Origin of the sequence: Marinobacter sp. MMG032 (assembly GCF_040112695.1) — a bacterium.
GTDB lineage: Bacteria > Pseudomonadota > Gammaproteobacteria > Pseudomonadales > Oleiphilaceae > Marinobacter > Marinobacter salsuginis.
This window is the reverse complement of record NZ_CP157802.1, coordinates 4065108-4121662: the sequence shown is the minus strand read 5'-3', so window position 1 is coordinate 4121662 and position 56555 is coordinate 4065108. Positions and strand designations below refer to the sequence as shown.

At 57.2% G+C, this 56555-nt stretch carries 56 protein-coding genes (2 of these 56 cut by a window edge); 38 read left to right on the top strand and 18 right to left on the bottom strand.

What is annotated here, in order from left to right; translation table 11 throughout:
- The 9 genes from ABNF92_RS18935 to infA all read left to right on the top strand — a co-directional run.
- Positions 1–174, top strand: the 3' end of a protein-coding gene (locus ABNF92_RS18935; protein ID WP_349343004.1) for a PilZ domain-containing protein. Its footprint begins 414 nt before the window's first position; the window shows 174 of its 588 coding nt (coding positions 415–588); the start codon falls outside the window, past its left edge; its stop codon occupies positions 172–174.
- 95 nt (positions 175–269) lie between these two features.
- On the top strand, positions 270–572 hold the full coding sequence (locus tag ABNF92_RS18930; RefSeq protein WP_209397013.1) for a hypothetical protein: 303 nt from the start codon (positions 270–272) through the stop codon (positions 570–572).
- 100 nt (positions 573–672) lie between these two features.
- Positions 673–1722 carry an agmatine deiminase family protein gene (locus ABNF92_RS18925; RefSeq protein WP_349343003.1) on the top strand — a complete coding sequence of 350 codons (1050 nt, stop codon included), beginning with the start codon at positions 673–675 and terminating at the stop codon, positions 1720–1722.
- On the top strand, positions 1722–2645 hold the full coding sequence (locus ABNF92_RS18920; RefSeq protein ID WP_349343002.1) for a carbon-nitrogen hydrolase: 924 nt from the start codon (positions 1722–1724) through the stop codon (positions 2643–2645). The genes ABNF92_RS18925 and ABNF92_RS18920 overlap by 1 nt, the downstream gene beginning before the upstream one ends.
- Positions 2646–2652: 7 nt before the next feature.
- Positions 2653–3564, top strand: a complete 912-nt coding sequence (locus ABNF92_RS18915) for a MoxR family ATPase (protein WP_136631780.1) — start codon at positions 2653–2655, stop codon at positions 3562–3564.
- A 140-nt stretch (positions 3565–3704) separates the two neighbouring features.
- Complete coding sequence (gene trxB / locus ABNF92_RS18910; RefSeq protein WP_069183389.1) at positions 3705–4658, top strand: thioredoxin-disulfide reductase; 954 nt, start codon at positions 3705–3707, stop codon at positions 4656–4658.
- 200 nt (positions 4659–4858) lie between these two features.
- On the top strand, positions 4859–5572 hold the full coding sequence (gene aat, locus ABNF92_RS18905) for a leucyl/phenylalanyl-tRNA--protein transferase (protein WP_222464685.1): 714 nt from the start codon (positions 4859–4861) through the stop codon (positions 5570–5572).
- Complete coding sequence (locus ABNF92_RS18900) at positions 5573–6286, top strand: arginyltransferase (RefSeq protein ID WP_136631784.1); 714 nt, start codon at positions 5573–5575, stop codon at positions 6284–6286. It begins immediately after the preceding gene.
- Positions 6287–6366: 80 nt separating this feature from the next.
- Complete coding sequence (infA, locus tag ABNF92_RS18895) at positions 6367–6585, top strand: translation initiation factor IF-1 (protein WP_008169200.1); 219 nt, start codon at positions 6367–6369, stop codon at positions 6583–6585.
- Between the two features lie 102 nt (positions 6586–6687).
- Here infA and clpA read toward each other — a convergent pair whose 3' ends face one another.
- Positions 6688–8958 (bottom strand): ATP-dependent Clp protease ATP-binding subunit ClpA, encoded by a 2271-nt coding sequence (gene clpA, locus ABNF92_RS18890; protein WP_069183386.1) that lies wholly within the window; start codon positions 8956–8958, stop codon positions 6688–6690.
- A gap of 18 nt (positions 8959–8976) precedes the next feature.
- On the bottom strand, positions 8977–9336 hold the full coding sequence (gene clpS, locus ABNF92_RS18885) for an ATP-dependent Clp protease adapter ClpS (RefSeq protein WP_008169202.1): 360 nt from the start codon (positions 9334–9336) through the stop codon (positions 8977–8979).
- Between the two features lie 306 nt (positions 9337–9642).
- Here clpS and ABNF92_RS18880 point away from each other — a divergent pair, with 306 nt between their 5' ends.
- The 8 genes from ABNF92_RS18880 (at position 9643) to ABNF92_RS18845 (ending at position 16683) form a co-directional block, all read left to right on the top strand.
- On the top strand, positions 9643–9954 hold the full coding sequence (locus ABNF92_RS18880) for a cold shock domain-containing protein (RefSeq protein ID WP_153633524.1): 312 nt from the start codon (positions 9643–9645) through the stop codon (positions 9952–9954).
- Positions 9955–10128: 174 nt separating this feature from the next.
- Positions 10129–10761, top strand: a complete 633-nt coding sequence (locus ABNF92_RS18875) for a pseudouridine synthase (RefSeq protein WP_349343001.1) — start codon at positions 10129–10131, stop codon at positions 10759–10761.
- A complete protein-coding gene (locus ABNF92_RS18870; protein WP_136631788.1) occupies positions 10758–11222 on the top strand; it encodes an NUDIX hydrolase in 465 nt (154 codons plus the stop codon). The genes ABNF92_RS18875 and ABNF92_RS18870 overlap by 4 nt, the downstream gene beginning before the upstream one ends.
- A gap of 36 nt (positions 11223–11258) precedes the next feature.
- Positions 11259–12446: a tRNA 2-thiouridine(34) synthase MnmA gene (mnmA, locus tag ABNF92_RS18865; protein WP_349343000.1), complete on the top strand. Its 1188-nt coding sequence runs from the start codon at positions 11259–11261 to the stop codon at positions 12444–12446.
- Positions 12443–13087, top strand: a complete 645-nt coding sequence (hflD, locus tag ABNF92_RS18860; RefSeq protein WP_136631790.1) for a high frequency lysogenization protein HflD — start codon at positions 12443–12445, stop codon at positions 13085–13087. The genes mnmA and hflD overlap by 4 nt, the downstream gene beginning before the upstream one ends.
- Positions 13088–13175: 88 nt before the next feature.
- Positions 13176–14543, top strand: a complete 1368-nt coding sequence (gene purB, locus ABNF92_RS18855) for an adenylosuccinate lyase (protein WP_136631791.1) — start codon at positions 13176–13178, stop codon at positions 14541–14543.
- A gap of 17 nt (positions 14544–14560) precedes the next feature.
- A complete protein-coding gene (locus tag ABNF92_RS18850; RefSeq protein ID WP_349342999.1) occupies positions 14561–15712 on the top strand; it encodes a cupin domain-containing protein in 1152 nt (383 codons plus the stop codon).
- Positions 15713–15717: 5 nt separating this feature from the next.
- Positions 15718–16683 carry a GNAT family N-acetyltransferase gene (locus tag ABNF92_RS18845; protein WP_349342998.1) on the top strand — a complete coding sequence of 322 codons (966 nt, stop codon included), beginning with the start codon at positions 15718–15720 and terminating at the stop codon, positions 16681–16683.
- Here ABNF92_RS18845 and ABNF92_RS18840 read toward each other — a convergent pair.
- Positions 16672–17682, bottom strand: a complete 1011-nt coding sequence (locus ABNF92_RS18840; protein WP_069183377.1) for a LysR family transcriptional regulator — start codon at positions 17680–17682, stop codon at positions 16672–16674. The genes ABNF92_RS18845 and ABNF92_RS18840 overlap by 12 nt on opposite strands.
- A 231-nt stretch (positions 17683–17913) precedes the next feature.
- Here ABNF92_RS18840 and ABNF92_RS18835 point away from each other — a divergent pair, with 231 nt between their 5' ends.
- Positions 17914–18681 carry a hypothetical protein gene (locus ABNF92_RS18835; RefSeq protein WP_069183376.1) on the top strand — a complete coding sequence of 256 codons (768 nt, stop codon included), beginning with the start codon at positions 17914–17916 and terminating at the stop codon, positions 18679–18681.
- 53 nt (positions 18682–18734) lie between these two features.
- Entirely contained in the window at positions 18735–21083 is a 2349-nt protein-coding gene (locus ABNF92_RS18830) for an ATP-binding protein (protein ID WP_349342997.1), read from the top strand.
- Here ABNF92_RS18830 and ABNF92_RS18825 read toward each other — a convergent pair.
- On the bottom strand, positions 21072–21563 hold the full coding sequence (locus ABNF92_RS18825; RefSeq protein ID WP_349342996.1) for a glutathione peroxidase: 492 nt from the start codon (positions 21561–21563) through the stop codon (positions 21072–21074). The two genes, ABNF92_RS18830 and ABNF92_RS18825, sit on opposite strands and share 12 nt — an antisense overlap.
- A 251-nt stretch (positions 21564–21814) precedes the next feature.
- Here ABNF92_RS18825 and ABNF92_RS18820 point away from each other — a divergent pair, with 251 nt between their 5' ends.
- The 3 genes from ABNF92_RS18820 (at position 21815) to htpX (ending at position 24491) form a co-directional block, all read left to right on the top strand.
- Positions 21815–23029 carry a pyridoxal phosphate-dependent aminotransferase gene (locus ABNF92_RS18820; RefSeq protein WP_136631795.1) on the top strand — a complete coding sequence of 405 codons (1215 nt, stop codon included), beginning with the start codon at positions 21815–21817 and terminating at the stop codon, positions 23027–23029.
- A gap of 11 nt (positions 23030–23040) precedes the next feature.
- Positions 23041–23511, top strand: coding sequence for a hypothetical protein (locus tag ABNF92_RS18815; protein WP_349342995.1), 471 nt, complete (start codon positions 23041–23043; stop codon positions 23509–23511).
- Between the two features lie 95 nt (positions 23512–23606).
- Positions 23607–24491, top strand: coding sequence for a protease HtpX (gene htpX / locus ABNF92_RS18810; RefSeq protein WP_349342994.1), 885 nt, complete (start codon positions 23607–23609; stop codon positions 24489–24491).
- Positions 24492–24537: 46 nt separating this feature from the next.
- On the opposite strand, the gene pdxB is transcribed toward htpX, so the two are convergent.
- The 3 genes from pdxB to ABNF92_RS18795 are packed head-to-tail and all read right to left on the bottom strand — an operon-like array spanning position 24538 to position 27551.
- Positions 24538–25689 carry a 4-phosphoerythronate dehydrogenase PdxB gene (gene pdxB / locus ABNF92_RS18805; RefSeq protein WP_349342993.1) on the bottom strand — a complete coding sequence of 384 codons (1152 nt, stop codon included), beginning with the start codon at positions 25687–25689 and terminating at the stop codon, positions 24538–24540.
- A gap of 17 nt (positions 25690–25706) precedes the next feature.
- A complete protein-coding gene (locus ABNF92_RS18800) occupies positions 25707–26990 on the bottom strand; it encodes a DEAD/DEAH box helicase (RefSeq protein WP_349342992.1) in 1284 nt (427 codons plus the stop codon).
- Positions 26991–26996: 6 nt separating this feature from the next.
- Positions 26997–27551 carry an elongation factor P hydroxylase gene (locus ABNF92_RS18795; protein WP_083231775.1) on the bottom strand — a complete coding sequence of 185 codons (555 nt, stop codon included), beginning with the start codon at positions 27549–27551 and terminating at the stop codon, positions 26997–26999.
- Positions 27552–27738: 187 nt separating this feature from the next.
- Between ABNF92_RS18795 and dsbD the strand changes: the two genes are divergently transcribed.
- Positions 27739–29631 carry a protein-disulfide reductase DsbD gene (gene dsbD / locus ABNF92_RS18790; protein ID WP_349342991.1) on the top strand — a complete coding sequence of 631 codons (1893 nt, stop codon included), beginning with the start codon at positions 27739–27741 and terminating at the stop codon, positions 29629–29631.
- Between the two features lie 16 nt (positions 29632–29647).
- On the opposite strand, the gene tusA is transcribed toward dsbD, so the two are convergent.
- On the bottom strand, positions 29648–29887 hold the full coding sequence (tusA, locus tag ABNF92_RS18785; protein ID WP_069183366.1) for a sulfurtransferase TusA: 240 nt from the start codon (positions 29885–29887) through the stop codon (positions 29648–29650).
- An 86-nt stretch (positions 29888–29973) separates the two neighbouring features.
- Between tusA and ABNF92_RS18780 the strand changes: the two genes are divergently transcribed.
- A complete protein-coding gene (locus ABNF92_RS18780) occupies positions 29974–30264 on the top strand; it encodes an antibiotic biosynthesis monooxygenase family protein (protein ID WP_069183365.1) in 291 nt (96 codons plus the stop codon).
- Here the strand turns inward: ABNF92_RS18780 and rlmM are convergent.
- Positions 30261–31337, bottom strand: coding sequence for a 23S rRNA (cytidine(2498)-2'-O)-methyltransferase RlmM (gene rlmM, locus ABNF92_RS18775; RefSeq protein ID WP_349342990.1), 1077 nt, complete (start codon positions 31335–31337; stop codon positions 30261–30263). The two genes, ABNF92_RS18780 and rlmM, sit on opposite strands and share 4 nt — an antisense overlap.
- A gap of 112 nt (positions 31338–31449) precedes the next feature.
- Between rlmM and ABNF92_RS18770 the strand changes: the two genes are divergently transcribed.
- A complete protein-coding gene (locus tag ABNF92_RS18770; protein ID WP_349342989.1) occupies positions 31450–33291 on the top strand; it encodes a diguanylate cyclase in 1842 nt (613 codons plus the stop codon).
- Positions 33292–33294: 3 nt separating this feature from the next.
- On the opposite strand, the gene ABNF92_RS18765 is transcribed toward ABNF92_RS18770, so the two are convergent.
- Positions 33295–33942: an alpha/beta family hydrolase gene (locus tag ABNF92_RS18765; protein WP_349342988.1), complete on the bottom strand. Its 648-nt coding sequence runs from the start codon at positions 33940–33942 to the stop codon at positions 33295–33297.
- 220 nt (positions 33943–34162) lie between these two features.
- Here ABNF92_RS18765 and ccoN point away from each other — a divergent pair, with 220 nt between their 5' ends.
- From ccoN to ABNF92_RS18720, 9 genes are all read left to right on the top strand, one after another.
- Positions 34163–35593: a cytochrome-c oxidase, cbb3-type subunit I gene (gene ccoN, locus ABNF92_RS18760; protein WP_136631816.1), complete on the top strand. Its 1431-nt coding sequence runs from the start codon at positions 34163–34165 to the stop codon at positions 35591–35593.
- 15 nt (positions 35594–35608) lie between these two features.
- Positions 35609–36217 (top strand): cytochrome-c oxidase, cbb3-type subunit II, encoded by a 609-nt coding sequence (ccoO, locus tag ABNF92_RS18755; RefSeq protein WP_064230201.1) that lies wholly within the window; start codon positions 35609–35611, stop codon positions 36215–36217.
- A gap of 4 nt (positions 36218–36221) precedes the next feature.
- Positions 36222–36407, top strand: a complete 186-nt coding sequence (locus ABNF92_RS18750) for a CcoQ/FixQ family Cbb3-type cytochrome c oxidase assembly chaperone (protein ID WP_064230202.1) — start codon at positions 36222–36224, stop codon at positions 36405–36407.
- On the top strand, positions 36404–37294 hold the full coding sequence (gene ccoP / locus ABNF92_RS18745) for a cytochrome-c oxidase, cbb3-type subunit III (RefSeq protein WP_153633540.1): 891 nt from the start codon (positions 36404–36406) through the stop codon (positions 37292–37294). Before ABNF92_RS18750 ends, ccoP begins: the two co-directional genes overlap by 4 nt.
- A 127-nt stretch (positions 37295–37421) precedes the next feature.
- Positions 37422–38852, top strand: a complete 1431-nt coding sequence (gene ccoG, locus ABNF92_RS18740; protein ID WP_153633541.1) for a cytochrome c oxidase accessory protein CcoG — start codon at positions 37422–37424, stop codon at positions 38850–38852.
- 44 nt (positions 38853–38896) lie between these two features.
- Complete coding sequence (locus ABNF92_RS18735; protein WP_349342987.1) at positions 38897–39412, top strand: FixH family protein; 516 nt, start codon at positions 38897–38899, stop codon at positions 39410–39412.
- Positions 39409–41856, top strand: a complete 2448-nt coding sequence (locus ABNF92_RS18730; protein ID WP_349342986.1) for a heavy metal translocating P-type ATPase — start codon at positions 39409–39411, stop codon at positions 41854–41856. The genes ABNF92_RS18735 and ABNF92_RS18730 overlap by 4 nt, the downstream gene beginning before the upstream one ends.
- Positions 41857–41894: 38 nt before the next feature.
- On the top strand, positions 41895–42155 hold the full coding sequence (gene ccoS, locus ABNF92_RS18725; protein ID WP_349342985.1) for a cbb3-type cytochrome oxidase assembly protein CcoS: 261 nt from the start codon (positions 41895–41897) through the stop codon (positions 42153–42155).
- A complete protein-coding gene (locus ABNF92_RS18720) occupies positions 42152–42841 on the top strand; it encodes a sulfite exporter TauE/SafE family protein (RefSeq protein WP_153633543.1) in 690 nt (229 codons plus the stop codon). Before ccoS ends, ABNF92_RS18720 begins: the two co-directional genes overlap by 4 nt.
- Before the next feature lie 4 nt (positions 42842–42845).
- Here ABNF92_RS18720 and ttcA read toward each other — a convergent pair whose 3' ends face one another.
- Positions 42846–43760: a tRNA 2-thiocytidine(32) synthetase TtcA gene (ttcA, locus tag ABNF92_RS18715; RefSeq protein WP_136631821.1), complete on the bottom strand. Its 915-nt coding sequence runs from the start codon at positions 43758–43760 to the stop codon at positions 42846–42848.
- Positions 43761–43832: 72 nt separating this feature from the next.
- Between ttcA and ABNF92_RS18710 the strand changes: the two genes are divergently transcribed.
- The 3 genes from ABNF92_RS18710 to ABNF92_RS18700 are packed head-to-tail and all read left to right on the top strand — an operon-like array spanning position 43833 to position 46249.
- On the top strand, positions 43833–44477 hold the full coding sequence (locus ABNF92_RS18710) for a TetR/AcrR family transcriptional regulator (RefSeq protein ID WP_136631822.1): 645 nt from the start codon (positions 43833–43835) through the stop codon (positions 44475–44477).
- 19 nt (positions 44478–44496) lie between these two features.
- The gene (locus tag ABNF92_RS18705) at positions 44497–45171 is read left to right on the top strand and encodes a DNA-J related domain-containing protein (RefSeq protein WP_349342984.1); all 675 of its coding nucleotides are present in this window, start codon (positions 44497–44499) and stop codon (positions 45169–45171) included.
- A 46-nt stretch (positions 45172–45217) separates the two neighbouring features.
- Positions 45218–46249 carry a polysaccharide deacetylase family protein gene (locus ABNF92_RS18700; RefSeq protein WP_349342983.1) on the top strand — a complete coding sequence of 344 codons (1032 nt, stop codon included), beginning with the start codon at positions 45218–45220 and terminating at the stop codon, positions 46247–46249.
- Positions 46250–46253: 4 nt separating this feature from the next.
- Here ABNF92_RS18700 and ABNF92_RS18695 read toward each other — a convergent pair whose 3' ends face one another.
- The 4 genes from ABNF92_RS18695 to ABNF92_RS18680 all read right to left on the bottom strand — a co-directional run bounded on the left by ABNF92_RS18695 (position 46254) and on the right by ABNF92_RS18680 (position 50875).
- Positions 46254–47282 carry a MalM family protein gene (locus ABNF92_RS18695; RefSeq protein ID WP_349342982.1) on the bottom strand — a complete coding sequence of 343 codons (1029 nt, stop codon included), beginning with the start codon at positions 47280–47282 and terminating at the stop codon, positions 46254–46256.
- A 63-nt stretch (positions 47283–47345) separates the two neighbouring features.
- Positions 47346–48971, bottom strand: coding sequence for an outer membrane protein transport protein (locus tag ABNF92_RS18690; protein ID WP_349342981.1), 1626 nt, complete (start codon positions 48969–48971; stop codon positions 47346–47348).
- A 38-nt stretch (positions 48972–49009) separates the two neighbouring features.
- Entirely contained in the window at positions 49010–50020 is a 1011-nt protein-coding gene (locus ABNF92_RS18685) for a flagellar protein FilC (RefSeq protein WP_069183349.1), read from the bottom strand.
- A 54-nt stretch (positions 50021–50074) separates the two neighbouring features.
- On the bottom strand, positions 50075–50875 hold the full coding sequence (locus ABNF92_RS18680; RefSeq protein ID WP_053112284.1) for a C39 family peptidase: 801 nt from the start codon (positions 50873–50875) through the stop codon (positions 50075–50077).
- A 250-nt stretch (positions 50876–51125) separates the two neighbouring features.
- Here ABNF92_RS18680 and malT point away from each other — a divergent pair, with 250 nt between their 5' ends.
- Entirely contained in the window at positions 51126–53882 is a 2757-nt protein-coding gene (gene malT, locus ABNF92_RS18675) for an HTH-type transcriptional regulator MalT (protein ID WP_349342980.1), read from the top strand.
- Positions 53883–53893: 11 nt separating this feature from the next.
- On the opposite strand, the gene ABNF92_RS18670 is transcribed toward malT, so the two are convergent.
- The 3 genes in view from ABNF92_RS18670 to ABNF92_RS18660 are tightly spaced (at most 51 nt apart) and all read right to left on the bottom strand, a layout consistent with a single transcriptional unit that may run on beyond the window.
- Positions 53894–55360 carry a DASS family sodium-coupled anion symporter gene (locus ABNF92_RS18670; RefSeq protein ID WP_349342979.1) on the bottom strand — a complete coding sequence of 489 codons (1467 nt, stop codon included), beginning with the start codon at positions 55358–55360 and terminating at the stop codon, positions 53894–53896.
- A gap of 51 nt (positions 55361–55411) precedes the next feature.
- A complete protein-coding gene (locus tag ABNF92_RS18665; RefSeq protein WP_349342978.1) occupies positions 55412–56017 on the bottom strand; it encodes a DUF2238 domain-containing protein in 606 nt (201 codons plus the stop codon).
- Positions 56018–56037: 20 nt separating this feature from the next.
- Positions 56038–56555, bottom strand: the 3' end of a protein-coding gene (locus tag ABNF92_RS18660; RefSeq protein ID WP_349342977.1) for an amidohydrolase family protein. It continues 1231 nt past the right edge of the window; only the last 518 of its 1749 coding nucleotides appear in the window; its start codon lies off the right edge, out of view — the gene reads right to left on this strand; the stop codon is at positions 56038–56040.

The window sequence follows — 56555 nt, the reverse complement described above, 5'->3', positions numbered from 1 at the left end:
CTCCCGCCCGAACTTTTCCAACCCCAGGCACATGCCCGCGTGATTGAGGTACACCCCGATTCCTCAGGCGGGGCAAGGGTCCACACCGAATTTGCCCGGATTGATGACGGCGATCGCCAACAAATCGCACGGCATGTGATGCGGTGGCAGATTCGACAGCGCCAAAAAGAGTAGACTGGGGAAAAACGGGTGACTTTTGCTAGTCTTTTTCGGATATTACGCTTTATCCATGTCCTTCCGAGGACGCCAGTTTTCATGGAGACCCATCAATGAGAAAACAAACTACCCTGTTCGGCGCACTGGCAGTGACTGCCACACTGGCCTTTCTTCCGATGACGTCCGCGGTAGCTGAAGAAATCCGCGTGCCGGTTGGCTCCCAGGCCGATCGTGACCAAGCCAGCTTTCCCGGCTCGGGAATGAGCCAGTCGTCAGTCCGCGCTTCCTGGGGTGCGCCCATGGAAATTCAGGGCCCGGTAGGCCAGCCACCGATCACCCAGTGGCATTACCAGGACTTCGTGGTGTATTTCGAAGGCAACCGGGTTATCCATACCGTTCTCAAACATAATCGCTGAGGGCCCGAGGGACTTTTCGGGTCGGAAATACCTTCCTTATGTCCTGACGTTCAACCAATCGTTGGTTAGAATGCCGTCTTTTATGATTCAAGGTGACGTAGTGACAACCAAACGAGTGTTGCCCGCCGAGTGGGCTCCCCAGAGTGCCGTGATGCTGACCTGGCCCCATCCGGGAACAGACTGGGCAGGCGTTATGGAAGAGGTGGAGCCGGTCTTCGAAAATATTGCGAAAGCCGTTCTCCGACACGAGCATCTGGTTGTAAGTTGCGAACACGTGATACGTCTGCAGGAGCTTGAGCAGCAGCTGAATCTCTACGCTGAGGAGAACGGGCTCCCTGGCCGTGTAAAGACCGTTCCAGCGCCAGCAAACGATACCTGGGCGAGAGACCATGGGCCGATTACCATCCTGACCGATGATGGGCCGGCACTGCTGGATTTCCGGTTCAACGCCTGGGGAGGAAAGTTTCCGTCGGAAAAAGATGATGCGCTGAACACTCATCTGTTCAACGCCGGTGTATTCGGCACAACGGCGATGCAGCAGGTGAACTTCGTGCTCGAGGGGGGCTCCTTTGAATCGGATGGCCAGGGTACCTTGCTGACAACGTCTGAATGCCTGCTGACGCCGACCCGAAATCCCGCCATGGACCGGACAGCCATTGAGCAACTGCTCTCAGAGATATTGGGTGTCCGCCGAATTCTCTGGCTCAACCATGGCTACCTTGCCGGCGACGACACCGACAGCCATATCGATACCCTGGCCCGATTCTGCGCACCGGATCATATCTGTTATGTAGCCTGCCCCGATGTCGCCGACGAGCACTACAGTGCGCTGGCGGCCATGGAAGAAGAGCTCCAGGAGTTTCGCCAGGCCGACGGCTCTCCTTATCGATTGACGGCTCTGCCCTGGCCCGATGCCATTCATGACGAGGACGGAGAACGCCTGCCCGCAACCTACGCAAATTTCTTGATAATCAACAATGCTGTGTTGCTTCCGATGTATGACGTGCCGCAGGACCAAGACGCCATTGCTGTCATGAAAGAAATTTTCCCGTCCAGGGAAATAATACCGATTGATTGCCGGCCCTTGATTTACCAGCATGGCAGCCTTCACTGTGTGACCATGCAAATCCCGGCCGGAGTAGTCAGTTAATGAGCAGCGAAGCGTGCAAGAACCAGATCAACATTGCTGCCATCCAGCAGGCCTGCAGCAGTGACAAGGCAGCCAGCCTGGCCGTTACCGAAAAACTGGTGCGCGAAGCCGCAGCCAGTGGCGCAGACCTGGTTATTCTGCAAGAGCTCCACGCCACCCTTTACTTCTGCCAGACTGAAGATACGGCCGTTTTCGAATTAGCCGAGCCGATTCCCGGCCCCACCAGCAATCGCCTCTCCGATCTGGCCCGCGAACTGGGTGTAGTGTTGGTTGGCTCCATTTTCGAACGGCGGATGAACGGCGTTTACCACAACACTGCCGTCGTATTTGAGAAAGACGGCTCAATGGCAGGGCTGTACCGGAAGATGCACATTCCGGACGACCCGGGATTCTACGAGAAATTCTACTTCACCCCGGGTGACGCCCAGTTCAATGATGGCAGGAGCGGCTTCACGCCCATTGATACATCTGTTGGCAGGCTGGGCGTGCTGGTTTGCTGGGACCAGTGGTACCCCGAGGCTGCCCGCCTGATGGCCTTGGCCGGAGCGGAGATGCTCATCTACCCCACCGCTATCGGCTGGGATGTGACCGATGACCCGGATGAGCAGGCGCGTCAACTGGAAGCCTGGGTCACCGTCCAGAGAGGCCATGCGGTTGCCAATAATCTCCCTGTCGTGGCGCCGAATCGGGTCGGCACAGAACCGGACCCCTCCGGACACAGTGACGGCATTCGTTTCTGGGGCAACAGTTTTATCTGCGGACCGCAGGGTGAATTCCTTGCCCGGGGCGATGACAGCTCCGAGTGCATTCTGTCTGTAAGCCTCGATCGCACCCGCAGTGAATCGATTCGCCGGATCTGGCCGTATTTGAGAGATCGTCGCATCGACGCCTATGGCGACATCCTCAAACGCGTAAGGGACTGAGGCCGGAATGAAAAAACTGGTTGATACAGTAGTCAGTGAACTGAACCAGATACTTCTGGGCAAGGAGCAACAGGTGCGTTTGGCCCTGTGCGGGCTACTGGCGCGAGGGCACCTGCTGATCGAAGACATCCCCGGCATGGGCAAGACCACCCTCTCCCATGCCCTGGCCAAGGTGATGGGGCTGAGCTACCAGCGAATCCAGTTCACCAACGACCTGCTTCCCGCGGATGTGCTTGGTTATTCCATGTACGACAAGCAGGCCGGCAGCCTGGTGTTCCATCCTGGGCCGATCTTTGCCCAGGTGGTTCTGGCTGACGAAATTAACCGGGCATCACCTCGTACCCAGAGTGCCCTGTTGGAAGCCATGGAAGAACGGCAGGTATCCATTGAGGGCGAGACCCGTCCACTGCCCCACCCGTTCTTCGTGATTGCCACCCAGAACCCCATTGAACAGGGAGGGACCTACCCTCTTCCCGAGTCCCAACTGGACCGGTTCCTTATGCGCCTTCACCTGGGCTACCCGGACCCCCGGGCCGAACGGGAACTGCTGGAAGGCGAAGACCGCCGCACCATGACCGAAAAGCTTCCCACCCTGCTCTCCCAGGCCGACCTGAAAACCCTGCAGGAAGGTGTAACAAGGATAACCGCCAGCCCGGCGCTTCTCGATTACGTGCAGCGATTGCTGGAACAGAGTCGGAGAATGCCGGGCCTTCTGTACGGGCTTTCGCCCCGCGCCGGCCTGGGACTCGTCCGGGCCGCCAAGGCCTGGGCGCTCATGGAAGGTCGGCATCACGTGTTGCCCGACGACATCCAGGCAGTTTTCCCGTCAGTAGCAGCCCATCGCCTCGAACAGGGGGAGTCGGGAAAAAGTGCGGAACGGGTTCGTCAGCTGCTGGCAACCGTTTCCGTGCTTGAGTAAATAGCAAGGTTTTATAAGCGGAATTGGCCAAAACGAATGGCAGACCGCGCCTTTCATGTTAGCCTTTGCTCCTTTCCCCGAAGCGTCTGGCCCGGAACAGGGCCTGGCAACGTACGGCTTTTTCAGTGAGAGAATTCCCAATGAGCGACACCAAACATTCCCGACTGATCATCCTTGGTTCCGGCCCCGCAGGCTACACCGCTGCTGTCTACGCAGCCCGCGCCAACCTGAACCCGACCCTGATTACCGGTATTGAAGTCGGCGGCCAGCTCACCACAACCACCGACGTCGACAACTGGCCCGGAGACAACGACGGCGTTCAGGGCCCGGAGCTCATGCAGCGCATGCTCAAACACGCCGAACGCTTCGAAACCAGCATCGTCTACGACACCATCAACGAGGCTGACCTGCGCAACCGCCCCTTCCGGCTCAAGGGCGACGGCGGTGAATACACCTGCGATGCCCTGATCATCGCCACCGGCGCCTCAGCCATGTACCTGGGCCTGGAATCCGAAGAGAAATTCAAAGGCCAGGGCGTATCCGCCTGCGCCACCTGCGACGGTTTCTTCTACAAGAAACAGAAAGTCGCCGTTATCGGTGGCGGCAACACCGCCGTCGAAGAGGCCCTGTACCTGTCCAACATCGCCGACGAAGTCACCCTGGTACACCGCCGCGATAGCCTGCGCGCCGAAAAGATCCTCCAGGACAAACTGTTTGAAAAAGCCGAAAACGGCAACGTGAACATCGTCTGGGACCACACCCTCGACGAGGTCCTCGGCGATGGCACCGGCGTGACCGGCATGCGCATCAAGAGCACCAAAGACGGCTCCACCCGGGAAATGGACCTGGCCGGCGTCTTCATCGCCATTGGCCACAAACCCAACACCGACCTGTTTCAGGGCCAGCTGGACATGGAAAACGGCTACATCCGCATCCGCTCCGGCCTTGAGGGCATGGCCACCCAGAGCAGCATCCCCGGCGTCTTCGCCGCTGGCGACGTAGCCGACCACGTCTACCGCCAGGCCGTCACCTCCGCCGGCTTCGGTTGCATGGCGGCCCTGGATGCGGAAAAGTTTCTGGATCAGCAAGACTGATTGTGCTTGAGTAAAGAAAAGGAACGCGAACTCAAAAGTTTGCGAAGGCCGGTGGGAGCCGCCTTCTGAAACTGTGCGGAGCCATGGATGGCGGAGCCAAGCGTACAAGGACGTATTCACAGCGTGTTTCAGAAGGCGGCTCCCACCGGCCGGTACTCTGTAGAATAGAACCGAAACATTGCAGTAATTGCCGGAGAAGGATGACCTCACTACCCTGGCTAGACCCGGACCAACTCTGGTTCCCCCCCGCCAACGAAGCCCTGGACGACCCGGACGGCCTCCTCGCCCTCGGCGGGGACCTGTCCACCGAACGACTCATCCTTGCCTACCGCAACGGCATTTTCCCCTGGTACAGCGACGACCAGCCCATCCTGTGGTGGTCACCCAACCCCAGATGCGTCCTGTTCCCGAACGAAATCCACGTGTCACGCAGCCTCCGCCGCACCCTGAACCAGCAACGCTTCGAGGTGACCGCCGACAGACACTTCGGACGGATTATCAGACTCTGTGCGTCAACCCGGGCCGAAGGCACCTGGATTACCGAAGAAATGATTGCCAGCTATTCCGAGCTGCACCGCATGGGCGTCGCCCACTCCATCGAAATATGGAACCGTCGCGGTGAACTGGCCGGTGGCATGTATGGCCTGGCCATTGGCCGGTGCTTCTTCGGGGAATCCATGTTTTCCCTGGAAACCAATGCCTCCAAGGTTCTCATGGTTCATCTGGCGCACCAGTTACAGCTTTGGGGTTATCGGATCATGGATTGCCAGGTGGAGAGCAGACACCTCCTGACCATGGGCGCACGGACTATTCCACGGGAAGAGTTTTTATCTATACTCAGGATGAGCATCGATCAGAAACCGGATCAGACCGACTGGACCTTCAGATGGCGTTGGCCCGGGCCGGAGGAGTGAATGAGCAATCTCAGAACCCTGGTGTTCTTCGCAACGCCGCCCCACGATTGCAGCTACCTGCCAGACCGCGAGGCGACCACCATGTTTGTGGATCCGCGGGCCCACATTGATAAAAAGCTTTACAGCCAACTGACCGCTCTTGGTTTTCGCCGCAGCGGTTCTCATTATTACCGTCCCCATTGCGAACAGTGTAATGCCTGCATCCCGGTCCGACTCAAGGTTGACGATTTCAGCCCGGACAGAAGCCAGCGGCGGGTGCTGAAGAAGAACTCAGACCTGAAGTGCACGATGGTGCCAGCGACCTTTGCGGAAAGGTACTACCAGCTGTATGCCAACTACATTGAGCAGCGACACCAGGATGGCGACATGTATCCGCCGACCCGGGAGCAGTTCACGTCGTTCCTGGTGGAAGGGGCAACGGACTCCTGGTTCCTGGAAATCCACAAGGATGAGCGATTGGTGGGGTTGGCGGCGGTGGACCTTCTGGACGACGGGTTGTCGGCTATTTACACCGTTTTCGACCCCGATCTTGATGACAGGAGCCTTGGCACTTACGCAATCCTCTGGCAAATCGAGGAAGCTCGCCGCAGAGGGCTGCCCCATCTGTATCTTGGGTACTGGATCAAGCAATGCCGGAAAATGAACTATAAAACCCGCTTCCGCCCGATCGAGGCGCTAAGAGACGGCCACTGGCGTGAACTGGACCCAGGCTAACTTTGCCAAACGCCGATAAATCAGGCAGAATTGCGCAATTTAAAATTACGGAAAGCATATCCAAACGAGGTTTCTACTGAATGCCGAAATCAGATGCCATTGAAATGGAAGGCGTTATCATCGACACCCTTCCAAACACCATGTTCCGCGTTGAGCTCAGCAACGGCCATGTTGTGACAGCTCATATCTCCGGCAAGATGCGCAAGAACTACATCCGCATCCTGACAGGTGACAAGGTCAAGGTTGAGCTGACTCCCTACGACCTGAGCAAGGGCCGCATTGTCTACCGCGCCCGTTGATGCTCACGTGACATCTGAAAGCCCCTTCGGGGGTTTTTTCGTTGTAGCTAAAAAAACCGCTGCCGGTTGCCCGGGCAGCGGTTTTTTATTTCCTCAAGTAGATCAGACCGCCTCGGCAGGCTCGTCCTCGTACTCGAATACCAGCTCGTCATCACGAAGGTGGATGAAGACATCACCGCCTTTCTCCGACAAACGCCCGAACAGGATCTGCTCGGCCAGCGGCCGCTTGATCTTGTCCTGGATCAGCCGCGACATCGGGCGGGCGCCCATGGTGATGTCGTATCCCTTCTCGGCCAACCAGGCTTTGGCATCGTCATCCACATGCAGAACCACATGCTTCTCGTCCAGCTGTGCCTGCAATTCGGTGAGGAACTTGTCCACCACGTGAGTGATGGTATCCATCTGCAAGTCACCAAACTGGATAATGCCGTCCAGACGGTTACGGAATTCCGGCGTGAAGGTCTTGCTGATGATCTCCATGCCGTCCGTGCTGTGATCCTGCTCACTGAAGCCAATGGACCGGCGGGCCATACTTTCGGCTCCGGCGTTGGTGGTCATCACCAGGATGACATGGCGGAAATCCGCTTTCCGACCGTTATTATCGGTCAGCGTGCCATGGTCCATGACCTGCAGCAGCAGGTTGAACACTTCCGGATGGGCCTTCTCGATCTCATCCAGCAGGAGCACGCAGTGCGGATGCTTGTTGACCGATTCGGTCAACAGGCCGCCCTGATCGTAGCCAACGTAGCCCGGAGGCGCACCGATCAGCCGTGAAACCGTATGGCGCTCCATGTACTCGGACATGTCAAACCGTACCAGCTCGATGCCAAGAACCTTGGCCAACTGCTTGGTAACCTCGGTTTTCCCGACACCGGTCGGCCCTGCGAACAGGAACGCACCCTCTGGCTTCTCGGGCGCCTTCAGCCCGGCTCGTGCCAGCTTGATAGCGGTGGACAGCGATTCGATCGCCGGATCCTGGCCGAACACGGTCATCTTCAGATCCCGTTCCAGGTTCCGCAGCAGATCCTTGTCGCTGGTAGAGACGTTCTTCGGCGGGATGCGGGCAATGTTCGCAACCACATCCTCGATCTCGGTGACATCAACGGTTTTCTTGCGCTTGCCTTCAGGCTGCAGCCTCTGGCGGGCACCCGCTTCATCAATCACGTCGATGGCCTTGTCCGGCAAATGACGATCAGTGATGTAGCGGTCTGACAGTTCGGCGGCTACGCGCAGGGCCTTGTCGGTGTACTTGAGATCGTGGTGCTTTTCAAAGTTGGGTTTGAGGCCCTTCAGTATTTGATAGGTATCCTCAACGCTCGGCTCGTTTACATCGATCTTCTGGAACCGGCGAGCCAGGGCGCTATCCTTCTCGAAAATACCCCGGAACTCCTGGAATGTGGTTGAACCAATGCACCGGATTTCCCCGGAACTGAGCATGGGCTTGAGAAGGTTGGAGGCATCCATCACGCCACCGGAAGCGGAACCCGCTCCGATGATGGTGTGAATCTCATCAATGAACAGGATTGCGTGGTTTTCTTTCTTGAGCTCGGCAAGCAACCCTTTCAGGCGCTTCTCGAAATCGCCCCGGTACTTGGTCCCGGCGAGCAGAGCCCCGAGGTCCAGCGAGTAAACCACCGCATCGGAAATAATGTCGGGCACCTGACCATCAACGATACGTTTCGCAAGCCCCTCTGCAATCGCAGTCTTGCCGACACCGGCCTCCCCCACCAGCAGCGGGTTATTCTTGCGACGACGAACCAGAATCTGAACGACCCGTTCGACTTCGTGTTCGCGCCCAATCAGCGGATCAATACGGCCCTGACGGGCCTGCTCATTCAGGTTGGTGGCATAGCTTTCCAGGGGTTTGGACTGCCCGCCTTCCTCACCGGCCTCATCATGGGACGCCTGATCATGGCTTTCCTGGTCTTCCGCACCCTGAACACGAGAAATGCCGTGAGAAACGAAGTTCACCACATCAATCCGGGCAATGCTCTGCTTTTTGAGCACATAGACCGCCTGGCTTTCCTGTTCGCTGAAAATGGCCACCAGCACGTTGGCACCGGTTACCTCTTTCTTGCCGGAGGACTGCACATGGAAAACCGCCCGTTGCAGCACACGCTGGAACCCCAGCGTTGGCTGAGTCTCCCGCTCACTGTCACTGCTTGGAATGAGTGGTGTGGTTGAATCCACGAATTCGACGAGTTCTTCCTGAAGCCGCTTGAGGTCGGCGCCGCAAGCCTTCAGAACGCCCACTGCCGATTCATTATCCAGTAGGGCCAGCAACAAATGCTCCACAGTCATGAACTCATGACGCTTGTCCCGGGCATTTTTGAAGGCCGTATTCAGCGTAATTTCTAGATCTTTGCTCAGCATGGGCCACCCCAACGTCTTTCAGTCCGCACGTTCAATCTCGCAAAGGAGCGGATGTTCGCATTCCGAGGAATACTGGTTCACCTGTGCCGCCTTTGTTTCCGCGATGTCCCGGGTATATACCCCGCATACAGCTTTTCCCTGTGTATGGACGAGCAGCATCACCTGCGTCGCCTTTTCTTCGTTCATTCCGAAGAACTTCATCAACACATCCACAACAAAATCCATGGGCGTGTAATCGTCGTTCAGAAGCACCACCCTGTATCGCGCCGGGCGCTTGAGAGCAGGCTTCTCGGGAGCAACGCTGAGGTCATCCTGTCGCCCCGGTTGTTCGTCCTCCCCCTGATTAAATACTAGTAGAGAATTCTCGATAGTCCGCATCATTCCTTACCGGTTTATCGGTGCTCCTGTTAAATGTGGATGTCCGCCCCCGGGTTTTCAAGCGGGGCATGAGATATTTATCAATACGAACATGATACCGCTTCCAGACTGCGTTCAACCACACATTCCCGGCATAGAAACTATTGACTCATCGCTATGATTGGCCGAAAGTTAAGTTGCATTGTAAAATAATGTAAATCCATGCAAGGATTGTGTAACAGGATTCGGACCGACCGTGCGACGGCACCGATAGGCAAACAAAGAATCAACAAGAATAGAGACAGCAAAAGAACAGGGGAGTTCATCATGCCAAGAGGCAAGGTCAAGTGGTTCAACAATGCCAAAGGGTACGGATTCATCATCGAGGATGGCTGCAGTGACGACCTGTTTGCGCACTTCTCTTCGGTGCAAATGGACGGCTACAAGACCCTGAAAGCCGGCCAGGCCGTAACCTTTGACAAAAAGCCCAGTGACAAAGGCATTCACGCAGTCAACATCGTCCCTGACGAATTGCCCGCCAGCAAAGCGCAGGCTGGTACCGGGAGCGAATCTGCCGGCAAGTCGGGTCAGCAGGAATCAGGGCGCGACAACTATCCGCCCCGTGCCGTAAACGCCTGATCGGTTGCGACATTGGAATACTCGCACCCACCGGTACTCTACTGGTGGGCCCATCCCTTCTTGCTTTTGAGAATCATCCCCTGTTGAGCGATATCAACTTCGCTTTGCCACTGCCCCTCTTTGCAGTACCCTGCTGTCCACAAATACATCGTAATCCCGGGAATACAGCAGCGCATGGCTGAACTCGTGCTTTTTAACAAACCCTTCCAGGTTTTGAGCCAGTTTACCGACGAGGGCATCTCCGGTGGTGACTCACCGAGAGCCACCCTGGCGGACTATCTGCGAATCCCGGGTATCTACCCCGCCGGTCGCCTCGACTATGATTCCGAGGGCCTGCTTCTTCTGACCTCTGAAGGCCCACTGCAACACAGGATTGCCTCTCCTTCGCTAAAGATGCCAAAAACCTACTGGGTGCAGGTGGAAGGCGACATTACGGTAGACGCTTTGAAACATCTGGCGGCCGGAGTTCAGTTGAAAGATGGCCTGACCCGACCGGCAAAAGCCACCAGAATAACCGCCCCTGCAGTCTGGCCCAGGGTTCCGCCGGTGCGCCATCGAGAAACAGTTCCCACCAGCTGGATTGAGCTGACCATCACCGAAGGCAAGAATCGGCAGGTCCGACGAATGACTGCCGCCGTGGGCTTTCCAACGCTCAGGCTGATCCGGTACCGGATTGGCGACTGGTCGCTGGAGGGCCTGGATTCAGGAGCCCACCGGACCGTTACCGTTAATCTTCCAGCTTCAGCAAAAACAACCCGCCGCGGCAAAGCCGCCGGCGCCCGACCCGGGAGAAACCGCAGATCATGACCTGGACACCCCACGCAACCGTCGCCGTTATCGTTGAAGATGGTGCGGGCCGCTACCTGATGGTCGAAGAAGTCAGCGGCGGCAAGGTTGTTTTCAACCAGCCCGCAGGCCATGTGGAGGAAGACGAAGCCATTCTCGATGCGGTTCGCCGGGAAACCCTCGAAGAAACAGGCTGGGACATAGAGCCGTTACATTTTCTCGGCATCTATACCTACAAGGCGCCCGCCAACGGAGTGACCTACTATCGATTCTGCTACGCGGCCAGTGCCCGGAACCGGCTTACCGACCATCTGGACGATGGCATCATCGCCGCCCACTGGCTGACTCTGGAAGAGATTCGCGCATTGGGCACGCAATTGCGTAGCCCGCTTGTGCTTCAGTGCATAGAAGATTACCGAAATGGTCGCCGATACCCGCTGGACGTGGTGGTGGATGCGCAGACGGCGCCACCGGAAAGATGATAAACTTGCGGCTTTTTAACCGGTAACAAAGCTCTCATGAACAACGCATCCGACACCCATACTTCAAACGGCGCAACCCACACCCGCGTCATTGTCGGCATGTCCGGCGGCGTGGATTCTTCCGTGGCCGCCTGGCTGCTCAAGGATCAGGGTTATCAGGTGGAAGGCCTGTTCATGAAGAACTGGGATGAGGACGATGGCACCGAATACTGCACCGCCATGACGGACCTGGCAGATGCCCAGGCCGTGGCGGATGCCATCGGCATCAAGCTTCATACCGCCAGTTTCGCGGCGGAGTACTGGGACAGGGTGTTTGAACACTTCCTGTCCGAATACCAGGCCGGGCGGACACCGAATCCGGATATCCTGTGTAACAAGGAAGTGAAGTTCCGGGCGTTCCTGGACTACGCCATTACTCTTGGCGCCGATTACATTGCCACCGGCCACTACGCCCGCCAGCGTCCGATTGCTGGCTCCCCGGGCAAGGCCCAGCTCTTGAAAGGGCTCGATCCCAACAAGGATCAAAGCTACTTCCTGCATGCTGTCTCCGGCGACCGCATTGCACGGACACTGTTCCCGGTGGGCGAGCTGGAAAAACCGGAAGTCCGTCGCATCGCCGAACAGCAGGGTTTCGTTACCCACGACAAAAAAGATTCCACCGGTATCTGCTTTATTGGTGAGCGCAAGTTCAAGGATTTCCTGAAGCAATACCTGCCAGCCCAGCCCGGCGATATTGAGACACCCGATGGCCAGAAAATTGGCCGGCACCAGGGCCTGATGTATCACACCATTGGCCAGCGGCAGGGGCTCGGCATCGGCGGCCTCAGTGAATTCGGGGATGAGCCCTGGTATGTGGCGGAGAAAGATCTCAGTCGTAATGTCCTGATTGCAGTTCAGGGAAAGCATCACCCCCTGCTCTTTTCCCGAGGCCTGGTGTCCGGGCCGATTGACTGGGTAGCCGGCGAAGCACCGGCAGGAACCTTCCGCTGCAAGGCCAAAACCCGCTACCGGCAGCCAGACCAGGATTGCGAAGTTGAGGTTATCGAGGGCGGCGTCCGGGTGGACTTCGACAATGCTCAGCGCGCCGTCACGCCCGGGCAATCCGCCGTTTTCTACGACGGCGATGTGTGTCTCGGCGGCGGCGTTATAGAAGAGACCTGGCGAGACGGCGAACCCTTGCCAGACCGCCTGACCGGAACCCGGCGCCAGGAAGAAACCGCATGAGCCGCTCCCTCAAGGATCAGACGCTGGCGCTGGCCGGCGTGTTCCAGGCCGCGAACCTGGTCCAGCAGATTGCCCACAATGGCCAGTGCAACGAAGCCAGCCTGGAAACATCTATTCGTTCCCTGTTTGCCACCGATCCGGCGAACACTCTGGATGTCTATGGCGGCGAACTTCGCGACATCCGTGAAGGCCTTGTCACCCTGTCTTCGGTGCTCAGCCAGCAATCCCGGCAGCAGGACATCGAAGTACTGCGCTACGCCCTCAATCTGATCCAGCTCGAATCCAAACTGAATCGCCGCTCCGACATGCTGGACGTGATTGGTAGTCGTATCGATCAGGCCAGGCATACCGCCAGCCACTTCGGGTACACCCACCCCAACCTGATCAGCAATCTGGCATCGGTCTATGCCGATACCATCAGCACCTTCCGACTGCGGATCCAGGTCAGCGGCAACCCATCGGTGCTGCAGCGGGAGGAGAATGCTGCCAAAGTGCGCGCCCTGCTGCTTGCGGGCATTCGGTCCGCCGTGCTCTGGCGCCAGACTGGCGGCCGCCGCTGGCAGCTGATCTTTGCCCGGAAGAAAGTTATCCGGCTCGCCGGCGAACTGGCCGAGGAAGCCAATCGCTCCCTGTACCACTGACGGCGCTGATTCAGTGCCTCCGGTGGTGTATGATATGCACCCCTTATTTTCTTTTGATCCGAATCTTTGATGACTTGAGAGGTTTTCGATGGAACTCACCGCCCTGACCGCCATTTCCCCGGTCGATGGACGCTATGGCAGCAAGGTCAGCGTCTTCCGTGAAATTTTCAGTGAATATGGCCTGATCAGGAACCGGGTAACCGTCGAGATCCGCTGGTTGCAAAAGCTGGCCGCTCATCCCGGAGTAACTGAGGTACCCCAGTTTTCCGCCGAAGCCAACAGAGTTCTGGACAGTCTGGTCAGTGAGTTCAGCCTTCAAGACGCCGAGCGTATCAAGGACATCGAACGCACCACCAACCACGATGTGAAAGCGGTCGAGTACTTCATCAAGGAAAAAATTGCCGGCGTTCCGGAACTGCACGCCGTCACCGAATTTGTTCATTTTGCCTGCACCTCCGAAGACATCAACAACCTGTCCCATGCCCTGATGCTGCGGGAAGGCCTGGACCACGGCCTGCTGCCGGCCATGGACCGTGTGGTCGACAAGCTGGCGCAGCTGGCTCATGACCACGCCCAACAGCCGATGCTGTCGCGCACCCACGGCCAGACAGCCTCACCCACTACCGTGGGCAAAGAGCTGGCGAACGTGGTCCATCGTCTGCGTCGACAGGTAAAGCAGGTCCGTGACACCGAGCTGTTGGGCAAGATCAACGGCGCTGTGGGCAACTACAACGCTCACCTGTCGGCCTACCCGGAAATCGACTGGGCCCTGAATGCCCGGGAATTCATCGAGAGCCTTGGCCTCGACTGGAATCCGTACACCACCCAGATCGAACCCCACGATTACATCGCCGAACTGTACGATGCCATCGCCCGATTCAACACAATCCTGATCGATCTGGATCGTGACATCTGGGGCTATATTTCACTCGGCTACTTCAAGCAGAAAACGGTGGAAGGCGAAGTGGGCTCCTCAACCATGCCCCACAAGGTAAATCCCATCGATTTCGAGAACTCCGAGGGTAACCTGGGCATCGCCAACGCCCTCTTCAGCCACCTCTCCGCCAAGCTGCCCATTTCACGCTGGCAGCGGGATCTGACCGACTCCACCGTACTACGCAACCTGGGCGTTGGCTTTGCCCACAGCCTGATTGCCTACGAAGCAACATTGAAGGGCCTCGGCAAACTGGAAATCAACCCGGCTCGCCTGGATGAGGACCTGGACCATGCCTGGGAAGTGCTTGCCGAGCCGATCCAGACCGTGATGCGCCGTTACAACATTGAAAAGCCCTATGAAAAACTCAAGGCTTTGACCCGCGGCAAGGCAATGACCCCGGAAGTGATCAAGAATTTCGTTGAGAGCCTGGACATTCCGGAGCAGGCCAAGGCCGAACTGATGGCCCTGACTCCGGGTCGTTATATCGGTAACGCCGTCGATCAGGCACAAAACATCTGAAACCGGGAGCAACACCCATGGACATGCTTGGCGGACTGACACCTTCTGAATTTCTGCGAGACTACTGGCAGAAAAAGCCGCTGGTTATCCGTCAGGCATTTCCGGGCTTCCAGTGCCCGGTCAGCGCTGATGAACTGGCAGGCCTTGCCTGCGAGGAAGGCGTGGAGTCCCGGATTGTCATCGAAAACGACGATGGCAAACCCTGGCAGCTCCACAATGGCCCCTTCTCGCCGGACCGGTTCAGCTCACTACCTGAACAGGACTGGACGCTGCTGGTGCAGGGCCTGGACCATTGGGTGCCCGATATTGCCGACCTTCTCGAGCATTTCCGGTTTATTCCCAACTGGCGCCTGGATGACATCATGGCCAGCTTTGCCCCGAGAGGCGGCAGTGTCGGCCCGCATTACGACCAGTACGATGTATTCCTCCTTCAGGCCCAGGGTCACCGTCGATGGACATTTGGTGGCCATTGCGACCACACATCACCCAGGGTGGAGGGCACCCCGCTCCGCATTCTGAGCAGTTGGGATGGCGAGGAAACCGTTACCCTGGCACCTGGTGACATGCTGTACCTTCCCCCGGGCATTGGGCACCACGGAGTTGCGGAAGATGACTGCATCACCCTGTCGGTGGGATTCCGGGCGCCGACCATTGACGATATTCTTACCGGCTTTACCGACTTCCTTTGCAGCCGCTCCGACGCAGCGGATCACTTGAACGATCCGGACCTGAAGGTGCAGGAGAATCCAGGCACGATCCAGCCAGATGTGGTAGATCGCCTGGAGAATGTGATCCGGGAAAAGCTTGGCGACCGCCGGCAACTGGCGCTCTGGTTTGGCCAGTTCTCCACTGCACCCAAGAGCATGGATATTGTCGTTCCCGCCGACGAGCCTGCGTCCAACGAGGATGTTGCGGAAGCGATTCACGCAGGCGAGCAGTTGCGCTGGAACGAAGGCTCCCGTTTCGCCTACTACGACTTCGCCAGCGAAACCGCGCTGTTTGTCGATGGCGAGCAGTTCCTGCTCAAGGGTGACGCCCGACCACTCGCTCCGTTACTGTGTTCCGCCGCCCGCGTGGATATGGCTGCCCTGGCCGGGTTTGCTGACGATGACGCGTTGCTTGGGCTTCTGACCACGCTCTACAATCAGGGCTCCGTTTACTTCGAATAGGCATTATGAGCATCCGGTTTCGCAAATACAGCTGGCAACTGGCTCCGGGGTCCATCCGCGACATTCGCCAGCAGGTGTTTATTGAGGAACAGAACGTCCCATCGGAACTGGAATGGGATGAAACCGACGAAATTGCCGACCATTACCTCGCTGTTCTCCCTGATAACACCCCGGCCGGCGTAGCCCGGCTGTTTTCAACACTGGAAGAAACCGGCCACATTGGTCGCATGGCGATATTGCCCCAATTCCGTGGCCGGGGCATTGGGGAAGCACTGCTGAGGCACCTGATTGCGGAATCCGCGAATCGATTTTCCGAGCTCAAACTGTCTGCCCAAGAGCACGCCATTCCGTTCTACCAGCGCTCAGGCTTCCATGTCTGTTCTGGCGTTTATGACGACGCCGGCATACCCCACTTCGACATGCGCTGTCTGGCGCCGGATCTTGTCGCCGGAAGTCTCGGGGCCAGTGATCACCCCATGATTCTGGGCAGCGATACGGATTCCTGGCTATTCGATACCGAATCGAGACTGCTGGGCCTGATGGATTCAGTGGTTGGGCAGGCCAGCCAGCGGATCTGGCTGTACGACCGCCTGCTCGAACATGATCTTTATGACCGGCATCGGTTCCGGGAACTGATTTCGGCCCTGGCCCGCCGGCACCGGCTCAGTGAAGTCAGGTTGCTTATCCATGACGACAAGCCTCTGGTCAAACGCCGGCACGCCCTGGTCGAGTTGATGCGCCGACTACCCAGCCGAATGGAGCTTCGACTGGTGAATGAGGACTATCCGGTTGAGGACCAGCCCTTCATCCTCGCGGATCGTGAAGGTGTGGTTTACCGGCACGACTTCTACAAACCAGAAGGCTTTGCCAAGTTTTTGGACGGCGGCCGGGTGAAGCTGCTGTCTGAAAATTTCCAGCGCATGTGGGATGCGGCGCGCCCTTCCCTGGAACTCCGGGAACTACCGCTCTGAGTGATGGGCCTGGGGCGCGTCCGGCGCTTCGAATCTGGCACCGAACGGAGCAAACTCGGTATCAACCTCGGTGGCCACCTCGGCAATCAGTTTGCGCAACCATTGGTGATCCGCATTGTGCTGCAGCAGCGGACTCCAGGCCATTTTCAATTCAAATGGCGGGATCTCGAACGGCGGAACCTTCACCACCAGGTTCGGATTGTCTTTTTGCAGCCAGGCCGCCCGGGATGGCAGAGTTGCTACCAAATCGTGCTGCTCGGCCAGCAACATCGCCACCTGATAGTGCCGGGTGAACACCGAAATCTGACGCTTGCGCCCCATTCTTGAGAGTGCCTCGTCTACCCAGCCCAGACGCTGGACATCCTTGGGGTTTACCCCCACGCCAACGCCAAAACCGGTCTTGCTGACCCAGATATGGCTGGCATCCAGATAGGTATCCAGAGTGAAGGGTTCCTTCAGTACCGGATTTCGGGCGTTCATCAGGCAGGCGAAATATTCGGTCCACAGGGTTTTCTGGTGAAAAGATTGCGGGATCTTGTCGAACCGGTTAATCGCCATATCGAGCCGCCCCTGCTCCACATCCAGAAAGCTCACATCACTGGGCGTAAGTACGTCCAGGGTAACGTGAGGTGCTTCCTGGCGGATCCGCCTCAGTACCCTTGGCATCAGGCAGGACTCAGCATAATCACTGGCCATGATCCGGAACACGCGTTGGCTGTCCAGGGCCGAGAACGGTGTCTTCTCCTGCACGGCCTGCTCAATATCCGACAGGATACCCCGCACCAGCGGTTGCAGCTCCCGCGCGCGCTCCGTGGCCGTCATCCCCTCGCTGGTTCTCACCAGCAGCGGATCGCTGAACAGGTCCCGTAGCCGCCTCAGGCCATTACTCATGGCAGGCTGGGTAATACCCAGGTGGTTAGCAGCCTTGGTAACATTCCGCTCGCGCAACAACACATCCAGGTAAACGAGCAAATTCAAATCGACACGGGAAATATCCACAAAAACTCCGAAGCATCAGAAACGGGAAATCACCACCATTCACGAAAACAATATACATGATACAGTGGATTCACGGAATCAATCCGCAACACGAACTTTCACATTTGAAAACGGATCTGGGGCGGTATTTCTGCTAGTCTTTCTGATACTTGCTGAATAATATCGGTACTTTGAGGCCGGTTTACAGACCCGCCATCATTTGATCCTGAAGCCGGAGTCGTTACTGACAAAATGGATACCACTACGATCGTCCTTCTGCTGGCGGCCATCGTTACCGTCTCGATTGTCATTATTGTGCTCAGCCAGATGCGCGAGCGCGCCCGTATTGAGCGGGCTCGCAAGATTACAGCCCAGGAAGACGCCTACAACAGGGCCAATCGACTACTGACCGAAATTCCCGGCCAGTATCTGACGGCCGATCTGAAGCTGCTCCTGATCAAGCGCATGGAAGAAGCCTGTGGGGAGCTTGCCGGGCTCAAGTCCAACCTGCCGGTCAAGGAGTGGCAGAACGCCGCCGCTGAGCTGAAAGCCGAGATCATCGAAAAGCGGGACAGGACCACTCCCGTCAAGATCGATTCCGCCGAAAAGTCCAACTATGTCAAAGAGTTGCTTCAGAACCTCTTCAAAATGATTGAAGCAATGCACAAGAGTGGCCGAATCGATGCGGCTACCGCCAAGAAAAACCTCAAATATGTGCTCTTCCTGGTCCACAAGACCCACGCGGACCTGCATGTGTTTCAGGCCCGGGATTACGTGCGCCAGAACCAGTTTCGTAAGGCCATCCACGCCTATCACCTGGCCAGTACCGAAATGGGCAAATCCCGCGACAACCCTCTGGCCATGAAAGCGGTCAAGAGTTTCCGTACCCGCATCAAGGAGCTTGAGGCGCTGAGTGCAGAGGGTAAGGAAAGCCCGCTGGGAGAGTCCAAACTGGATCGAGAGTGGGATACCTTCCTCCACGACGACGAGTGGAAGAAAAAGGCCGACTACGACGACTGAAGGCACCGAACGGGTCACTATTGCAGACCCGTCAACAGGGATAGTGCAAACCCGTGAGCAAGGGCTTTAAACAACGACTTTCCTATCGACTGACCCGGGACACGGTACTGGTTGCCATGGCACTCGGGCTGGTGCTGAATGTTATCCAGATTACCCTGGACTATTTCAGCGCCAAGGAGTCGATGGAGAAGGAAATCCACGCCCTGATCGACATCAGCAACAGCCCCGCGTCACAGATTGCCTACAACATTGATGTCCGGCTGGCGGAAGAATTGCTCGATGGCTTGCTTCGTCACCCCGCCACCATTGATGCCCGGATTACCGATAACGACAACGAGACCATGGCCGCCGCAAGCAAAAGCAGCCCGGTGTCGTCCTATCGCTGGGTCAGTGATTTGCTATTCGGCCCCGACAGGGTATTCAGACAGGAGTTGCAGGTCCCACAGCTTGAAGATTTGCCGCTCGGCCACCTGATCGTCACCATCGATACCTATCACTACGGCGCGCAGTTTCTTCAGCGCGCCGGCTACACGTTGATCAGCGGCCTCTTGAAGAGCCTGATTCTCTCGGCCGCATTGCTTGCCATCTTCTATTTTGTGCTTACCCGCCCCATGCTCAATGTGATCAGTGCCTTGAGCCAGGTGCAGGCCAGCACTCCAGAGAAAGTCAGGCTTCCGATCCCGGCAAACCATCGGGAAGACGAGATCGGGACCATGGTTGGCATCATCAATCAGCATCTTGAGACCATTGACTCAAGCCTCGCCCAACTCCGGCACGCAGAGAGTGCCATGAAGAACTACTCCACTCAGCTTGAACAGGAAGTGGCAGACCGTACCCGGGAAATCTCGGAGAAGAACGAGGCCCTGCAACGGGGTAACCGTGCCCTGGTAAAAGCCAAGGAGGATGCGGTTCGGCGAGCACGGGCAAGGGCTAATTTCCTGGCCAGCATGAGCCACGAGATACGCACGCCCCTGAATGGCGTTCTCGGTATGCTGGGGCTGGCCCTGGAGGGCGAACTGGACCCGGCTCAGCGCAACCGGATGGAAATTGCTCTGAACGCCGGCGAAAGCCTGCTTGGCCTGCTGAACGACATACTGGACATCTCGAAAGTGGAAGCCGGCAAGCTCAGCCTGGAAAATATCCCCTTCAGTGTCCGGCACCTGATCGAGGAATGCGCCACACTGCACGCCCAACAGGCGCGTCGGAAGCAGATTCTCCTGGTTACCGAAGTCGACCCTGATCTGCCCGAAAACTTCCTGGGAGACCCAACACGGGTACGTCAGGTGCTCAACAACCTGCTGAGCAATGCCATCAAATTCACCGACGAGGGTAGTGTCCGAATTCGGGCAGCCTATTCCGGGGGTAGCTTGAGAATTGACGTTGTGGACACCGGAATAGGCATGTCCAAAGAGGGCCTGCACCGGATATTCTCTCCTTTTTCCCAGGCTGACGTGGACACCACCCGGCTTTATGGCGGTACCGGCCTCGGCCTGACACTCTGCCGTCAGTTAGTGGAACGCATGCATGGCCAGATCCTGGTGGACTCCCGGGAAGGCAGCGGAACTCACTTTACCGTCACCCTGCCATTGCCGATACACGAGACTTCCGGGGCACAGGACCTGCCGAGAGTGGACCCACGGTTAAAAGACATTGGCATTGCCATGGCGATCCCCGCGGACAACCCGTACCGTTCGGCCATCGAGGCTCAGCTGCGGAAATGGGGGATTCCAATCCGCGGAGCAAGCAGGGACCCGGACGGAATTCTGTTGGCGCTCGCCAGCGCCGAAGACAAAGAAACCCTGGAGTTTGCCAACGATTGGCAGGGCCCTGGCGTGATTCTTGCCGACGCTACCGGGACCCTGCCCCCCGGTAAAGCCAACCACCAGCTACTGTCACTGCCGTTGCGACGGGACGAACTACTTCGCTGCCTTGGCCTGGCCGCGGGCCTGGTTCATTCGGACGATCAGCATGCACACAGGGCTGAAACGATTGACCAAAACGCCGCTGAACCTTCTCTGTCTATCCTCCTGGTAGAGGACAACCAGGTGAATCAGCTGGTGGCAACCAGCCTGCTGAAAAAGCTCGGTCACCGGGCGGACCCCGCCGAAAACGGCCTCAAAGCTCTGCAGGCGCTCGAAAATAACCACTACGACCTGGTGCTGATGGATTGCCAGATGCCAGTGATGGATGGGTACGAGGCAACACAGAGGATTCGCCAGAATCCGCAATGGCAGCAACTACCTATCATTGCGGTGACGGCCAACGTGATGCAAGGCGACCGGGAAGACTGCCTTGCATCGGGCATGAATGACTACATAACCAAGCCGTACAAGCGGGAAGAGCTCCGGGCCGTGATTGAACGCTGGCGACCCTCTGACTCAGCGGAGGTCTCAGGCCGGTAGAAGTTTCTCGATATCGGCCCGGATATCCTCCGGCTTGGTTGTGGGCGGATAGCGGCGTACAACCTTACCATCGGGCCCTACCAGAAACTTGGTAAAGTTCCATTTCACCTTTTCGGACCCCATCAACCCCTTGGCCTCTCGCTTTAGAAAGCGGAACAGCGGATGAGCGCCATCGCCATTGACCTCAATCTTGGCGAACATCGGAAAATCGACACCGTAGTTCAGGCTGCAGAACTGGCTGATGGCATCCTCATTGCCCGGATCCTGATTCAGGAACTGGTTGCACGGGAAACCCAGAACTTCAAAGCCCTTGTCGCCTAGTTCCTTGTGAAGGGACTGTAAACCTTCGAACTGCGGTGTGAAACCACACTTGCTGGCAGTGTTCACGATCAGGAGCACTTTACCCCGGTACTCTGCCATGCTTTTTTCATTGCCCTTGATATCCCGTGCGGTGAAATCGTAGACCGTCTCGCCTGCCATAAGCTTCTCCGTTTGATATTTCCATTCGTCCCGGACCATTGTTCACAATGCAGAGTAAAAAACCATGGCATTGCAGGCTGTACGGCCATCATTTTTAAAAAACGGTTCAGGTTTGTGAGCTAAATCTGCCCCGACACGCCACAATTCATCATAATTCCCCTGTTGCCGCTGGCCCTCGCTCCGCTAGAATAAAGGCCTGTCGTGTTGGCAGATGCCATTTTCCGCTCTCAAAAGAAGGACAGCCGGGTCTTATGCAGAACTACTATAAATCCGCCAAGCTGGATAACGTGTGTTATGAAATCCGTGGCGTAGTTCTGCGGGAAGCACGCCGACTCGAAGAAGAGGGTCATCGAGTACTCAAGCTCAACATCGGCAACCCAGCCGCCTTCGAACTGGACGTGCCTGAGGAAATCCAGCAGGACGTCATCTACAACATGCACATGGCCCAGGGCTATGTGGAATCAAAAGGGCTTTTCTCCGCTCGCAAGGCAGTGATGCACTACTGTCAGCAGCGGGGCATCGATAAAGTCGACATCGACGATATTTTCCTGGGTAACGGTGTCAGTGAGCTCATCGTCATGACCATGCAGGCCATGCTGAACACCGGTGACGAGGTGCTGATTCCCGCCCCGGACTACCCCCTGTGGACAGCCGCCGTCACCCTTTCCAGTGGCAAGCCCGTGCATTATCGGTGCGATGAGCAGCAGGACTGGTTTCCGGATATCGACGACATCCGCAAGAAAATCACCCGACGAACCCGTGCCATTGTTCTGATCAACCCGAACAACCCGACTGGAGCGGTGTACTCGAAAGAGCTTCTGGAACAGGTCATCGAACTGGCTCGAAAGCACAACCTGATCATTCTGTCCGACGAAATCTACGACAAGATTCTCTACGACGGTACCCAGCATGTTTCCACCGCCTCACTGGCAGACGACGTGCTTTTCTTCACCTATAACGGATTGTCCAAGAACTACCGGGCAGCCGGTTACCGTTCGGGCTGGATGATTGTCAGTGGTGCCAAGCATCGGGCGAAGGATCTGATCGAAGGCATCGACATGCTCTCCAACATGCGGCTCTGTGCCAATGTGCCGGCCCAGTTGGCCATTCAGACAGCCTTGGGGGGCTACCAGTCCATCAATGATCTGGTGGCACCGGACGGGCGGCTGTATGAACAGCGGGAGATCGCCTGGCGAATGCTCAACGACATCCCGGGAGTAAGCTGTGTCAAACCTCAGGGCGCGTTGTACCTTTTCCCGAAACTGGATCCGAAGCACTTCCCGATCGTGAATGATGAGAAGCTGGTCCTCGACCTGCTTATTCAGGAAAAAATTCTTCTGGTGCAGGGGTCTGCGTTCAACATTGACGACAAACAACACCTGAGAGTGGTGTTCCTGCCACGGGAAGACACCCTGGAAGACGCCATGGGCCGGCTCGGAAACTTCCTGGCCCAATACCAGCAATAACGGGGAGAACCATGGCCGATATTCACGTCGAGGAATTCTACAAGGATGCGGCGATTGCTCTGGTGCAACTTTATGGCGCCTTCCCGCGTCGGATAAACCTGTTTGTCGAAGACATAGCCGGGCCGGATGAGCCGGACGAGTTCGGCCTGCACAGCAAGCGGCACATGGCCTGTTTTGGCGCCCTGCTCTGGCTCTCTGAGGAAGGCCTGCTCAGGTACGTCGATACCATTCGCCAGGAGGCTCTGGATCAGGCTGTACTGACACGGGACGCGTTTATCCGCCTCAGCTCTCCGGCACCACAAGCTTTAGCCAGGGAATTCGGCGTTCCCGGGGAGAATTCAGCAGGCTCGCTGCCTCCTTCGGTCAAGGAAGATCTTTCCACCCACATTCACCTGATCCGGACAGCCCTTCGCAGTGGTAACTCCGCCAGAATCAGCCATATCATGCAGACTACCTTCTTTGCGGACCGCGGCAATCATTAAATCACCGTAAGCTCGTTGATTGATTGAACCACGTCCGCATATAACGGTCTGAGTGACGGCTTCATCTTCTGTGACGAACTGATCAGGGAACCAACATGCGTATTCTGCTGTTTCTGGCAACCAACCTTGCTGTAATCCTTGTCGCCAGCTTTACACTGCGAGAAATTCTGGGCGTAGACAGCCACCTCGCCCAAAATGGCATTCAGTACGGCTCTTTGCTGGCTTTCGCTGCGGTCTTCGGATTCGCCGGCGCCATCGTGTCACTGCTGATATCCAAGCGAATGGCCAAGTGGAGCACCAGGGCCCGGGTCATTGATTCCCCGCGCACGCCGGCCGAACGCTGGCTGGTGGATACTGTGGCCGAGCTGGCCAGGAATGCCGGTATCGGCATGCCAGAGGTCGCCATTTTCCCGGCGTCCCAGTCCAATGCTTTCGCTACGGGCTGGAACAAAAACGATTCGCTGGTAGCGGTCAGCGAAGGGCTTTTACACCGCTTTAACAAGGACGAGATCCGGGCAGTGCTGGGCCACGAAATCGGCCACGTTGCCAACGGTGACATGGTTACGCTGGCCTTGATTCAGGGTGTGGTGAATACCTTCGTGATCTTCGCCTCCCGGGTGATCGGCTCCTTTGTCGACCGGGTGATTTTCAAGAATGAAAGCGGGCACGGGCTCGGCTTTTTCGCGGTCAGCATCGTTGCCGAGATTGTCCTGGGCATTCTGGCGAGCACCATCGTCTTCTGGTTCTCCCGTCGCCGTGAATTCCGTGCGGACATTGCCGGTGCCCAGTTAGCGGGTCGCTCAGCCATGATCAGCGCGCTGGCACGGCTGAAACAGGAGAGCGAGGTACCGGATCAAATGCCGGACTCACTGCAGGCATTCGGTATCAATCGGGGAGCCCGTGGTGGCCTGAGCGCCCTGTTTATGACGCATCCGCCACTGGAAGACAGGATTCAGGCGCTACAGCAGGCCAAGCTATAAAAAAACGGGGCCCAAAGGCCCCGTTTTTTGTTCAGGTGTTGCAGGATCAGATTTTCAACTTGAATCCGATAGCCCTGAAACTGTCCTGCAAGGATTTGCTGGTGCCCTTGAGCTGGATCTTGAGGCTGGAGCACTCACGGCGAACCGGATAGTCCCTCCGTAGCCTGTCAAAGGCTGCGCCACGCTCCTCAGCGGATCCGGTCATGGTATTGCGCAGTCTGGCATCGTCGCGACGAGGGTCGTAGCAGGCTCTCAGCGCAATACGGATGGCATCTTCTTCATCGGCAGAACTGGTAAATGAAATTTTGCTCAGGGCCGGCTCCGGCAAAAACTGACCCGCCTTCTTGCGAACCGGCAGCCCCAAAAAGTGGCTCAGGGCCTGGTAGATCATTTCGGTTCCCTGAACCTTGCCTTCCAGGCTATATCCGGCGATGTGCGGTGTTGCCAACCAGACCCTTTCAACCAGCCCGGGGTGAATTCTGGGTTCCTGCTCCCAGACATCCAGGGCCACAGTGGGCGGGTTGGGCTGTTCAAGGCGGGCCAGCAGCGCTGACGAATCAATCACTTCTCCCCGACCAGCATTGATCAGGAGCTGATTCGAATTCAGGGCCGCAAGCTCGGACTCGCCGATCATATGCAGCGTGGGATGATCCCCCTCGCGGGTCAGCGGAGTATGCAGGGAAACCACATCACACCTCATGGCTTCCTCAAGCGCCACAAACTCCTGATCGCCCTCTTCCCGATCCGCTCTGGGCGGATCGCAGAGGCGCACATCGAAGCCCAGGCGTTCCAGTTTGTGCGCCAGCTCACCGCCAACATTCCCGACGCCGACGATACCGACGCTGAGCTGGGACCAGTCGGCAAGTCCACGCCGTTCAGCATGCAGGGATAACACGGACAGCACATACTCAGCGACACTGTTGGCGTTGCAACCCGGCGCCGCAGAGAACCGGATCCCCGACTGCTCGAGCCAGTCGAGATCAACATGATCGGTACCGATGGTGGATGTGCCCACGAAACGGACCCGACTGCCCTCCAGAAGCTCACGGTTTACCTTCGTGACGGAACGGACCAGCAGTATGTCAGCATCACGGACATCCGCGTTCGACATGGTACGACCGGAGACCCGATGAATCTCTCCGATATCGCCGAAGAAGCAATCCAGTAAGGGAATATTCTCGTCTGCTACGATCAACATGATGGTATCCGGCCCTGTCAGTTCCTGCGCTGACGCTGATTACGACCACCCTGACCACGGCCGCCTGAACCCTGTGGTCGTCGGCCACGTTTGCGGGTAATCGGCGGGTTCTCCATGGGCGCCATAAGCGCCTCATCGGGCACCGCAGTCTTGAGCTTCTGGCTGATGTAGGTCTCGATGGCCGGGAGTGCGAACGAATCATCCTCCCCGGCAAAACTGATGGAAACCCCATGCTTGCCAGCCCTGCCCGTACGCCCGATACGGTGCACGTAATCCTCGGCGTTATCCGGCAGATTGTAGTTGAAGACATGGGTCACGCCGTTCACGTGAATGCCACGGCCGGCCACATCGGTAGCAACCAGCACCTGGATACTGCCCTTCTTGAACTGGTCCAGGGTTTTGAGGCGTTTGTTCTGGGCGATCTCGCCAGACATCAGAGCCACCTTTACGCCCTGATTCCTCAAGTCCTCTTCCAGGTCGCGGCACTGGTCCCGGCGGTTGGCAAACACCAGTGCCTTTTCCACTTCCGGCCGTTTCAGGAAATTAACCAGGACCGGAAGCTTCTCATCGTCGCCCACCAGGTACACGGTTTGTTCAACCCGCTCCGCTGTTTTCTGTTCCGGCTCGATTTCCACGAACTCTGCGTTACTCGTCCACATGGAGGCCAGATTGAGCACGTCCTGGTTGAAGGTGGCGCTGAACAACAGGGTCTGACGCTCCTCCTTGGGGGTGCACTTGCGGATGATCCGCTTCACATCGGGGATAAAGCCCATGTCGAGCATTCGATCAGCCTCATCCAGAATCAGGATGTCGAGCTGGTCCAGGAATACATCCTGGGATCCTAGAAAGTCGATGAGGCGCCCAGGAGTCGCAACGAGAATGTCGACGATCTCGTTCTGCAACTGGTCCCGCTGCTTGTCATAGTTCATGCCGCCAACGACGGTCACCACATTGTGCCCGGTGTGCTGGCACAGTTGCTCGGCATCCTTTGCAATCTGCATCGCCAACTCCCGTGTCGGCGCCAGGGCAAGTACCCGGGGTTCGGAGGCAAAACGATCTTTCTCGGGAACCGGGGTTTCCAGCAGACTCTGGATGGCCGTAATCAGAAACGCAGCGGTTTTACCAGTGCCGGTCTGTGCCTGACCAATCAGGTCTTCACAGGCCAGTGTCCAGGGCAGTGTTTCGGCCTGGATGGGTGTGCAGTATTCAAAACCAATGGCCGTAATGGCATCCAGCAAACGCTTGTCGAGGTTCAGATCACTGAACCTCAGGTCACCGGTGTTTTTTGGGTCAGATGTCATAGAGTTTCAGTTTTCCTGGGAATGTCCTGATTCAGAATAAGACGGAGCGATACGCCGGGCATCTTCAAGCCAGCGCTCTTCAAGGGTTTCTCCGGTACCATAAAATGTTGCCAGCGCATCAAAAAATGCCTGGGCCCGGCGCGGCAAACCCCGCACCAGATACTCGCCTGCCTGGCTCCGGACGTTGTGTCTGAAACGCGCTTCATTGGCGGCGCCAACTCCGGAGAGGTTGTCCACGCTGATGTGGAAACGGGAACCCGCAGCTACCGAAAACAACCATTCAATGGCTTGCGGTTTAACCTCGACCTGCTCGAAAGCCTCTTGCTGTTGCAGTGTTCGGCCATCCGGACAGTACCAGTAACCATAGTCATGAAGTGTGCGCCGGTGCTCACCAGCAATACACCAGTGGCTTATTTCATGCAAAGCGCTGGCATAATAGCCGTGAGCAAAAATAACCTGAGCGAGGCCCTCGGGCCCGCTGGCAGGCAAGTATTCAGGTTCATCGCTGCCTTTGACCAGAACTGTCCGGTATGCTTCCCGGAAAAGGTCATTGAACAGCATGATAAGATCATTCGGACTGTGATTCATTGGGTGGCTATTGTGCGACTTTACTGCCCCCAATACCAGAGGGAACTTTGATAGGCCCCTCGTGTCCATTGCTGGCGTTGGCCGGCAGCGATTTTGCTGTAACAGTCCGCTTTTAAAAGACTCTGATTAAAGAGACACTAACCGGGAAATCATACAATCGATGATGGCTTTCGCTGCAGTATCAAAGATGAAACGCCAATGGGCGAAATCGCTTGGCCTGTTTCTCGCACTTACCCTCGCGCTGTGGGCCTCGGCTTCCTGGGCCCTTGGCAGTAATGGCAGCTCCCTGTTTGGTGGCCAGGGTAACGAGTTCCTGCCGGTAGATGAAGCACTGCCCTTCAGCTTCACCACCAATGCCGACTCCGTGGTTCTTTCCTGGGATATCACACCCGGGCACTATCTTTATCGAGAACGAGTCAGCATTACCGCCAAAGACTCTAATGTCGCTCTCGGCGAACCGGTTTTCTCGGCGCCGGGAACGGTGACGGAAGACGAATTCTTCGGCAAAACCACGGTGTTTTTCGACCCCATTGAAGCCCGTGTTCCGGTCTCCCTTCCTGCCGGCATCCGGGAAGCTGAGCTGCAGGTAACCTATCAGGGCTGCGCCAAGGCGGGACTGTGCTACCCGCCCCAGACACGAGATGTACTTTTCTATCAGGGAAGCGGCGGCTCAGGCTCGCAAGCCGCCTCGGCAGCCGGCTTTTCCGGGGGGCAGAGCGTCCCCGTAAACACCGAGACCGCCACCGGTCTTGCCGGTTTTCTCGCTCAGCAATCTACCCTCGTAATCGCAGGCGTGTTTCTGCTGCTGGGGCTGGGACTGACCTTTACCCCCTGCGTCCTTCCAATGGTACCGATAATTTCATCGCTGGTTTCTGGCAGGAACACCCGAACCACCGGTCATGCCCTGCTCTTGTCCGGCAGCTACGTTCTGGGCATGGCACTGACGTACGCCGCAGCCGGGGTGCTGACAGGCTTGCTCGGCGCCAGCTTCAACCTTCAGGCACAGCTGCAGTCACCCTGGGTTTTGAGCGTCTTTGCCCTGCTGTTCGTTGTATTCGCCCTGTCGATGTTTGATCTGTTCGAAATCCAGCTTCCCCGCTTCATTCGCGAACCACTCAATGACGCCAGCCATCGCCTCACCGGTAGCCGGGTGTTCAGCATCTTCGGTATTGGCGCCCTGTCTGCCCTCATCGTATCGCCCTGTGTCTCGGCGCCGCTGGCGGGCAGTCTGCTGTATATCTCCACCACCCAGGACGCCGTAATCGGTGGTGTCGCGCTTTTTGCACTAGGTCTGGGCATGGGCATTCCTTTGATTCTGGTAGCCGTGGGAGGGCGGAAACTACTGCCAACAACCGGCCACTGGATGACCGCGGTGAAACACTTCTACGGGGTAATGTTACTGGCGGTGGCCATCTGGCTGGTTGAGCGTCTGGTCCCGGGGTGGCTGGCGCTGACATTATGGGGTCTTCTTGTTGCTATCACCGGCGTCCAGCTGGGCGCCTTTGATGCCGCAAAGGCGGGTTGGGAGCGCACCCGTAAAGGACTTGGCCTGGTTCTTTTCGCCTACGGCCTTGCTCTGCTCGCCGGCGCTGTGGGCGGCGCCAACGACCCGCTGAAGCCTCTGGCACCCTTCACGATAGCCTCGGCGTCATCCGGTGCCGTTGGCACCGCTGGTCTTCAGCACGCGGATTTCGTGCGCGTCGAACAGCCCGCTGAAATCCGGACAATGTTGCAGCAGGCGCGGGAACAGGGCAGGCCCGTTGTGCTGGATTTCTATGCCGACTGGTGTATCTCCTGCAAGGTCATGGAGCGCAACGTGTTCAGTAAGCCGGATGTGATTCAGGCGCTTGCCCCCTACACCTTGCTGCAGATCGACATGACCGACAATACACCGGAACAACAGGCAATGCTGGACGAACTCGGCCTCTTCGGACCGCCGGCCATACTGTTCTATGGCACCAATGGAGAAGAGCTGCCCCAACGAAGGGTGCTGGGCGAAATGGATCGGGAGGAATTTCTGGGGCACCTCCGGACGCTACGCCCGGAGGTTTAACCAACGAGCAGCTCTTCTATTGCCCCCGGCGTATCAGGTAGACAAACAGGTCATCGTCTTCGACCTTACTAATCAGCTCGTGGCCGAGGAACTGGCAGAATCTCGGTATATCCCGGGTCGTGGAAGGATCAGTGGCCACAACTCGCAACACGCCACCGGGCTGAACATCGTTTATCCGGTTATGCAGCATCATGACCGGCTCCGGACAGAAAAGACCACGGGCGTCCAGCTCCAGGTCGTATTCGGTTGCGCTCACACTAGTTCTCCTGTCATTGAACCTGATTTTTCGTAAAAACCTGCTAAATTATTGTTTATAACCATTAAAACACTTGGAGGTTTGTCATGATCCGGGTTCTGATTGAACGTCATATTGCCGAGACTCTGGAAGAAGCTTACGAAGAACGTTCCCGCAAGGTTCTGCAGCAGGCTGTGAGTGCACCCGGCTTCATTTCCGGAGAAACCCTGGCAGACAGCCATGACCCCAATCACCGGTTTACCCTGGCCAATTGGCGATCCGAAGCGGATTGGGACCGCTGGTTCCACTCCGACGAACGTCGCGAGCTCATGCTGGAACTCATCCCCATGATGGACGAAGACGAGCACATCACCGTCTTGGAACAGAGCGTCTTTTAGCCAGTCCGTTCAATAAAACAGGTAATCTCTTCCCTGTCATGATACAAGTGGCGGGCCTTGAGACGAAAGCCAATGCCCGCCTGGCTCAGGCCATTCACGAGGATATCACGACAGGTTAGCCACTCGTCGTACCGCTTTTTCATCGGCAATTTGAGATTGAATACCGTGTAACGACAAAGGCCTTCGCCGAGCCAGGTCACCGCCAGCTTTGCAGTTTTCCGGGGCTGGTCCACAATATCGCAAACCATCCAGTCGATCCCCCGCCTGGGACGCCAGCTATAACCATCCGCTTCCACATGCTCCACCTGCCCCGACGCCATCAGTTCGGCCTGCATGGGACCGTTATCCACGGCCGTTACCATCATACCCCGGCGTACAAGCTGCCAGGTCCAGCCACCGGGTGCGGCCCCCAGGTCTGCGGCTTTCTTGCCACCACCAAGGTATTCAAGTTCTTGTTCCGGTGGTAAAAACACCTTCCAGGCCTCTTCCAGCTTGAGCGCAGACCGACTGGGCGCTGATGCTGGCAGCCGCAGCCGCGGAATACCACCAACATAACGGGCCCGGTTATCCGTGAGGCTGAAACCGACAACCGCCGAAGAGAAGTCCTGCAGAAGAATTTCCAGACGCGCCGGAGCCTGGGCATTCTGGTCGGCCTTGAGCAGGCCGGCTCCGCGCAGGCCCCGGGAGAGCGGCGATACCCACTTTCGGGCAAAATTTCCAAGATCGCTGTCGGCATTGTTTTCTGGCAACCTGACCTCAAGCCGCGCACATCCGGGATAGCCTCGCCCGAGATCCCGAAGCCCTTCTATCACGGCACCCACCCTGTCAGTTTCGGGCAAGCTGAATTCTCCGAGCACGACGATCCAGTCCCGAATAAATACCAGCTCTTCAAGCATGAGGCGGGCCATCACATCTTCCGCGGTTTGTGGCGCAGCCGGATAAAAACGCACCAACCCCTGGTCTTTTACAGGCTCGAAATAGCCGAAAATACCCTTTTCCGCGGCTGAGTCAGTCATTTCACGACCCGCTTCGGTTTCAAAGCCGGGCCGGCAAAACACGAGAATCTGTTCCATGCATTTCCTGAAAGAGGGCTGAAAACCAACCCGTAAAAGTTGAATCTGTTTAACAGCGCGGATTGTCCTCTCTGGCTACACTTCCCGCTCTGATAGACGCGGGAAGCCATGAATGACGTCCGTTTTGCGCTTGATTGCCATTCTCAGCCTTTTGCTGATCCCTGCGCTGGCACTGCCAGACGCAGGATCCCGGCCGTCTGGCTGCCCCACACTCGATGCGACCGATCCTGCTACCCGCGCGTCACTGATGCAATACGTTTGCTATTACAGCGCGCCGCCGGGCGCACCCGGCCATCAGGCAAAGGATCCGACCGAGCTTCCTGAAGATCTCGAGTGGACGCCAGCGAACGGGCGGGACCTGGTTTTCAGTCACACCAAATCCGTTTATTGGGTCCACCTGCAAGTCAGGAACCCCGGAACTGAACGCTCCGCTTGGTACCTTAAGGTCAACTATCCCCTGCTGGACGAAGTGACCTTCTGGCAAACGGGCGACGGAATTACGGAAACCCTTGCTACCGGTGATCAGCGGCCTTTCGCATCACGAGCGGTAGACTACCGGTATTTTCTACTCCCCGTCACCCTGGATGGCGGCGAGACACGGTCTTTAACAATCCGGATCCACAGCAATGGCGCTCTCAACGTGCCGCTCAGCTTTGAAACTGCTGCAGAAGTGATTGCCCGCAGCAATCACCTGACACTGACCCACGGGCTTTTCTACGGAGCCCTCCTCGTATTCGCGGTTTTCAACCTGCTACTCTTTTTCAGTTCCGGGACCGGCTATTACTTCTACAACGCGTTCTACCTGGCGGCACTGGGGCTCTTTCTGTTCGCCATGGGCGGCTTTGCGAATCAGTACTTCTGGCCAGACAACGCCAGCTTTGCCAACACTTCAATCCCTCTATCTTTGTCGCTTTGCGCCCTTGCCATGATACTTTTTGGCCGTTCGTTCCTGGAAGTGGAAAGGCGAACCATCTCCGAGACCGTGCTCAAGGGGCAGGCCTGGTTCTGCATCGGGTTTCTGCTTCTCACACTGATCCTGCCCTACAACAAGACCATTCTGCTGAACACCGTGCTGGCGATGACGGTTATTTCGAGCCTGTTCATCATTGCGGCCGTCCGCTGGAAGCAGGGCTATCAACCCGCCATCTGGTACCTGATGGCGTGGCTGATCATGCTGGTTGGAGGACTGATCTACGCCCTGGCCGCATTTGGCTATCTTACAGACTTCCTGGCAAGGGAAGCCCTGATGCAATCAGCGGTTGGAGGACAGGTGATTCTACTGAATTATGCCATGGTCCAGAGATGGCGCCTGCTCAACCAAAAGCTCCTCGATGTGGAACACAATGCAAGGACAGAGCTGGAATTCAAGGTGCACGAGCGCACAGCGCAGCTGAGAAATACCATGAGGGAACTGGAAAAGGCCAACCGGAAATTATCGACAATGAGTCTCAACGACGCCCTTACGGGCCTGCATAACCGGAGACACCTGAACAACATATTCCCCGAGCTATGCGCCGAGGCCCGTCGAACCTCCCAACCATTGACCCTGGCCCTGGTCGACGCTGACCACTTCAAGAGCATAAACGACACCTGGGGCCACGGCTTCGGCGATACCTGCCTTCAATTCATAGCCGAAATGCTGACCCGGCATGTAAAGCGTCCGAGGGATGTCGCCATCCGTTTTGGCGGTGAGGAGTTTGCATTGCTGCTACCGGGAACCGATGCCGCAGGCGCCCTGAACGTCTGTTCGGCCTTGCTGCAAGACATCGCCAGCACGCCGCTTCTGGGTCCGGATGGCACCGAGGTGAGAATGACGCTGAGTGCTGGAATCGCGTCGCTCAACCCCGGTGAGACCCAGAACCAGCTGTTCGAGCGAGCGGATGAAGCGCTCTATCGTGCGAAAAGCGAGGGTCGCAACCGCGCTCAGCTGTCTGACACGATCGCGGCGGAGTAACGCTCAGAATTCAAACCGCTCATCTACAAAGATCCGGGTTTCCCGGGCAGCCTGCGCAATCAGCTCACTCTGGGTTTGTGGCTGACTTTTCAGGGTCTGGAAATCGTGATTGCCGCCTTCCAGCCAGCGCAAATCGATGGCTTCGAGGTCCCGTTGGTGGTCCGCCAGCTCGTCGGGCTTGCCAAACGGGTCCCGCGTTCCCTGCAGCACCAGAATCGGGCAGTTCAGATCCCGGAAGTGTGCGGTTCGCCAACGGTCCAGCTTCCCCGGTGGATGGAATGGATAGCCAAAACAGATCACGCCATCAATATCTTCCCGACGGCTGGCGAGAATGCTCGCCATGCGGCCGCCCATGGACTTACCCCCAACCAGAATCAGACTGCCGCTCCCTAGCTCTGCCCGAACCCGGTCAATCACCCCGGAAAAGTACTCCAGCAGTATCGGCTCCCGGTCTGGCGGACGCTTCTTTCCATCCTGGCGACGTTTCTGCATGTAGGGAAACTCAAAGCGAATAGTTCCAATACCCTCACGCTCAAGAGCCGCAGACAGCTCTTCCATGAAGGTCGAGTCGGCCGGCGCTCCAGCACCGTGCGCCAGAATCAGCACGACTTTAGAATGACTTTCATAGCCTTTGGTCTTAATCAACTCCACAGAATTCACCTCATCCCTTTAAGCGACTATCATTGCTCTCAGGCAACACATATTCCCTACGCTTAAACAACTCCAATAACGGTACTGAAAAGGAAGCCATGTTGCTGATTTCGGCGCATTTGACGGATGTCAGGAGTTGACCTGAGTCATTGCAAACAGCTTACCGTTTCTCCATACTTGCGCCCGCATATTTCCCCACTATAAACCCATTGGTAAGGCTATGAGCACAGTAAATGCAAACCTGACATACAACTACAAGGTGGTGAGACAATTCGCCATCATGACAGTGGTATGGGGTATTGTAGGTATGGCGCTGGGTGTGCTGATTGCAGCACAGCTGGTCTGGCCGTCCCTCAACCTCGACCTGCCCTTTACCCACTTCGGCCGTCTCAGGCCGCTGCATACCAACGCCGTTATCTTCGGCTTTGGTGGAAGTGCCTTGTTCGCTACCTCGTACTACGTGGTGCAGCGCACCTGTCAGGCCCGACTGATTTCCGATGGGCTGGCTTCCTTCACCTTCTGGGGCTGGCAGGCGATCATTGTCGCCGCAGCAATTACCCTGCCGCTCGGCCTTACCTCTTCCAAGGAATATGCCGAACTTGAATGGCCGATCGATATTGCAATCGCCATTGTCTGGGTAACCTACGCGCTCGTGTTCTTCGGAACGGTCATGAAGCGCAGCACCCCCCACATTTATGTGGCCAACTGGTTCTACGGCGCATTCATCATTACCGTTGCATGCCTGCACATCGGTAACAACATGGCGCTGCCCGCCAGTGCTTTCAAGTCTTACTCTGCCTATGCCGGCGTTACCGACGCGATGATGCAATGGTGGTATGGCCATAACGCGGTAGGCTTCTTCCTGACCGCAGGCTTCCTGGGCATGATGTACTACTTCGTTCCCAAGCAGGCCAATCGCCCTGTTTACTCTTATCGTCTGTCGATCGTCCACTTCTGGGCCCTGATCGCCACCTACGTTTGGGCCGGTGGTCACCACCTGCACTACTCTGCACTGCCAGACTGGGCACAGACCGCAGGCATGGTCATGTCCCTGATTCTGCTTGCACCTTCCTGGGGCGGCATGATCAACGGCATGATGACCCTCTCGGGCGCATGGCACAAGCTGCGTACCGATCCGATTCTTCGCTTCCTGGTGGTTTCACTGTCTTTCTACGGCATGTCCACGTTTGAAGGTCCGATGATGTCCATCAAGACCGTTAACGCCCTGTCCCACAACACTGACTGGACCATCGGCCACGTTCACTCCGGTGCCCTGGGCTGGGTTGCCATGATCAGTATCGGTGCCGTTTACCACCTGATTCCCAAGCTTTGGGGTGTTCAGGCCATGTACAGCACAGCCCTGATCAACGCCCACTTCTGGCTGGCGACAGTCGGTACCGTACTGTACATCGTTGCCATGTGGGTCAACGGCATTATGCAGGGCCTGATGTGGCGTGCGGTCAACCAGGACGGCACTCTGACCTACAGCTTTGTTGAAGCACTGGAGGCCTCTTACCCCGGCTACTTCGTCCGCTTCCTTGGCGGCGCTATCTTCCTGACCGGCATGCTTATCATGGCTTACAACGTTTACATGACCGTTCGCCAGAAAGATGCGATTGCGCAGGACAACGCGGCAACCCAGCCGGCGTAACGGGAGAGAGATCAGATGAAACACGAAATAGTTGAAAAGAACCTTGGTCTGATGATCGTGCTGATCGTCCTGACCATCAGCGGCGGTTTTCTCGCCGAAGTAGTGCCCCTGTTCTTCCTGAAGGAAACCAATGAACCGGTGGAGGGTCTTGAGCCCCTGTCGGCCCTGGAACTGGAAGGCCGGGATATCTACATCCGTGAAGGCTGCCACGTGTGCCATACCCAGCAGATCCGTCCGTTCCGGGCGGAGACTGAGCGCTATGGCCACTACTCCGTTGCGGGCGAGTTCGTTTATGACCGCCCGTTCCTGTGGGGTTCCAAGCGCACCGGTCCGGATCTGGCCCGTGTAGGCGGTCGTTATTCGGACGCCTGGCAGCGCCAGCACCTTTATGATCCGCGCAGCGTTGTGCCCGAATCGAACATGCCAGCCTTCCCGTGGCTGTTCGAAGACCGGGTAGATCACACCAAGACCGCCGCAAAAATGGAGACCCTCCAGACGCTGGGCGTGCCCTACACCGATGAGCAGATTGCCGAAGCGTCTGCCCAAGTGGAAGGCAAATTCGAAATCGAGGCTCTGGTCGCGTACCTGCAACAGCTGGGTACAGTGATTTCAGACAAACGGTGAACCCATGGATATTAATGAGTTACGCGGTATTCACACACTTCTGGTAATGGCGGTTTTCCTGGGAATCGTCTGGTGGGCGTACAGCGCCCACCGCAAGAAGGCCAACGACGAGGCAGCCCACCTGCCCTTCGACGATGACGACGTGGAAAAGCGTACGCTCGAACAGGAAAAAACGGAGAAAAAAGAATGAGTACCTTTTGGAGCATCTGGATCAGTGTGATCGTGCTCGGTACCGTATTCGGCTGCTGGTGGCTGCTTTGGGCGACCCGCAAGAGCCAGACGACCGATACCGAAACCGATCGCACCATGGGCCATTCCTTTGATGGCATTGAGGAATACGATAACCCACTACCCAAGTGGTGGTTCTATCTCTTTATCGCAACGTGCATTTTTGCACTTGGGTACCTCGCGCTCTACCCGGGCCTGGGTAACTGGAAAGGCCTTCTGGGCTGGACCGCCGTTAACCAATGGGAAGCCGAAGTAGCAGAGGCCGAAGAGAAATACGGTGAAATCTACGCCCAGTACGGCCAGACCCCGGTTCCTGAATTGGCCGAGAATGACGACGCCATGAAAATTGGCCAGCGTCTGTTCGCCAACAACTGTGCGGTTTGCCACGGCTCTGCCGCTCGTGGCCAGGTTGGCTTCCCCAACCTGACCGACGACGACTGGCTCTGGGGCGGTACCCCTGAGGCGATTCTGGAAACCCTCCATAACGGCCGTATGGGTAACATGCCAGCCAAAGGCACCATGCCCAGCATGACCAACGAGCAGGTTGACCAGGTTGTGAACTACGTTCTGAGCTTCAGTGGTCGTGAAAAAGACGCCGAGGCTGCCAAAGCGGGCGAACAGGTCTTTGCCCAGGCTTGCGTGGCCTGTCATGGCCCCGAGGGTAAAGGTATGCAGGCTCTGGGCGCGCCCAACCTGACCGACAACACCTGGCTCTATGGCTCCACCTATGAGTGGATCAAGGAGACCGTCATGAACGGTCGCCAGAACCAGATGCCAGCTCAGGATCGCCTGCTTTCAGACGATCAGATTCAGATTCTCGCGGCTTACGTTTACAGCCTCTCGAACTGAGTCAGCCGGCCGGGGTTTGACCCCGGCCCGGTCTTTTCAACCCTGTGTCTGCGTGCGGGCCCAGGCTTGAAAAGATCAGCAGACTAAAGGCCTGTTGCCCCGCATTACCCTTTTCCTGGAGGTAACGATGAGCAGTGAGATTCCGGTCAAACAGGTTGACCCATCCTCTGACCCCTCCGACAACAATAATAAATCCGGAACCGTCGAGCTTTACGCCAGCCGCAAGAAGATTTACGTCAAGGAAGTCAAAGGCTTCTTTCAGCGTATTCGTAATGTCAGCCTGACGTTGCTAATGGGTATGTACTTTGCGTTCGTCTGGTTCACGCTGGACGGACAACCCCTGATCCATTTTGACCTCCCTGCCCGTGAGTTCCATTTGTACGGAGCCACTTTCTACCCGAAGGATTTCATCCTTCTATCGGGAATGCTAATTATTTGTGCCTTTGGCCTGTTCTTCATTACCACCCTGTTTGGCCGGGTCTGGTGTGGCTACACATGTCCGCAGACAGTCTGGACGTTCATTTTTATGTGGGTTGAGGAGCGCATAGAGGGCAGCCGAAACAAGCGGATGAAACTGGACAAAGCTCCCAGTTCCGCCAGCAAGATTGCCAAGAAATCCGCCAAACACACGGTATGGCTCCTGATCGCCCTGGCTACCGGCCTGACCTTTGTCGGCTACTTTTACCCGATCCGGGAACTGATCGCAGACCTGTTTACGTTGCAGGCCAATGGCTGGGCCTATTTCTGGGTGGCCTTCTTTACTGTCGCCACCTACCTGAACGCTGGCTGGATGCGCGAGCAGGTTTGCCTGTACATGTGTCCTTATGCCCGCTTCCAGTCCGTCATGTTTGACCCCAACACCCGCGTGGTCTCCTACGATCCAAACCGCGGCGAGCCACGGGGTGGCCGCAAAAAGGGCGTGGATCCGGCAGAGGCCGGCCTCGGCGATTGTATCGACTGTGGCCAGTGCGTCCAGGTATGCCCAACGGGTATCGATATCAGAGACGGGCTTCAGTACGAGTGCATCGGCTGTGCCCTTTGCATTGATGCCTGTGACGAAATCATGGATAAGATGAACTACCCGAGGGGCCTGATCCGCTATACCACGGAGAATGAACTCGAGGGTAAGACCTCGAAGCTCCTGCGGCCACGAACCTTTGGCTATGGTGCGGTCCTGTCGTTGATGGTTGCGGCCATTATTTTCACAATAGTCACCCGGGTACCGGCGCAAATGGATGCGCTCCGTGATCGCGGCGCCCTATACAGTTTCAATGGCGAAGGTCGGATCGAGAACTCCTACACGCTGAAAATTGCCAATATGACAGAGGTTCCCCAGACCTTCACTCTCGCCGTGACCGGCCTGGAGGGGATCCGGATCCTGACTGACACCTCGGTAACCGTTGAAAGTGGTGAAAACCGCTCATTGCCGACGGTTGTCGATGTGCCTCCGGAATCCATTACCGAGTCCAACAACGATATCCTGTTCAGGGCGCAATCCGAGACGGATTCTTCGCTCAGCCTTGAAACTGAAAGCCGATTTGTCGGTCCAACGCGCTGATTTCTGATTGCGCGAACCTGACCGCATTAACGAGACACTGATTTATGACAACTGAAACACCCGTAGCACCCTGGTATCGCCAGCCCTGGTTCTGGTTCCTGCTTATATTCCCGGGCGCATCCATTATTTACTGCGCCGTTGCCATCACGATTGCTGTCAGCACTGAAAATGCGATGGTCACCGACGACTGGTCGAAGGAAGGTCGCGGTATCAATATGTCCATTGCCCGGGACCAGAAAGCCGCCGATCTCGGGATGGAAGCCCAGATCGATTTCCAGAACCGGAACATCACCGTGAACCTGAATACCGTTGACGGTCCGGCGGATTTCCCCTATCTGATTCTCAACCTGTTCCATCCAACGCTTTCGGACAAGGACCGCACAATCCAGTTCCAGCAGGTTGCCCCGGGACGATTTGCCGGAAAGCTCCATAACGATATTGAGGGCCGCTGGTACTACGACCTCCGTGGTCCGGCCAACGAGTGGCGTCTCAAAGGAGAAGCCTGGCTGCCTTCCGAGAGCGGCATAACGGTCAAGGCCGGGGAGTCTGCCCAAGGTTGACCAGCCTGGATTGCTTTCACTGCGGTGAACCGGCAGATGGTGAGCCGCCCATTACCCTTGAGCTTGATGGCACAAATCGCCACTTCTGCTGCCAGGGCTGCAAGGCGGTTTGCCAGACCATCCACAGTGAGGGTCTGACCGGTTTTTATGATTTTCGGACAAAACCGGCTGTCACACCGAAGCAACTGACCGCAGCAGAATTGAACCGTATCAGGGAACTTGACCATCCCCTGATTCAGGAATCCTTTGTTGCCCCGGTTAAAGGCGCCCAGGAAGCCCAGTTGCTGATTGGCGGGATTACCTGCGCGGCCTGCATCTGGCTGCTTGAAAACCACATGAAACAACAGCCCGGTGTTGTTTCCTTTTCGGTAAACCACACCACACAGAGAGCCCGGCTGGTCTGGTCCCCCGATCAGGCGCCGCTCAGCGACCTTCTGATTGCCATTCATGAGCTGGGTTATACGGCCCGCCCCTACCAGGCAGACGAGGCGGAACAGGCCCTCAAGGCCGAACACCGGTCCATGCTTATCAGGGTCGCCATCGCGGGCATAGGCTCTTTCCAGAGCATGATGCTGGCCTTTCCCCTGTATTTTGAGCTGGTCAACGATCTGTCGCCGGAGTTTGTCAGCTTCTTCCGGTGGTTCAGTTTGCTGGTTGCCACCCCCGTGGTTCTCTACAGCGCTGCCCCTTTTTTCCGAAACGCGCGCCGGGATATACAGAGCCGGCATCTGACCATGGATGTGCCGGTTGCCATTGCGATCGGGCTTGCCTACCTTGCCAGCGCCTGGGTAACCATCGTTGGCGGCGAGGAAGTCTACTTCGAGTCAGTATGTATGTTTACCTTCTTCCTGCTGCTCGGTCGTTATATTGAGGTGCAGGCCCGTTACCGCGCGGGGCTAACCGGAAACGCCCTTGCAGGTTTCCAGCCGACAGTTGCCACACGAGTCAGCGGTGATGATACGGACATAGTGCCGGCCCACCAGATTCGGCCCGGCGATATCGTTCGGGTTCGGCCCGGTGAGACCCTGCCCGTGGATGGCGAGATCGTGCGGGGAGAGTCCACTCTCAACGAGGCTGCGCTGACGGGAGAATATCTGCCTGAAACCCGCTACCCCGGGGATACCGTTCATGCCGGCAGTGTCAACGGCGAGAATCCGCTTGATGTAAGGGTGGTGAAGGCCGGCGCACAAACCCGGCTGTCAGGTATTCTCCGGGTGCTGGACCGGGTGCAATCGGAAAAGCCCGAGGTCGCGATGATGGCAGACCGTATGGCGGGGAAATTTGTCGGGCGGGTACTCATATTGGCTCCGGTGGTCTGGATGGGCTGGTGGCTGGCTGGCGCCGACAACGCCTTCGACATCACCCTATCGGTACTGGTGGTAACCTGTCCTTGTGCGCTATCGCTGGCAACCCCGACCGCCATCACCTCGGCAACAGTCAGGCTCCGTCGCCTTGGCTTTTTGCCCACGAGGGGCCATACCCTGGAATCAATGAACACCATCGATACCGTCGTGTTCGATAAAACCGGAACCTTGACCCGCGGAGAGCTCAGTCTCACCGGTACAGAGGTTGTCGGCAGCATGGATGAGGAGACCTGCCTGAAGCTTGCGGCAGGGCTCGAGAAATACTCCGAACATCCGATCGCCAGAGTATTCCACCGTCGGACTACCGCCGCAGTTGAAGATGTGGAAAATCATTTGGGTGGTGGACTCTCAGGCCAGCTGGGCACTATGACGGTGTTCATTGGTCACCGGGGATTTGTCGAACAGCATGTAGGCACACCCGCACCCAAATCCGGGCAGCATCAAGGCATGGAGATCTGGCTGGCATCAGATCGCGAATGGCTGGCCTGCTTCAGGCTCGACGACCAACCCCGGGATGATGCCCGAGCTGCCATCAAGGCCCTCCAGGAATCCGGCATTCGGACTTTGCTGCTCAGTGGCGACCGCTCAGGCCACGTTGAGCAGGTGGCGGGCATTCTGGGCATCGATGAAGCAATCGGGCAGGCTTCTCCGGAGGAAAAGCTGGCGGTATTGCAGAAGCTGGAATCTGAGGGCCGGCAAATCATGATGATCGGCGACGGGCTGAACGATCTACCGTCCATGGCCGGCGCCGGAATCTCCGTTGCCATGGGGACAGCCGCAGACCTGACTCAACTGAAAGCTGATGCCGTTCTGCTGAACGGCCAGTTACTGCAATTGGTCGAAGCCCTGAAAACCAGCCGTCAAACACGGCGAATCATCCGACAGAATCTCTGGTGGGCACTTGCCTACAATGTCTGCGCGTTGCCCCTCGCAGCAGCAGGCATGGTTCCGCCCTGGCTGGCAGCAATCGGTATGTCCCTCAGTTCCCTGGTCGTTGTGTTGAACGCGCTGAGGCTCGGCAAGGCACCGAAGCAAACGGTTCAGCCAAACCCGGCGGTTGGCGCCCAGGCCCTGTCCTGATAACGTAAACCCTATACTCTTTCCTACGAGGTTTCGCCGTGCAAATCGTAATGTTCCTGGTACCGGTGATGCTCATACTGGTGGCCCTGGGCATCGTTCTGTTTTCATGGGCGGTCAAGAACGGTCAGTACGATGATCTCGAAGGCCCCGCCCATCGGATTCTTTACGATGACGACAAGGACATGATCCCGGACGACGCTCGCACCGATAAACCGGCTGCCGAAGAACAGCCCCCTGAGCAAGTATCGGAGGTCAGCAAGGCCGCCAATCCGGATGAGGATAACTCCCAGAAAGGATGAATCCGGAACTCTACCTCAGTTATCCGAGCGCCTTCCTGATCGGACTGCTTGGCAGTACGCACTGCCTCGGAATGTGCGGCGGTATCAGCGCGTCCCTGTCAATGGCGCTTCCCGTGGGCCGGGGTTTCCGGTTCCGGCAAACCGTCATGCTTCTGGCTTTCAACTTCGGACGAATCGGCAGCTATGTGCTGATCGCCACCCTGGTCGCGCTGGCCAGTACATCGGCCGCCAGCCAGTGGGCCTCTGCGGGCCTCGTGCTTCGCACCCTGGCCGGGCTTCTGCTGATCTTCATGGGGCTTTCCATGGGGCAATGGTGGCAGGGGATCCGATACGTTGAACGGGTAGGCGCGCCAATCTGGGCACGACTCTCACCCCTGACCCGCCGCTTACTGCCGGTGAACCACGGCGGCCAGGCACTTGCACTGGGAGCGCTATGGGGCTGGCTGCCCTGCGGGTTGGTTTACAGCACGCTGGGGTGGGCAGCACTGCAGCCCACGGTGGGCTCCGCAGCGCTGACCATGCTGTTTTTCGGGCTTGGCACCCTGCCCTCGATGCTGGCCACGGGGTTCGCAGCCAATTGGATTCGCGGCTTGCAGAGCCACCGGTTATTTCGCAAAGTCACCGGCGGCCTGCTGATCCTGTTCGGCCTCTGGACACTGCCTTTCCTGCATCTGGCCGGACACTAGCCGGCTAGATGTTCAGTACATCCAAACGCCCGAAGTCTGTTTGTGCCTCGGGTTCCGCCGTATGAACGGCCTGGCGCTTGCCACCGAGGCGCTTGCCTTCCTTGAAATCATACAGATTGGTATCTGCCAGGTGCGAGGGCTCCACATTGCACATGGCGCGGAACATGGTCTCCAGCCGACCGGGGTGCTGCTTATCCCAGGCCTGGAACATGTCTTTTATCACCTGGCGCTGAAGATTCTCCTGGGAACCGCACAGGTTGCAGGGAATGATGGGGAACTGCCGCAGCCCCGCATAACGGGCGATATCTTTTTCCCGGCTGTAGGCCAGCGGCCGGATAACCGTATTGCGGCCATCGTCGCTATGCAGAACCGGAGGCATCGACTTGAGCTTGCCGCCATAGAACATGTTCAGGAACAGGGTTTCCAGCAGATCGTCCCTGTGGTGACCAAGGGCTATCTTGGTAACCCCGTGCTCCTCGGCAAAATTATAGAGAATTCCACGACGTAGCCGGCTGCACAGACCGCAGGTAGTCTTCCCTTCCGGCACTTTTTCCTTAACAATACTGTAGGTGTCCTTCTCGATGATGTGATACTCGATACCCATGGAGGACAGGTATTCGGGCAACACCTCTTCCGGAAATCCGGGCTGTTTCTGATCAAGGTTGACGGCTATCAGCTCGAACGAAACCGGGGCGCTCTTCTGCAGGTTGAGCAGAATATCGAGCATGGCGTAAGAGTCCTTGCCGCCGCTGAGGCAGCACATGACTTTATCGCCGGCTTCAATCATCGAGAAATCGGCAATCGCCTGCCCGACTTCGCGGCGCAGACGTTTCTGCAGCTTGTTCAACTCCAGCTTCTGGCGGCGCTCCCGCTCTGGGTTGAGGGACTGTTCGGAACTGGCGATCATTGCTTCGGACATACACACTACGTTCATAAGGCAAATGGACGTGCGATTATACGCGTCACATGGATTCAGGGACAGGATACCGACATGGATATGTTGCAATCGAGCGAAGAGGTCGCAGGCAAACGGGAACAGAACCGGATTCGGAACCGCGGAGCGATCCTGCATGCCGCCCGGGAATGTTTCAGGGAGCGGGGCTATGAGAACTCAACCATCCGTGACATCGTCCGGCGCACGGGTCTTGCCGCCGGCACTTTCTACAATTATTTCTCCAGCAAGCAGGACATTTTCGCCGCTCTGCTCACCGACTTCCTGACCAATCTGAATGACAATCTCACCCGCCACCGGCGCGCGGCGAATAACACCGAAGATTTTATCCACTACGCCTATCTGGCACTTTTCACCGCGACTGCCAGGGATCCGCTGGTCTATGAGCTGGCACACCGCAATGATCGCGCGCTTCGGGAGCTGTTCGGTTCGGACATTCTCGGTCTGACCATGCTCTCTCTGGAGGATGACGTCCGTGAGGCTATGGAGCGAGGCCTGCTTCCCCGAATCGATCATGAGTACTTGTGCGCCGCTTTTTTCGGGGTCGCCTACGAGACCAGCCTGACGCTCGCACGACGCGCGCACAGGAACCCGGAGTCAGCAGAGGCCGAAGCTTTGAGGGCAACGCGGTTTTCGAGCGCTCTGTTCATCGGCGGCCTCCCGAGGTTAGCGGCACTTCCCTGATGGCCGGGAGTGCCCTAACATGGGTCCCATGACAGACCGCCATGCTCCAACGCGCTCCGCTTACCCGGGCGCAGTAAATGAAGACGACTGCCTGGAACAACAGATTCAGCATCTTCTGGTGGCCGTTGAGCACGAGCTCCGGTCGGCACCGGCAGGCATGAACGAATTATCGCTGATCAAGGCCCTTCAGAAACCGCCGTGGGAACTGCTTGGAGCGGTTGTGTTCAGCGAACCGGAAAAGCTCTACCCGGTTCACTTCCTTCTGTTCCATGTGCTCTACCGCCTGCGGGACCAGTTGTCTGAGGCCGGCGAGAGCCTCACAATCTCGCCTCTTAATATTCGCATCGAGGCGAAGACGGTGGTCGGTGGCGAGGGTGTTCCGGACAGTGTCGACACACTCCGCCATTTCTATCTGGACCTGTCCCAGTACCGTCTGCCCGAGGAAGCAATCCAACAGATGATGAATGATTTCTGGGCAGGTTCGCCTGGCCAGGCACCTGCGCAAGCCGAAGCGAAGGCGGCGGCGGAAGTACTTGGATTCCAGGCCGTTCCCGGAGATTTCCCAACGGTCAAGAAGCGTTTCCGCCGGGCCGTGATGCACGCCCATCCAGACCGCGGCGGCAAGACCGAAACCATTCAGCATCTCAATCAGGCCTTTGCGGTACTGAAAGCCCATTTTCGGCATAGCATCTGACCGGTCCGCTCCAACTGAGCCAGGACACAGAAACACAGGAGACGATATGCAGCTTAAAGCATTCCTGAAATCTTCCATGATCGTCACTTTGATGGCGACTGGCACCGCAGCGCGCGCAGATCTCGTTGTCCTGCAGTACCATCATGTCAGTGATTCAACGCCGCCCGCCACCAGTACGTCTGTGTCTCTTTTCGAGGGCCAGCTGGATATGATCTCGGATCTGGAGCTGGAGGTTGTGGATCTGCACAAAGGCACAGAAGCAACACTGGCCGGTACCGATGGGCAAGGTAATCGCATCGCGATTACCTTCGACGATGCCTATGACTCCGTCTACCATACCGCGGCGCCACTTCTGGCCGAAAAGGCCTACCCCTATACCATTTTTGTAAACACCGAAGCCGTTGGCCGAAACGGCTATATGACCTGGGATCAGATTCGGGAACTGGCCGAGCGTCCGGGCGTTACTATTGCTAACCACAGCGCAGACCATGGACACCTTGCCCGAGAGCCAAACGAGAGCGAAAGCGACTGGCAGGCCCGGGTTACCAACAGCCTCGATTCGGCCCAGGAATCCCTTGAAGAGGAACTGGATTCGCCTGCACCAATGTTCGCTTACCCGTACGGAGAGTTTGACCAGGCACTGGAACGCAAAATTGCCGAGCGGGGCTGGTATGGTTTTGGCCAGCAATCCGGAGCCATCGGACAACAAACAGAGAAAACCCGATTGCCTCGCTTTCCGATGACGAACGCCTATGGTCAACTGGGGAACCTTGAGAACAAGCTACGCAGTAAAGCTTTCCCTATTAATACCGGAGAGCTGCCAGATGGCGTGATCTCCGAGAATCCGCCCACATTGGTTTTCCCGTTCGTGGACCCCATTGATGCCAACCGACTGACATGCTTTGCGTCCGGTCAGGGACGAATCGACTTTGATGTCATCGACGGCAATGTGGAAGTGAAAGCCCCTGAGGCCTTTAACAGCCGGCGGTTCCGCTATAACTGCACGCACCCTGTCGGTGATGGCAGCTACTACTGGCTGTCCCAGCAGTGGCTGGATCTGAGTAAGCCGGAGGACTGACGCCTCACTCCTCCAACTGCATCAGGCCAATCTCACCATGACTGACATGGGGGATTTTCCGGGGGCCGGTACTGGTTTCGGTAACAGTCTGGCCCTTCAAATCTTCCTCCCTGGTAAAAACGACCAGCCAACGCTCTCCCTGGCGGGGGAATGCAGGTACCCAGGCCTCCAGGTAGCCGCGTCGGTGCCAGTTCTCCGGGGTAAAATCCATGACCAGGTCTGTCACCAGCCTTAACGGCGCCATCGTCTCATCCAGAAATACCAGGGAGGGCACAAACACGCCGTCCCTGGCGTAGGAGCGCAGGCGGATGACCAGACTTGCCTGCTCGTCGGGGTCGGGAAGTGCAATCAGTTGGTAGGGACTGGTTCCGGTGAGAAACGGATGGGTTGCTGAATCCTCACTAAGGGTAACGCCGAACTCCCTTCCTGATTGCCACCCTTGCCGACTTTGAACATTCAGTGACTCGCAGCAGGTGGCTGAAAATCGGGCAAAGAAGTTATCGGTTGGAGCCTCAATGCCGAGTATGGCAAAGGCGTCGGGGTCATAACCCTCCACCGGCGTCTGGTCTGCCTGATCCGGCCCGGCATGGTACACGCTGGCTTCGGTAATCTGGACCGGCGGCTCAACCAGCCCTTTTTCAACGTCAGAACGGGTATCGGGCTGGTAATAGCTAACCCGGACATTGCCTTCAGCATCGCGCCAGGTGAAATAAGGCTGCCTCTCCCCGGGTCGAACGTAGCCGTCCTTCTCAAGCTCGGTAGCATCAGGGTAGTTTTCAAGGGTGTACTCGGTTTCCTCCTCCAGCCCTGACTCTGAGCTGGCCGGATTTCCGGAGCGCTCTGGCTCTGCCTTTACCTCCGGATCGAGCTGCTCACTAGCGTCTGAATCAGAGTCCCTACTCCCTGCTCTGGCAATGGGGGAGTATCGCACCCTGCCCTGTTCGTCGACCCAGGTAAAATAGCCTTCCCGCTCCGAAACCGTGGAGCCACCTATCTGGCAGCCTCCGAGAAGCGCTGCCAGAAAGAGAAACAAGGCTGATTTACCTACAGAGCCGTTAATCACTGCGAATGACTACCCTTCGGTTAGTGGCATCACTCAGAACTTGGTCCGGAAACTGAGGCCTGCCATGACAACCCTGAGCGACGTCTTGATATCGAGACCCGCATACGGGTTGTAGATAATATTAGTGATGTTGTCGCAGTTTACGTTACAGCTGGTGTCGGCGGGAATCGACTCTACCGAGTGAAGGTAGCTGAGATTCATGTCAATTTCTGTGTCTTTGTCCCACTGGTAGCCCATACCGATGCTGTACAGGTTTGCCCCACCGAAAGGCGCCATTACCTGTCGCTGATCATCCGGGATAACGGAATCCCGTATCTCTACCCCGGCTCGCAGGTCCAGACGGGAAGACGCGTGAAACTCCATGCCGAACGCCCAGTTCCACTGGCTCTTGAAACCGAGCGGCAACCTCAGGGTATTGGGCGTGGCATTGTCCGGTGACAGAATCCGGGCCGCATTGAGAAACTCCAGATTACGGTCAAACCGGAAAACGAAAGCATCCCACTGTTTGTAATCGGTCCAGCCAATGTCGGCATTGAGGGTCAGTTTCGGATGCACGTCAACACTGATGCCGGTCTGGAAATGCTGGGGATACACCAGATCCATACTGACGTTCCCGGATTCCTTGGGCGCGCCGGACGGCAGGCTCAGGATCGCCGAGGTGATGGCTCCGAGGACTGATCCGTTCACGCTTTGCCAGAAGCCGGACCAGTCGTCGGTGTACTGGATCTCGAAGGTGCCCTTCATATTCATTTCGGCTTCCGAGGTGTAGCTCGCACCCCAGCTGAACCAGTCTGTCGGCTCCCACATGACACCCAGAGCATAGGTCGGGGACAGGGTTTCCTGAACATTGATGTTCAGTGCGCCAATGTCGTCCCAGGGGCCAACATTACCACCACAAAGCGCCAGCCAGGGCTGGAGCGGCTCATCACCACTCTCACAGTTGAAGGCGTCCTGCAGGATTTCTGCTACACCCAATAGCATATTGGGGGCTCGCATGTACTGGTCTGCCGCGATCCCCATATGGGACAGGTGTATGCCGGCTCCCACCGACCAATCGTCATTGATCTCGTAACCCACCGTTGGTGACAGGTAGGTGGTGCGCTGCAGCGCCGTAGCCTGGGGTTGATAACGGCCGGGGTCGTCCTTGTCGCGGTAGAAACCGGCCGCCAGCGGCAGGTAGAAGGCATTACCGAAGGTCAGCTTGGAGCCCGGCGGGTTGATGCTGATCCCTGCTGAGGGTGCCAGGGCCGGTCCCGGAGGCGCACGCAGAATTCCGTATCCGGGCAAATACAGCGCCACGTTGTTGGTATGGCTGTGGGTATTGGCAACCGGGTCCCGTTGCTTACCCGTTTGCGGGTCAATCTCAAGCCCGTCGATGCCGAAAATCTCATAGCCCTCTGGCGCTGTGAAATCCGCGTCAATGTCCAGATAGACGCTCATCAGGTTCACTTCCAGCTGACGCCCGTCCAGTTTTGTCAGGCCCGCAGGATTGTAGTGAATCGCCATGATCCCCGGAGGATCGGCGGTCACGGCGTTGCCGAGCGCCAACGCCTTGGGATGAATGGTCAGGTTCTGCGCCAGCTGGGCCTGCGCGCCACAGGAGATGGTCGTGGCGATCAGGGCCGCGAGAATCTGACGGTTGTGGCTTTTCTGTCCCATGAAGTCCTTCCCTTCCCGTAACTCGTCAACGACACCAATCACTCTTTGAGACCGGAGAAGTTAATGGGCAGGGAGACCCCCAGGGAGAAGTCCGGTGCGTCCTCGGTGAGGCCAATACCCAGGCTGGTATTCACAATCGTTGTGTCGCTGACACGGGTACCCAGTGACATGCTCAGGAAACCGGTCATCTGGTCCTGGGCAACAGCCTGGTCGCCATTGGAAAAGGTGAGAATGGTTTCATCGCTGTAACTGAGCTGGGCCGAAATGCTCAATGAAATGTCGTACGACAGGGAATAGGCGAAACCAGCCGAGCCGGACAGCCCGAAACCGGGATCTACTTCTTCCAGCAGGCGTGCGCCTCGCACCTGCTGCAGGTTTTCTGCCGGCAGGTTATAGGTAGCACTGACAGAACCGAAAACCACCACCGGATCGAGAACCTTCGAAAGACTCGCCCCACCCCCGATGGAGTAGTATCCGCTGCCAGTAGACAGCTGCTCGTTGATATCGATCTCATAGGGGCTGACACCGGTCTTGGTGGACAGGGTTCCGAACAGGGTTGTCGACATCTTGCCCGGGACGTAGGCAAACGGCTGCCAGCGCCCGGTAAAGGAAATATCGCCAAAATCGTAAACGTTTAACTCGTCCTGGGTATCATATTTGACCACCAACGGAATCCGGGTACCCACCGTGAGGTTGTCCAACAGGCCGTAATCGTAGGAAAAGGAATTCGTAAAGCTGTGGGTTGCCGATGGCACCACGTCCAGATTTCTGACTGATCCATTGGTGATGGCCAGATCCAGCCGCTGGTCCGCGGTATAGGAATAGTCGAATGAATAGTTCAGGGAATGGGAGCCCTTCTTCTGCAACGAGTAGTTCTTCTCTGCAGCCTGGAACACCTCCTCAAGCTGTTGTGAAGCGTCCTCGTCTCCCTCCTGCTTGGCCAGCGCTTCCCGCGCCTGATCCACACTTCCTTCCTGCGCCAGGGCCATGCCCGGAAGCAGACCTGCCGTGGAAACAAGGATAAAACCTCGCACAAACCAACGATTCATCCTGACTCCCTTATTTTATTTGTAGTGTTCCTGACCGGGGGATTGCCCGGTGAATTAGTTTCGACGGTAGTGCAACTGCTTTCGGGTGTTCTCTACACTGCCGTCGGGATTGTTTTTCTGGCGTTCCAGCAGATTCTGGATCCGCCTCTGGGTGGACTCGTGAAACGCCGGTATCCGTTCCAGCGCCAGAAGTGTCATTGTCTGGTCATCCACAAAACGAAGGTCTTCCTCCTTCAGCTCGAGGTTGTCCAGCGGCTTGTCACTGCCCGGAAAGACAATGAAGAGCACGTTGTCATCCCACTTCTCCTCGAACTGGGCGAGGGTGAAAGAGATGTTGCCTACTGAAGGATCGGCCAGGTAGGCGCGCCCGTCGCGGATCGTTCGTAACACAACGAAATGTTTGAAGCCCGCGTGATGGATAGGCACGATTGCCGGGTGATCAAGGTCCTTGAGGTCATCAATGGTGGCCCGGAAGCCACCTGATGGATAGCCGAGTGCGGTAACCAGTCGCTTCATGTCGAGCATGGAAAACGCGCGTCGCTCAACAATGCGCTCGCTTTCGCCGTAATGCAGCAACCCCTCCATGACCTGTCGTTCTGACAAAGTCCGGCCGAGGTAGAAATTCAGTACGGTGGTCAGCGCGGCACTACCGCAGCTGTAGTCATAGGCCTGACGCACGATGTTCCGGAATTTCTGCTCAACCAGGGGCTCGACCCTGACGTCGGACCTCAGCTCAACCGGACTGGAATCCACATCCTGCTCGATAACGATCTGGCCCTTCTCGAAAGGCTCCACCACGGTGGCTTCCTGCACCATGGTGAATGTAAGAATGGATCCGGCGAGCACCAGCAGCATGTCAGACGAAGTCCCTGTTTTTATTGGCCACGTTATAAATCGGGTTACATGTTGTTACGGTAAGATACCGAAAAGCCTGCGCCCTGAAAGATAACTGTGCCTCAAATCTGTCGCTGCAGGAGGGGCCTTGCGAGGTGGATTTGAGAACTGGTTCAAGGCGCTGATCGAAGAAGCCTCGAGGGTTGACTCAACGGGCCAAAAGGGGGTATCAACACCAGTCCTGACACTCAAATTCCTGATGTAGATCCTGATGACAACAACTCTGAACCCGGGACAGATCACCTTTATCACTGCCAAGAACCAGAGCCCGGTGTCCCCACCCGCACTACTTCCAAGAGAGAAGTTCAACGATCTTCTGCATGGCCTCGAGCCGGTGAGTCTGCTCCTGGTTCATGCACCGGCCGGGTATGGCAAAACCACCACCATTGCCGAGCGACTGGCCAGCCTTGAGGCACGTTCAGCGTGGTTCCGCCTGGAAGCCAGTGACAACGCCCCGGGCCGTTTTGCCGGGTACCTGGCCAATGCCCTTGCCAGCGCCACCGAGGGGAGCTGCCAACCGGTTTTGGAAAGACTCCAGACCGAAGGCTATGACAGCCTCGAATCTTTCCTGACTGACCTACTCGCCGCCCTGCCCCAGGATGACGAGTCGCTCTACCTGGTGCTCGATGATTATCACCTGATCAGCAACGGCGAAATCCATGAAGCGCTACGCTTTCTTCTGCGGCATCTGCCAGGGTATCTGACTCTGGTTCTCATCAGCCGAACGATGCCGCCGGTGGGAGTAGCCCAGCTCCGTATGCAGGGGCGTCTGACTGAAATAACCAGCCGGGCCCTCGGTTTTGAAGCGGATGAAGCCCAGCATTATCTCCAGAGCCGGCTGCCTTTTGAGATTGCGCGCGAAGACATTGAGCGGGCTGTCCGCCGGGTTGAAGGCTGGATCTCCGCCCTGCAATTGCTCGCCGCTTCATCCGCCACCAGTGTCGAATTCAGCGAGTTTGTCGATCAGCTGGAACACGGTAACCAGAATATCTTCGATTACTTCGATGAGCTGGTGGGCAACGACCTGAGCGAACAGCAAAGGCGGTTTCTCATGCGCACGAGCATCCTCGACCGGTTTAACGCGGGAATGGTAATGCGGGTCATGGACGACGCGGACGGACAGTCACTGCTCAGCAGCCTGCTGTCCATGGGGCTGTTCATAACCCCCGTGGATAACTCAGCACTCTGGTTCCGGTACCATCCGCTATTCTCGGTTTATCTGCGCCATCTGCTCACCTGCACCACTCGCGAGAACCAGAGAGACCTCAATCAACGGGCCGCCGACGCCTGGCTTGAACTGGACCATGCGGAGGAGGCTGCCAAGCACGCCATTGCTGCGGAAGATCCCGAGCGAATTACCCGCGTGCTCACCATCCACGGGCGCAAATTCTTTACCGAAGGTCAGTTTCACCTGCTTCAACGCTGCCTGGACACGCTGCCACAGGAAATCATCGCCGAAGATCCCACGCTGACTCTGCTCAGGGCGTGGGTTGCCCAGGGGCAGTACAAGTTTGATGAAGTCGAAAACTGGCTCTCAGCAGCGGAAGCCCGTCTGAAGGCATCCCTGAACGAGGACACGCAGCGCGCCGTTCATGGCGAATTCAGTGCCATCCGCGCCCAGGTGGCGATGAATTATGGCGACGGCGAACGCGCCCTGACGCTTGCCCGCGAAGCCATCGAACAGGAAGCGCGCTTCCTGCCCACTTCCAGAGTTGCTGCCGCCTCGGTCATTGGTGAGGCGCTGTTTGTGCGCGGAGAACTTGAGGAAGCCCTGGCCCGAATGCAGGATACAGAGCATCTCGCCCGGGCCCATCAGGCCCACCAGAACGTGATCTGGGCGCTTTGCCAGCAAAGCGAAATCAGTGTCGCCATGGGTCTCCTGCAAAAGGCCTACAACATTCAGGAACGTGCTTTCCAATACGCGGAAGAAAACCAGCTGAACCACCTGCCGATCCTGGAATTCCTGTTCCGTATTCGCAGCCAGATCATGTGGGAGTGGCACCATCTGGAAAGCGCCGAGCGGTGCGCGCTTCAGGGCATTGAAATTCTTGAGGCCCAGGGAGAACGCTGGTATGTCCAGAGTTACACCTCCCTGGCCAAGGTTGCCCAGGCACGGGGCCGACAGAGCCTGTGTGCGGATTACATCGCCAAGATTCAGAAAATGCTGGCGGCGGAAGACTACCACCTGGATTGGGTAGCCAATGCGCAGGCCACCATGCTGTCATACTGGGATGCAGTTCGGGATCACGACTCTATTCAGCGTTGGCTCACAATTGCACCGCACTGCGATCCGGTGAAGGCCACTAACCATTTTAATCAGTGCAACGGCCGCAACCAGGCCCGGGCGTTAATCAGCCTCGGGCAATACGAACTGGCACAACCACTCCTCGAGGAGCTGACCGCGGTAGCGCGGGAGTTTGGCCTTAAAACAGACCTGAATCGCAATCACATTGCCCTCGCCTACCTTTACTGGCAACTGGATGAACGCGAACAGGCTCTCGATCACATGAAAACGGCGCTGGAACTGGCAAGTACCACCGGTGCTGTGGGCAGCTTCCTGCGGTTGGGCAAGGAGCTGATTGTTCTGCTCAAGGCGCTGATCAACGATGAAGCCATTGAAGGTATGGAACTGCAGCGGGCAGAGCGTCTGATTCAGCTAGCCCAGCAACAGCGGGACTTCAGCCGCGCCATCCGGATCTCGCTGGATGAAGCCATCATCCAGGACATCATCGACCGGCCGGATGTGCCAGAACTGATCCGAACCTCTCCTCTTACCCGCCGCGAATGGCAGATTCTCAGCCTGATACATGCCGGACTATCCAATGACCAGATTGCGGAGCACCTGAAAGTGGCCTCGACAACAGTCAAGACACACATCCGCAGCCTTTATCAGAAACAGAACATCAGCCATCGTTCAGAGGCCATCGAACTGGCCAAAGACCTCCTGAGCAAGATCCAGGGAGACTAGGCTCGGCTGGCCTACATGGAGAAAACCACACCAAGAAGCAGATAACTGAGCAGTGTCACCACCACAATACCCATCAGATTGAGGGCAAATCCGGCTCTGATCATATCGCTGATCTGCATATGGCCGCTGGAGAACACGATGGCATTGGGTGGCGTGGCCACAGGCATCATGAAGGCGCAGCTGGCCGCGATCGCAGCAGGCACTGTCAACAGCAATGGTGACACTCCCTGACTGAGGGCCAGTGCCCCCAACAAGGGCAGAAACGCCGCTGCCGTTGCCGTATTGCTGGTCACTTCCGTCAGAAAGATGATGATGCCCGCCACCAGCACAATCATAACCAGTGTTGGCAGAGCGCCGGCTACACCCAGGCTCTGGGCGATCCATTCAGCAAGACCTGAACTGCTGATCACGCCAGCCATGGCCAGCCCGCCACCGAACAGAAGCAGCACGCCCCAGGGAATTCCCTTCGCGGTCTCCCAGTCGAGAACGAATTCTCGGCTGCGGGTATTGACGGGTATGAGGAACATGGCAATGGCCGCGGCAATGGCGATGCCGGTGTCACTCAGCCAGGGCATGAGGTTCTCGGACAACAACGGTCTGAAGATCCAGGCGGTGGCCGTGATCAAGAACACCAGGGCCACGAGTTTTTCCCCTTTTCCCAGTGGCCCCAGGGCATCAAGCTCCTCGCGTATCGCTTCAGCACCACCTGTAGTATTACCCAATCCGAAGTCGCGCCGGGTCAGCCACCACCACGCAAGGGCCAGCATGACGACCGTGACCGGAACCCCCAGCAGCATCCATTGGGCAAAGCCCACGGAAACCCCCTGGTTTTCGCTCAGGTAGGCCGCCAGCAAGGCATTTGGCGGTGTGCCAATCAGCGTGGCAATGCCCCCGATACTGGCGGAATAGGCAATAGCAAGCAGGAGGGCTGTGGCGTAACGCCGAATACCCTCGGGATTGTCATTGCTGTCCATCATTGCCACCACCGACAGGCCTATTGGCAACATCATGATGGCCGTTGCGGTATTGCTGACCCACATGCTCAGAAAAGCCGTTGCCAGCATGAATCCGGCAATCTGCCTGCGAGGTTTGCTGCCCACGGCCTTCAGCGTCAGCAGTGCGATCCGCCGATGCAGGTTCCATCGCTGCATGGCAAGCCCCAGTGTAAATCCCCCAAGGAACAGGAAGATGATCGGATTGGCATAGGGCTCTGTGGCTTCACCAACCGTGCCAAGCCCGAGCGCCGGGACCAGAACGATTGGCAGCAAAGCTGTGGCCGGAATCGGAATGGCCTCGGTGGACCACCAGGTCGCCATTAGCAGCATCAGGCCGAGGGCGGCCCAGGCTTCCGCCGCCATGGTTTCGGGGGGTGGAAGAAGGATGGTTGCCAAGAGAAACGCGGCGCCAAGGATCAGCCCGATCACCTGGCTGCGGGGCAAGCCCCGGGGTTGGTTGTCTGCGCTGAGCTCTTCGGACATACCATTCTGTTCCGTTATTTAGACTCTCAAAATTTGCGGGCAAGAAAAACGTCAGAGCTTCCGAAGCTGGCGATCATGCAACCGCCCGAGCAGGATAAGAGCCAGGATCGCGCCGGACAACGCCCAGGCCATATCCGACTGGGTATCCCAAACATACCCCTGGGTGCCCAGAAAAGCCTCGGCGGCTTCGTCGCTGAGCAAGGCCACCCACCACTCGATCAACTCATAGAAGGCGCTCAATGCCAGACAGAAACAGACGATGAAAAATGCGGCCCAGCGGGGGCCGGAAAATACGTCGAATCGAATGACCAGTTCCCTGGCGACCATTGCCGGTATAAAACCCTGCGCCAGGTGGCCGAGCTTGTCGTAATTATTGCGCTGCCAATCAAACCAGTCCCGAAACCAGTCGAACAGAGGCACTTCCGCATAGGTATAGTGCCCCCCAACCATCAGGATGACGGCATGGATCAGAATCAGGAAATAGACCAGCGGCGTCAGCGGATAACGGAAGAAACACCAGACAACCAGTGCAAATCCAATGACCGCGGGCAGAACCTCAAGTACCCAGGTCGCCCGATCCTTCGGCCCGATGGCAGACCAGACAAAGACTGAAAGAAAGACAACCACCCAGACTGCGGGCGCAAATCGTTGGTTCATAGGTTTCCTTTTATCCGAAACTACCCAGACGCCCCGGCGCGCAGGAAGTGGCCGTATCCGGGTTCTCTGCCCAATGCAGCTTCCACCTCACCATCCGTTACTGCAGCTCGGCCGTTGATCAACACCTCTCTGACACATCCAGGCACCCGGTTCACCATTCGCTCCAGCCCGAAGTTTTCCATTTCGGCCCATTCGACCTGTTCCAGATCCTGATCAAGGCCATGGGGGTCCAGTACCGTTATATCAGCCCGGTCTCCTTCCCTTATATGACCCGCATCAACCCCCAGCCAATCTGCCTGCTCGCCCGTCAGCCTGTGCACGGCACGCTCCAGGGACATAACTGGCTCACCGTCTTCATGGCTTTCACGGACCAGCTTGAGAAACCGTAACGGCAGATTGTAAAAAGCCATATTCCGGATGTGGGCACCGGCATCGGAAAAGGTGATGAGGGCGCCGGGGTTGGTAACCATTTTCCGGAGCCGATCCTTTCTGTGATTGCCTACCGTGGTAAACCAGCGCAATGAGCGGCCATGGGCGA

Bases quoted from the DNA above. Each gene is read 5' to 3' on its own strand.
- ABNF92_RS18930 (WP_209397013.1), top strand. From the start codon at position 270: ATGAGAAAACAAACTACCCTGTTCGGCGCACTGGCAGTGACTGCCACA.
- ABNF92_RS18920 (WP_349343002.1), top strand. From the start codon at position 1,722: ATGAGCAGCGAAGCGTGCAAGAACCAGATCAACATTGCTGCCATCCAG.
- ABNF92_RS18915 (WP_136631780.1), top strand. From the start codon at position 2,653: ATGAAAAAACTGGTTGATACAGTAGTCAGTGAACTGAACCAGATACTT.
- trxB (WP_069183389.1), top strand. From the start codon at position 3,705: ATGAGCGACACCAAACATTCCCGACTGATCATCCTTGGTTCCGGCCCC.
- aat (WP_222464685.1), top strand. From the start codon at position 4,859: ATGACCTCACTACCCTGGCTAGACCCGGACCAACTCTGGTTCCCCCCC.
- ABNF92_RS18900 (WP_136631784.1), top strand. From the start codon at position 5,573: ATGAGCAATCTCAGAACCCTGGTGTTCTTCGCAACGCCGCCCCACGAT.
- infA (WP_008169200.1), top strand. From the start codon at position 6,367: ATGCCGAAATCAGATGCCATTGAAATGGAAGGCGTTATCATCGACACC.
- clpA (WP_069183386.1), bottom strand. From the start codon at position 8,958: ATGCTGAGCAAAGATCTAGAAATTACGCTGAATACGGCCTTCAAAAAT.
- clpS (WP_008169202.1), bottom strand. From the start codon at position 9,336: ATGCGGACTATCGAGAATTCTCTACTAGTATTTAATCAGGGGGAGGAC.
- ABNF92_RS18880 (WP_153633524.1), top strand. From the start codon at position 9,643: ATGCCAAGAGGCAAGGTCAAGTGGTTCAACAATGCCAAAGGGTACGGA.
- ABNF92_RS18875 (WP_349343001.1), top strand. From the start codon at position 10,129: ATGGCTGAACTCGTGCTTTTTAACAAACCCTTCCAGGTTTTGAGCCAG.
- ABNF92_RS18870 (WP_136631788.1), top strand. From the start codon at position 10,758: ATGACCTGGACACCCCACGCAACCGTCGCCGTTATCGTTGAAGATGGT.
- mnmA (WP_349343000.1), top strand. From the start codon at position 11,259: ATGAACAACGCATCCGACACCCATACTTCAAACGGCGCAACCCACACC.
- hflD (WP_136631790.1), top strand. From the start codon at position 12,443: ATGAGCCGCTCCCTCAAGGATCAGACGCTGGCGCTGGCCGGCGTGTTC.
- purB (WP_136631791.1), top strand. From the start codon at position 13,176: ATGGAACTCACCGCCCTGACCGCCATTTCCCCGGTCGATGGACGCTAT.
- ABNF92_RS18850 (WP_349342999.1), top strand. From the start codon at position 14,561: ATGGACATGCTTGGCGGACTGACACCTTCTGAATTTCTGCGAGACTAC.
- ABNF92_RS18845 (WP_349342998.1), top strand. From the start codon at position 15,718: ATGAGCATCCGGTTTCGCAAATACAGCTGGCAACTGGCTCCGGGGTCC.
- ABNF92_RS18835 (WP_069183376.1), top strand. From the start codon at position 17,914: ATGGATACCACTACGATCGTCCTTCTGCTGGCGGCCATCGTTACCGTC.
- ABNF92_RS18825 (WP_349342996.1), bottom strand. From the start codon at position 21,563: ATGGCAGGCGAGACGGTCTACGATTTCACCGCACGGGATATCAAGGGC.
- ABNF92_RS18820 (WP_136631795.1), top strand. From the start codon at position 21,815: ATGCAGAACTACTATAAATCCGCCAAGCTGGATAACGTGTGTTATGAA.
- ABNF92_RS18815 (WP_349342995.1), top strand. From the start codon at position 23,041: ATGGCCGATATTCACGTCGAGGAATTCTACAAGGATGCGGCGATTGCT.
- htpX (WP_349342994.1), top strand. From the start codon at position 23,607: ATGCGTATTCTGCTGTTTCTGGCAACCAACCTTGCTGTAATCCTTGTC.
- pdxB (WP_349342993.1), bottom strand. From the start codon at position 25,689: ATGTTGATCGTAGCAGACGAGAATATTCCCTTACTGGATTGCTTCTTC.
- ABNF92_RS18800 (WP_349342992.1), bottom strand. From the start codon at position 26,990: ATGACATCTGACCCAAAAAACACCGGTGACCTGAGGTTCAGTGATCTG.
- ABNF92_RS18795 (WP_083231775.1), bottom strand. From the start codon at position 27,551: ATGCTGTTCAATGACCTTTTCCGGGAAGCATACCGGACAGTTCTGGTC.
- dsbD (WP_349342991.1), top strand. From the start codon at position 27,739: ATGATGGCTTTCGCTGCAGTATCAAAGATGAAACGCCAATGGGCGAAA.
- ABNF92_RS18780 (WP_069183365.1), top strand. From the start codon at position 29,974: ATGATCCGGGTTCTGATTGAACGTCATATTGCCGAGACTCTGGAAGAA.
- rlmM (WP_349342990.1), bottom strand. From the start codon at position 31,337: ATGGAACAGATTCTCGTGTTTTGCCGGCCCGGCTTTGAAACCGAAGCG.
- ABNF92_RS18770 (WP_349342989.1), top strand. From the start codon at position 31,450: ATGACGTCCGTTTTGCGCTTGATTGCCATTCTCAGCCTTTTGCTGATC.
- ccoN (WP_136631816.1), top strand. From the start codon at position 34,163: ATGAGCACAGTAAATGCAAACCTGACATACAACTACAAGGTGGTGAGA.
- ccoO (WP_064230201.1), top strand. From the start codon at position 35,609: ATGAAACACGAAATAGTTGAAAAGAACCTTGGTCTGATGATCGTGCTG.
- ABNF92_RS18750 (WP_064230202.1), top strand. From the start codon at position 36,222: ATGGATATTAATGAGTTACGCGGTATTCACACACTTCTGGTAATGGCG.
- ccoP (WP_153633540.1), top strand. From the start codon at position 36,404: ATGAGTACCTTTTGGAGCATCTGGATCAGTGTGATCGTGCTCGGTACC.
- ccoG (WP_153633541.1), top strand. From the start codon at position 37,422: ATGAGCAGTGAGATTCCGGTCAAACAGGTTGACCCATCCTCTGACCCC.
- ABNF92_RS18735 (WP_349342987.1), top strand. From the start codon at position 38,897: ATGACAACTGAAACACCCGTAGCACCCTGGTATCGCCAGCCCTGGTTC.
- ABNF92_RS18720 (WP_153633543.1), top strand. From the start codon at position 42,152: ATGAATCCGGAACTCTACCTCAGTTATCCGAGCGCCTTCCTGATCGGA.
- ttcA (WP_136631821.1), bottom strand. From the start codon at position 43,760: ATGTCCGAAGCAATGATCGCCAGTTCCGAACAGTCCCTCAACCCAGAG.
- ABNF92_RS18710 (WP_136631822.1), top strand. From the start codon at position 43,833: ATGGATATGTTGCAATCGAGCGAAGAGGTCGCAGGCAAACGGGAACAG.
- ABNF92_RS18705 (WP_349342984.1), top strand. From the start codon at position 44,497: ATGGGTCCCATGACAGACCGCCATGCTCCAACGCGCTCCGCTTACCCG.
- ABNF92_RS18700 (WP_349342983.1), top strand. From the start codon at position 45,218: ATGCAGCTTAAAGCATTCCTGAAATCTTCCATGATCGTCACTTTGATG.
- ABNF92_RS18690 (WP_349342981.1), bottom strand. From the start codon at position 48,971: ATGGGACAGAAAAGCCACAACCGTCAGATTCTCGCGGCCCTGATCGCC.
- ABNF92_RS18685 (WP_069183349.1), bottom strand. From the start codon at position 50,020: ATGAATCGTTGGTTTGTGCGAGGTTTTATCCTTGTTTCCACGGCAGGT.
- ABNF92_RS18680 (WP_053112284.1), bottom strand. From the start codon at position 50,875: ATGCTGCTGGTGCTCGCCGGATCCATTCTTACATTCACCATGGTGCAG.
- malT (WP_349342980.1), top strand. From the start codon at position 51,126: ATGACAACAACTCTGAACCCGGGACAGATCACCTTTATCACTGCCAAG.
- ABNF92_RS18670 (WP_349342979.1), bottom strand. From the start codon at position 55,360: ATGTCCGAAGAGCTCAGCGCAGACAACCAACCCCGGGGCTTGCCCCGC.
- ABNF92_RS18665 (WP_349342978.1), bottom strand. From the start codon at position 56,017: ATGAACCAACGATTTGCGCCCGCAGTCTGGGTGGTTGTCTTTCTTTCA.